Source organism: Galbibacter sp. PAP.153, assembly GCF_037029175.1.
In the GTDB taxonomy this organism is placed as follows: domain Bacteria; phylum Bacteroidota; class Bacteroidia; order Flavobacteriales; family Flavobacteriaceae; genus Galbibacter; species Galbibacter pacificus.
Genome location: NZ_JAZEUN010000002.1, coordinates 173014 through 228893, shown reverse-complemented (window position 1 = coordinate 228893; position 55880 = coordinate 173014). Strand labels below are relative to the sequence as shown.

At 39.1% G+C, this 55880-nt stretch carries 49 protein-coding genes and 1 pseudogene (1 of these 50 running past the window's edge); 24 read left to right on the top strand and 26 right to left on the bottom strand.

The genetic code is table 11. The features are described 5' to 3' along the window. Positions 1 to 686: hypothetical protein (locus UXI14_RS01830; RefSeq protein WP_335964540.1), on the top strand; the 686-nt coding region annotated here is incomplete at its 5' end. A gap of 350 nt (positions 687 to 1036) precedes the next feature. On the opposite strand, the gene UXI14_RS01825 is transcribed toward UXI14_RS01830, so the two are convergent. From UXI14_RS01825 to UXI14_RS01805, 5 genes are all read right to left on the bottom strand, one after another. Continuing rightward, the gene (locus UXI14_RS01825) at positions 1037 to 2098 is read right to left on the bottom strand and encodes a porin (RefSeq protein WP_335964538.1); all 1062 of its coding nucleotides are present in this window, start codon (positions 2096 to 2098) and stop codon (positions 1037 to 1039) included. A gap of 141 nt (positions 2099 to 2239) precedes the next feature. After that, positions 2240 to 3469, bottom strand: coding sequence for an ammonium transporter (locus UXI14_RS01820; RefSeq protein WP_335964537.1), 1230 nt, complete (start codon positions 3467 to 3469; stop codon positions 2240 to 2242). Between the two features lie 28 nt (positions 3470 to 3497). Further along, a complete protein-coding gene (locus tag UXI14_RS01815; RefSeq protein WP_335964536.1) occupies positions 3498 to 3836 on the bottom strand; it encodes a P-II family nitrogen regulator in 339 nt (112 codons plus the stop codon). Positions 3837 to 4142: 306 nt separating this feature from the next. Beyond that, positions 4143 to 4514: a fluoride efflux transporter CrcB gene (crcB, locus tag UXI14_RS01810; protein ID WP_335964535.1), complete on the bottom strand. Its 372-nt coding sequence runs from the start codon at positions 4512 to 4514 to the stop codon at positions 4143 to 4145. A 41-nt stretch (positions 4515 to 4555) separates the two neighbouring features. Beyond that, entirely contained in the window at positions 4556 to 5605 is a 1050-nt protein-coding gene (locus UXI14_RS01805) for an SRPBCC family protein (protein ID WP_335964534.1), read from the bottom strand. A 683-nt stretch (positions 5606 to 6288) separates the two neighbouring features. Here UXI14_RS01805 and UXI14_RS01800 point away from each other — a divergent pair. Further along, positions 6289 to 6675 carry a nucleoside triphosphate pyrophosphohydrolase family protein gene (locus UXI14_RS01800; protein ID WP_335964533.1) on the top strand — a complete coding sequence of 129 codons (387 nt, stop codon included), beginning with the start codon at positions 6289 to 6291 and terminating at the stop codon, positions 6673 to 6675. A 46-nt stretch (positions 6676 to 6721) separates the two neighbouring features. Here the strand turns inward: UXI14_RS01800 and UXI14_RS01795 are convergent, their stop codons facing one another. Further along, a complete protein-coding gene (locus UXI14_RS01795; RefSeq protein ID WP_335964532.1) occupies positions 6722 to 7792 on the bottom strand; it encodes a branched-chain amino acid aminotransferase in 1071 nt (356 codons plus the stop codon). A gap of 107 nt (positions 7793 to 7899) precedes the next feature. Between UXI14_RS01795 and UXI14_RS01790 the strand changes: the two genes are divergently transcribed. The 3 genes from UXI14_RS01790 (at position 7900) to UXI14_RS01780 (ending at position 10218) form a co-directional block, all read left to right on the top strand. Next, positions 7900 to 8403 carry a DUF4920 domain-containing protein gene (locus UXI14_RS01790; protein WP_335964531.1) on the top strand — a complete coding sequence of 168 codons (504 nt, stop codon included), beginning with the start codon at positions 7900 to 7902 and terminating at the stop codon, positions 8401 to 8403. A 10-nt stretch (positions 8404 to 8413) separates the two neighbouring features. After that, positions 8414 to 9091, top strand: a complete 678-nt coding sequence (gene mnmD / locus UXI14_RS01785) for a tRNA (5-methylaminomethyl-2-thiouridine)(34)-methyltransferase MnmD (protein ID WP_335964530.1) — start codon at positions 8414 to 8416, stop codon at positions 9089 to 9091. A 191-nt stretch (positions 9092 to 9282) separates the two neighbouring features. Beyond that, positions 9283 to 10218, top strand: coding sequence for a TIGR01777 family oxidoreductase (locus UXI14_RS01780; protein ID WP_335964529.1), 936 nt, complete (start codon positions 9283 to 9285; stop codon positions 10216 to 10218). Positions 10219 to 10242: 24 nt separating this feature from the next. Here UXI14_RS01780 and UXI14_RS01775 read toward each other — a convergent pair whose 3' ends face one another. Continuing rightward, positions 10243 to 10914: a YceI family protein gene (locus tag UXI14_RS01775; protein WP_335964528.1), complete on the bottom strand. Its 672-nt coding sequence runs from the start codon at positions 10912 to 10914 to the stop codon at positions 10243 to 10245. A 229-nt stretch (positions 10915 to 11143) separates the two neighbouring features. On the opposite strand from UXI14_RS01775, the gene UXI14_RS01770 reads away from it, so the two are divergent. From UXI14_RS01770 to UXI14_RS01745, 6 genes are all read left to right on the top strand, one after another. Then, positions 11144 to 11701 carry a nucleotide exchange factor GrpE gene (locus UXI14_RS01770; protein WP_335964527.1) on the top strand — a complete coding sequence of 186 codons (558 nt, stop codon included), beginning with the start codon at positions 11144 to 11146 and terminating at the stop codon, positions 11699 to 11701. A 93-nt stretch (positions 11702 to 11794) separates the two neighbouring features. After that, on the top strand, positions 11795 to 12916 hold the full coding sequence (gene dnaJ, locus UXI14_RS01765; protein ID WP_335964525.1) for a molecular chaperone DnaJ: 1122 nt from the start codon (positions 11795 to 11797) through the stop codon (positions 12914 to 12916). A 242-nt stretch (positions 12917 to 13158) separates the two neighbouring features. Beyond that, the gene (locus tag UXI14_RS01760) at positions 13159 to 14085 is read left to right on the top strand and encodes an ABC transporter ATP-binding protein (protein WP_277898686.1); all 927 of its coding nucleotides are present in this window, start codon (positions 13159 to 13161) and stop codon (positions 14083 to 14085) included. Continuing rightward, positions 14086 to 15423, top strand: coding sequence for an ABC transporter permease (locus tag UXI14_RS01755; protein ID WP_335964523.1), 1338 nt, complete (start codon positions 14086 to 14088; stop codon positions 15421 to 15423). It abuts the gene before it with no gap. A gap of 46 nt (positions 15424 to 15469) precedes the next feature. Then, positions 15470 to 16318, top strand: coding sequence for a mechanosensitive ion channel domain-containing protein (locus UXI14_RS01750; protein WP_335964522.1), 849 nt, complete (start codon positions 15470 to 15472; stop codon positions 16316 to 16318). 163 nt (positions 16319 to 16481) lie between these two features. Then, the gene (locus UXI14_RS01745; RefSeq protein WP_335964521.1) at positions 16482 to 17645 is read left to right on the top strand and encodes a sigma-54 dependent transcriptional regulator; all 1164 of its coding nucleotides are present in this window, start codon (positions 16482 to 16484) and stop codon (positions 17643 to 17645) included. 76 nt (positions 17646 to 17721) lie between these two features. Here UXI14_RS01745 and UXI14_RS01740 read toward each other — a convergent pair whose 3' ends face one another. From UXI14_RS01740 to UXI14_RS01720, 5 genes and pseudogenes are all read right to left on the bottom strand, one after another. Next, positions 17722 to 18078: a helix-turn-helix domain-containing protein gene (locus tag UXI14_RS01740; protein ID WP_335964520.1), complete on the bottom strand. Its 357-nt coding sequence runs from the start codon at positions 18076 to 18078 to the stop codon at positions 17722 to 17724. A 2-nt stretch (positions 18079 to 18080) separates the two neighbouring features. Then, positions 18081 to 18374, bottom strand: coding sequence for a type II toxin-antitoxin system HigB family toxin (locus UXI14_RS01735; RefSeq protein ID WP_335964519.1), 294 nt, complete (start codon positions 18372 to 18374; stop codon positions 18081 to 18083). A 251-nt stretch (positions 18375 to 18625) separates the two neighbouring features. After that, positions 18626 to 18880: pseudogene (locus UXI14_RS01730) on the bottom strand (hypothetical protein); the annotation flags it as partial. A 12-nt stretch (positions 18881 to 18892) separates the two neighbouring features. Further along, positions 18893 to 19300: a hypothetical protein gene (locus tag UXI14_RS01725; RefSeq protein ID WP_335964518.1), complete on the bottom strand. Its 408-nt coding sequence runs from the start codon at positions 19298 to 19300 to the stop codon at positions 18893 to 18895. Positions 19301 to 19747: 447 nt separating this feature from the next. After that, entirely contained in the window at positions 19748 to 20572 is an 825-nt protein-coding gene (locus UXI14_RS01720; RefSeq protein WP_335964517.1) for a hypothetical protein, read from the bottom strand. Positions 20573 to 20700: 128 nt separating this feature from the next. Here UXI14_RS01720 and UXI14_RS01715 point away from each other — a divergent pair, with 128 nt between their 5' ends. From UXI14_RS01715 to yidC, 9 genes are all read left to right on the top strand, one after another. Next, the gene (locus tag UXI14_RS01715; RefSeq protein ID WP_335964516.1) at positions 20701 to 21579 is read left to right on the top strand and encodes a PPK2 family polyphosphate kinase; all 879 of its coding nucleotides are present in this window, start codon (positions 20701 to 20703) and stop codon (positions 21577 to 21579) included. 7 nt (positions 21580 to 21586) lie between these two features. Further along, a complete protein-coding gene (locus UXI14_RS01710; RefSeq protein WP_335964545.1) occupies positions 21587 to 22990 on the top strand; it encodes a M20/M25/M40 family metallo-hydrolase in 1404 nt (467 codons plus the stop codon). 317 nt (positions 22991 to 23307) lie between these two features. Further along, positions 23308 to 24663 carry a glycosyltransferase family 39 protein gene (locus UXI14_RS01705; protein ID WP_335964515.1) on the top strand — a complete coding sequence of 452 codons (1356 nt, stop codon included), beginning with the start codon at positions 23308 to 23310 and terminating at the stop codon, positions 24661 to 24663. Between the two features lie 82 nt (positions 24664 to 24745). Beyond that, positions 24746 to 26275, top strand: coding sequence for a glutamine-hydrolyzing GMP synthase (guaA, locus tag UXI14_RS01700; RefSeq protein ID WP_335964514.1), 1530 nt, complete (start codon positions 24746 to 24748; stop codon positions 26273 to 26275). A gap of 145 nt (positions 26276 to 26420) precedes the next feature. Further along, positions 26421 to 28388: a LysM peptidoglycan-binding domain-containing protein gene (locus UXI14_RS01695; protein WP_335964513.1), complete on the top strand. Its 1968-nt coding sequence runs from the start codon at positions 26421 to 26423 to the stop codon at positions 28386 to 28388. Continuing rightward, positions 28345 to 28749 (top strand): OsmC family protein, encoded by a 405-nt coding sequence (locus UXI14_RS01690; protein ID WP_335964512.1) that lies wholly within the window; start codon positions 28345 to 28347, stop codon positions 28747 to 28749. Before UXI14_RS01695 ends, UXI14_RS01690 begins: the two co-directional genes overlap by 44 nt. A 252-nt stretch (positions 28750 to 29001) precedes the next feature. Continuing rightward, positions 29002 to 29223, top strand: a complete 222-nt coding sequence (locus UXI14_RS01685; RefSeq protein WP_335964511.1) for a DUF3820 family protein — start codon at positions 29002 to 29004, stop codon at positions 29221 to 29223. Between the two features lie 148 nt (positions 29224 to 29371). Beyond that, on the top strand, positions 29372 to 30988 hold the full coding sequence (locus UXI14_RS01680; protein ID WP_335964510.1) for a CTP synthase: 1617 nt from the start codon (positions 29372 to 29374) through the stop codon (positions 30986 to 30988). Positions 30989 to 31092: 104 nt separating this feature from the next. Beyond that, a complete protein-coding gene (yidC, locus tag UXI14_RS01675) occupies positions 31093 to 32973 on the top strand; it encodes a membrane protein insertase YidC (RefSeq protein WP_335964509.1) in 1881 nt (626 codons plus the stop codon). Between the two features lie 75 nt (positions 32974 to 33048). Here the strand turns inward: yidC and UXI14_RS01670 are convergent, their stop codons facing one another. Continuing rightward, the gene (locus UXI14_RS01670; protein ID WP_335964508.1) at positions 33049 to 34008 is read right to left on the bottom strand and encodes a fasciclin domain-containing protein; all 960 of its coding nucleotides are present in this window, start codon (positions 34006 to 34008) and stop codon (positions 33049 to 33051) included. Positions 34009 to 34173: 165 nt separating this feature from the next. Here UXI14_RS01670 and mnmA point away from each other — a divergent pair, with 165 nt between their 5' ends. Then, on the top strand, positions 34174 to 35361 hold the full coding sequence (mnmA, locus tag UXI14_RS01665) for a tRNA 2-thiouridine(34) synthase MnmA (protein WP_277898701.1): 1188 nt from the start codon (positions 34174 to 34176) through the stop codon (positions 35359 to 35361). An 841-nt stretch (positions 35362 to 36202) separates the two neighbouring features. Further along, on the top strand, positions 36203 to 37144 hold the full coding sequence (locus UXI14_RS01660; protein WP_335964507.1) for a nitronate monooxygenase: 942 nt from the start codon (positions 36203 to 36205) through the stop codon (positions 37142 to 37144). 7 nt (positions 37145 to 37151) lie between these two features. Here the strand turns inward: UXI14_RS01660 and UXI14_RS01655 are convergent, their stop codons facing one another. The 8 genes from UXI14_RS01655 to UXI14_RS01620 all read right to left on the bottom strand — a co-directional run bounded on the left by UXI14_RS01655 (position 37152) and on the right by UXI14_RS01620 (position 50441). Beyond that, positions 37152 to 37394: a DUF1456 family protein gene (locus UXI14_RS01655; RefSeq protein WP_277898703.1), complete on the bottom strand. Its 243-nt coding sequence runs from the start codon at positions 37392 to 37394 to the stop codon at positions 37152 to 37154. A 249-nt stretch (positions 37395 to 37643) separates the two neighbouring features. Further along, positions 37644 to 39434: an acyl-CoA dehydrogenase family protein gene (locus UXI14_RS01650; protein WP_335964506.1), complete on the bottom strand. Its 1791-nt coding sequence runs from the start codon at positions 39432 to 39434 to the stop codon at positions 37644 to 37646. Between the two features lie 115 nt (positions 39435 to 39549). Further along, positions 39550 to 40734 (bottom strand): acetyl-CoA C-acyltransferase, encoded by a 1185-nt coding sequence (locus UXI14_RS01645; protein ID WP_335964505.1) that lies wholly within the window; start codon positions 40732 to 40734, stop codon positions 39550 to 39552. Between the two features lie 112 nt (positions 40735 to 40846). After that, a complete protein-coding gene (locus UXI14_RS01640; RefSeq protein WP_335964504.1) occupies positions 40847 to 43252 on the bottom strand; it encodes a 3-hydroxyacyl-CoA dehydrogenase NAD-binding domain-containing protein in 2406 nt (801 codons plus the stop codon). Between the two features lie 34 nt (positions 43253 to 43286). Beyond that, a complete protein-coding gene (locus UXI14_RS01635; protein ID WP_277898707.1) occupies positions 43287 to 43721 on the bottom strand; it encodes a MarR family transcriptional regulator in 435 nt (144 codons plus the stop codon). A gap of 162 nt (positions 43722 to 43883) precedes the next feature. After that, on the bottom strand, positions 43884 to 45662 hold the full coding sequence (locus UXI14_RS01630; protein WP_335964503.1) for a long-chain fatty acid--CoA ligase: 1779 nt from the start codon (positions 45660 to 45662) through the stop codon (positions 43884 to 43886). Between the two features lie 299 nt (positions 45663 to 45961). Further along, positions 45962 to 49666 carry a phosphoribosylformylglycinamidine synthase gene (purL, locus tag UXI14_RS01625; protein WP_335964544.1) on the bottom strand — a complete coding sequence of 1235 codons (3705 nt, stop codon included), beginning with the start codon at positions 49664 to 49666 and terminating at the stop codon, positions 45962 to 45964. Between the two features lie 88 nt (positions 49667 to 49754). Then, positions 49755 to 50441: an SGNH/GDSL hydrolase family protein gene (locus UXI14_RS01620; protein ID WP_335964502.1), complete on the bottom strand. Its 687-nt coding sequence runs from the start codon at positions 50439 to 50441 to the stop codon at positions 49755 to 49757. A gap of 127 nt (positions 50442 to 50568) precedes the next feature. Here UXI14_RS01620 and UXI14_RS01615 point away from each other — a divergent pair, with 127 nt between their 5' ends. Next, a complete protein-coding gene (locus tag UXI14_RS01615; protein ID WP_335964501.1) occupies positions 50569 to 51048 on the top strand; it encodes a GyrI-like domain-containing protein in 480 nt (159 codons plus the stop codon). On the opposite strand, the gene UXI14_RS01610 is transcribed toward UXI14_RS01615, so the two are convergent. Together UXI14_RS01610 and UXI14_RS01605 are read right to left on the bottom strand one after the other, a co-directional pair. Next, positions 51045 to 51866, bottom strand: coding sequence for an endonuclease (locus UXI14_RS01610; protein ID WP_335964500.1), 822 nt, complete (start codon positions 51864 to 51866; stop codon positions 51045 to 51047). The two genes, UXI14_RS01615 and UXI14_RS01610, sit on opposite strands and share 4 nt — an antisense overlap. Before the next feature lie 30 nt (positions 51867 to 51896). Next, the gene (locus UXI14_RS01605; protein WP_335964499.1) at positions 51897 to 53111 is read right to left on the bottom strand and encodes a methyltransferase domain-containing protein; all 1215 of its coding nucleotides are present in this window, start codon (positions 53109 to 53111) and stop codon (positions 51897 to 51899) included. A 119-nt stretch (positions 53112 to 53230) separates the two neighbouring features. Between UXI14_RS01605 and UXI14_RS01600 the strand changes: the two genes are divergently transcribed. After that, positions 53231 to 54268 (top strand): oxidoreductase, encoded by a 1038-nt coding sequence (locus UXI14_RS01600; protein ID WP_335964498.1) that lies wholly within the window; start codon positions 53231 to 53233, stop codon positions 54266 to 54268. 35 nt (positions 54269 to 54303) lie between these two features. On the opposite strand, the gene UXI14_RS01595 is transcribed toward UXI14_RS01600, so the two are convergent. The 3 genes from UXI14_RS01595 to UXI14_RS01585 form a co-directional block, all read right to left on the bottom strand. Further along, positions 54304 to 54756, bottom strand: coding sequence for a hypothetical protein (locus tag UXI14_RS01595; RefSeq protein WP_277898714.1), 453 nt, complete (start codon positions 54754 to 54756; stop codon positions 54304 to 54306). Between the two features lie 102 nt (positions 54757 to 54858). Beyond that, positions 54859 to 55368: a hypothetical protein gene (locus tag UXI14_RS01590; protein ID WP_335964497.1), complete on the bottom strand. Its 510-nt coding sequence runs from the start codon at positions 55366 to 55368 to the stop codon at positions 54859 to 54861. Between the two features lie 96 nt (positions 55369 to 55464). Then, on the bottom strand, positions 55465 to 55880 hold the 3' portion of the coding sequence (locus UXI14_RS01585; RefSeq protein ID WP_335964496.1) for an RNA polymerase sigma factor. The gene runs 118 nt beyond the window's last position; 416 of the gene's 534 nt are visible here — the last part of the coding sequence; the start codon falls outside the window, past its right edge; the stop codon is at positions 55465 to 55467.

Sequence of the window (55880 nt, the reverse complement as noted above, 5' to 3'; positions counted from 1 at the left end):
TAGTATGTACGGGCTATGGAAAAACATACAATCCTGCAAATAGCGAGTTAAAGGTTAATTTCCTAACCAACAAATACAACGATGTCAAGGCCACTATGGAAAATGTTACAACAACAAAAGCCATATTTGATAGAGCAACAGGAGAGCGTTATGAAACTTTTGCAGGAATAAGACCCTTGTGTACAAGAATAACAAACAGTTTTAAAATCTCAGGAGCCGATAAAACGCTTATAAGAAGGGTAAATTCGCTTAACAATAAAATACAGGGCAAGAGCAGTTCAAAAACAGAAAATAAGGAAAGTGCCTTGAGCCTTACAATAAAGAAAAAACACAACTCCACATCAGAGCAGTCGTTCCGCAAATTAGCAGACCATTTCAGTAATTGTCTAGAGGTAATAAGGCAAAGCGAAATATACAACCCAAATGAAGAAGACCTTAAACTTGTTTCTTTAAGAGAGCTGTCAGACAAGTTATACCATCAAAACGCCGAGGTAAAAAGAACCTACAACAATTATAAAACTGCCATGATAGAGCGAAATAAAATTATGTATAACGACGAGCGTAGTATGGCACAGATAGCCAAAGAAGTTAAACTATATGTAAAAAGCCTTTATGGCGGTCATAGCGCAGAATATAAGCAAATAGGAATATGCAATATATCTATTCCAAAGGTAAATACCTTATAATATATATAAAGCATTTATAAGCAATAACAGCACACAAAAAATGCAACGGATATCCATTAATAATAAAAGAGCACCTTCATTTAGTATTGGAGAACATTCAATTAGTATTGGAGCGTGTTCAATTAGTATTGGAGCACATTTAAAAAGTATATTGCTATAAAAAGGAAATATAATTAAAGCACCATAGTGCATAAAAAAGCCTAGCGGAGCCACCGCTAGGCCTTGTAACCCTAAGGTTACTACTTAGAACGAGTAAACGGCTAATTATAAATTTCTTTTCAACCCATACTATGGGTAGTATTCATTTTGGTTAGGTCAGGTACAAACCAAATTGAACTTTTGTTGGTTAATTAAAAAGAATAAACAGCCGCTACTAAAAACGATGCCAAACTTCCTGTAGGTTCATTATCACCATCTAGGAAAATATCTTCAGAAGCACTGTCGAATCTAAGCTCAGGTTTAAAAGTTAGGTCATTAATAGAGTAGTTTCCAGTTAGTGTAAACTCAAAAACATCTGCATCTTGGTCTGGAGCCAGTCCAAATACGCCAACACCACCATCAAACTCTTTAAAGTACTCACCACGTAGTCCTATAGAGAATTTTTCAGAGGTAGTCATTTGTGGGTAAAGAGCAAAGCCATAAAAACCAGAATCATCAGTAGTATTATAAGTGGTATTAATACCAAGGTAAAAAGCATCGGTTAAATCAAATCCGCCTGTATAGTCAATCTGGAAAGTTTCTCCCGGTAAACCTGTTTGGGCACCGTAAAGAAGATTTAAATACTGACCTTTATACCCCAGTTGTGCACCAGCAGTATAACTTCCGTCAAGATTGATCTCGGTAAAATCGGTACTGTTCATAACAGCCAACATTAAAGAAAAATCTTCAGACAAAGTAAAGTCTGCTTTCAAACCAGTATGAGAGAAAGGCCCGTAAGAAAACATATAAGAGGTAGAATAGTTAAAGTTACCAACAGGAGAAATTACTTCATATCCTAAAAAGGTATTAAAGTTACCCATGGTAAGCCTTACTTTCTCGCTTACGTTCCAGTATACATACAATTGGTTTACAATATTGGCAGATCCAGTCGATAAAAACACGGCATCTTCTCCACGGGGGCCAAAAACAAGGTCGGCAACAAAGCCTACTTTTTCGCCTTCGTAACTAGCAATTAAATTGGCCATCCCCAAAGAAAACCCACTTCTGTTAGCAAAAGAGGTTGGGGGCGTATTAAAGTTGCCATCTTCATCTGCTTCATTGGTTCCCGTTAAATTGGTTTTCCAATATACGTCCGCAGAACCGCTAAAGTTAAATTTTTTGTCTTCTTCCTGGGCAAAAGCACCTAAACTAGTTAATGAAATAGCTAGAAAAAATATATTTTTTACGACATTTGTTGTTGTAATCGCTTTCATAATAATAAAAGTTAATTTGTTGTTTGGTTTAATTAGAATTGGTCAAATAAACAGTCGTTAATTTTTTATGATCGGGTTACCGAACGGAGCGTACCGCCAAATACCGCTCCGTTCTTTTTACCCTTGTTTAATAAAAACTAACTAACGATCTATGGTAAAGTCAGGATAAGCAGCACCATCGTGCTCATGCATATCCAATCCTTCAATCTCTTCTTCTTTGGTAACCCTTAGCCCCATTGTCTTTTTAAGAATAAAAAGAACAATAAAGGAAGTTATCAGTGCCCATGCACCAATAGCAATAACCCCGATGGCCTGAACACCAAGTTGTGCAAATCCGCCACCGTTAATCAAGCCACCGTCTATGGCAAAAACGCCAACCAGTAAAGTTCCCAGCGCTCCGCATACACCATGTACAGATACCGCACCAACAGGGTCGTCTATTTTAAGTTTCTTGTCGATAAACTCAATAGAGAACACCACTGTAAGTCCGCATATCACGCCAATAATAGCTGCACTTAAAGGAGAAACGGCAGCACAGCCCGCGGTAATTCCCACAAGTCCGGCCAAGGCACCATTTAATGTCATGGACACCTCTGGTTTTCCGTAACGCACCCAAGTAAGGAACAGTGCCGTAATTGCACCGGCGGCAGCAGCAAGATTGGTGGTTATAATAATACCAGCCACGTTAAAGGCGCTATCGCCGCTAATGGCAAGCTCGGAACCACCGTTAAAACCAAACCAGCCCAACCAAAGGATGAACACACCCAATGCGCCGTACATCATGTTATGGCCGGGAATGGCATTCGATTTTCCTTCGGTATACTTTCCAATTCTAGGCCCTACCAGTGCAGCGCCAACCAATGCGGCCCATCCACCTACAGAGTGTACCACGGTAGACCCTGCAAAGTCAATAAACCCTAAAGATGTTAACCATCCGTCTCCTTGCCATACCCAATGCCCGGATATGGGGTAAATAAATATGGTCATGATCAAGGAGAAAATTACATATGTAGAAAACTTTGTTCTTTCGGCAACGGCCCCGGAAACTATGGTAGCGGCCGTGGCACAAAATACTGTTTGAAAGAACAAGTTATGCATGTCTTCACGTACACTATAAAATAGGGAGGGAGAACCTATAAAGCTTCCAATGGATTCCCCATACATTATTGTGTAACCGATAATCCAAAAACCCAACGAACCTACAATAAGGTCCACAAAGTTTTTCATTACTATATTGATAACGTTTTTAGATCTGGTAAACCCAGACTCAACAAGGGTAAAACCTGCTTGCATAAAAAATACGAGTATCCCCGCAATTAATATCCACATCAAGTCTAAAACCGCATTTGTTTCAATGACGTTTGTTTCCATAAAATGATTTTTAAGTTAGTTTAGTTGATTATTTCAATGATTCTTTGCCTTTTTCTCTCGTTCTAATGCGATAGGCTTCTTCTACAGGAGATATAAATATTTTTCCGTCGCCAACATTTCCTGAATATGCCGACTTAAGGATAGCTTCAATCGTACGTTCTTCAAATTCATCAGAAACAATGATTGATAAATAGCGTCTTTGGATGTCTGCGGTACTGTAACTCACGCCACGATATACATGGCCTTTTTTCTCGTTACCTACTCCCGTAACATCCCAGTAACTAAAAAAGTTTACTTCTACTTGATGCAATGCGTCCCGCACGTCATCAAATTTTGATTTACGAATAATGGCTTCAATTTTTTTCATATTTAAATGATTTGTTTGCCTAAAACTATGTTAAAAAATTGTTACCATAAAAAAAATCGGGGGTATATATGTAATTTTTATTGAATTATTAAATTAACCCCCTTAAAAATTAGGGGTAAGTATAATAAAAGGAATTATTTTAAATTTTTTCTTCTGAAGTTTTTTTAGTTTTTGATGAAAAAGAAAGAGGAAGGCTTTTTTAATTACATGGGAATCCGGCAAAATAGTGCACAGGTAAGCACAACATTTTATATGAAGAAAATAGCAAAGCCGATTGAAAAAGAATAAATGGTGTTAAAGAAGTATTTATACAAACTTTATAAGCCATGCCCCAAAAAACACAGCAGAAATTCCTACTATAAAGGTTATAATTGCATATGCTGCAAAGTTTAAAAAATCACCGGACTTTAAAAAAACATGATTTTCAAAGGCAAACGTCGAAAAAGTAGTGAAACCGCCACAAAAACCGGTAGCGATAAAAAGCAATTGGTTTTGGGTCAACGAATTGTGCTTGGCGGCAAGGCCAAGTATAAAACCTATAATAAGGCTCCCAAGGATATTGGCGGCAAAAGTGCCATAGGGAATCCCGGAAACGGCAGAATTAAGGTATTTGCCAATTAAGTATCTAAGAATACTACCTAGCCCGCCGCCTATAAAAACAAAAAAGAGTTGTTTCATCCAAAATGAGTTTTATACAAAAATAATGTATTGTAAATTAATCAATCTGGCCGTTCGGCATTTTCAATAATCGGAATGTAGATTTCAGTCAAGAGGTCTGCGGGATTTGGGTACTCATCCGGACTTTTTATGTAAGTTTCAAAAGCATCCCTTGCCGGGTCTATTGCTATTTCGTTCTTTTTAATGGCCTCCCGGGTCTTGCTCCATGCTTCGTCCATGTTTACATAATCTCCTTTCAAAATAGTTTTGAAATAAACTCCGGGCTCCATGTACCCGCATAAAATCATGCTTCCCGGAGGGGTCGTGATCTTTTCCTTGACCGGGATACAGGCAGAAAATATAGCGGTATTATTGGTGTCGTCCCATTCTTCAAAAAGCGTAAATGGGGTTCCGGAGGGACTTATGTAGTTTTGCTCCATAAATGCGCCTAGCTCTGGAAACATTTTATTGGTGGCAAGATCCACCTCGTTTTGTTTGGAGCTGGCTGTTTGGTATAGGTAATAGCCCCCTCCGTATTCGGTTTTTCCAATCAGGGAGATGCTGTATTTTTTCATATCGGCAAGAACAAGGCTGTCCAGTTTTTTAAGTCCTCTTTCAAAATCGGGGCCAATATTGTTTTCCATGCCCCCTTGAAACAGCATTATGGCCTTTTCCATAAAACCGAGCTCGCCTTCTATTCCCCAGGTAACAATGGTTGCGTTTTGCTGGTTGGAAGGTTCTAGTTTCCAAAAATCGTGTGCAGAAGATTCATAAGGACTTATAAAATGTATATTCTGGCTTATGGAATCTATGGTGCTGTAAGTAGTTTTAATTTCGCCTTTTCCTATAACCTCACCATTCCAGGAATAGGTAGCGCCTACACCTTTTGTTTTTTCTCCGTATGTAAGCTGTGCATTGGGGTCTTTTTCATACCACGGGTCCCAATTGGGCCATTCTTTGGTGTCGTTTATATAATTATACAATACAGATTGAGGTGCGTTAATAACGGTAGTCCTTGTAACTTTGTAGTTATCAGGTTGAATTGCAATGTATATGGCAAAACCAATTGTTACAATTAAAAATAAGAATATAAGGTATTTTAAAATTCTCATAGCTTTCGGCACGTTTTACCTGCCTAATGTACGAAAAATGTACATTAAAGGTGAAAATTTTTAAATACTTTCATAACAAATGTTGAATATATAAACTATATGGCTTCTTTAAGAACCGTATCGTATTCTTTGTTTTTAACTTCTTTTTCCGTTTTTAGAGCACTATACTGCTTTTGGTAAATTGCAGTATTTTTTGCTTTGGTTTTTGGAAGTCTATTTACACTGAATAATAATAACACAACATTAATTATCAGTAGACTGAATAATATGGTAAAGAAAATCATCATTGCTTAAGTTGATTGCTTTGTACAAATTTAAGTAATTTGTCGTATAAATTCTAATAATGATTGAAGAAATTTACTTTTAATGGAGATGCGTGGTGTTTTCTTGATTTAAACACTAGTTTTTTGTTAAAAGTTTAATTAATATCAAACATATTAAGAAAATGATAAAGCCTATTAAAACCCATTTTGTGTCTCGGTATTGCTTTATATGGATTTTTTTATCTCGTTTGTAACTGAAAATCATAACAATTATAAAGCATAAAGCAAATAAGCCTGCAAAAACTAATTGACCATTACTGAACATAAATATTTTTAATTTTGAACAAAATTAGTCAAATTAGCCATAGTAAAATATTATATTAATTTCTTTTTCACGAAAGAAGAAAACAATCAAAATAAATGAAGGATAAAATACAGGCCGTAGAAAAATTTCACAATGCATTTGGGTTGGGCGTTTTAAATGCCCCGGTTGCCAAACTCGACGAAGCAAAAATTGTATTAAGGCATAATTTAATGGCCGAGGAAAATGACGAATACCTGGAGGCCGCAAAGAATAACGACCTTGTTGAAGTAGCCGATGCCCTTGGCGATATGCTTTATATTTTGTGCGGTACCATCTTGGAACACGGGATGCAGCATGTAATTGAAGATGTGTTTAACGAAATACAACTAAGCAATATGAGCAAGCTTGGGGCAGATGGAAAGCCTATTTACCGGGAAGACGGCAAGGTGCTAAAAGGGCCTAATTATTTTAAGCCCGACATAAAAAGGGTAATTCAAAAATAAGCAATAAAAACCCCACGCTGCCAGCGTGGGGTTTTTATATTGCGTGTTAGTCAACTTTTATGCGCCATCCAAATTTATCTTCAGCTTTGTTGTACTGAATATCCATGATGGCCTCTTTTATTTTCTTTGCATACGAATTTTCTATTTTTGGAAGCTCCCATTTGTCGCCTTTGTAGCCAAACCCGGCAATAGGGTTTATTACAGCGGCGGTACCGCTACCAAAAATTTCCTTTAAAGTCCCGTTTTTATTTGCCTCCAATACTTCGGCAACCTTTATTGGGCGTACCTCTACTTCAATATTTAAGTCTTTCGCCATAGTGATGACACTTTTTCTGGTAACGCCATCCAGGATACGGTCGCTTATCGGGCAGGTAACCAGTTTGTCCCCAATTCTAAAGAAAACGTTCATGGTCCCGGCTTCTTCCAGATATTCGTGCGTATTGGCATCTGTCCAGATTACCTGTTGGAAACCTTCTTCTTTTGCAATGTTCGTGGGATAAAACTGCCCGGCATAATTTCCGGCAGCCTTGGCAAAGCCAAACCCACCACTTGCGGCCCTGCTGTAATGGTCTGCAATTTTAACGCGTACTTCACCACCGTAATACGATTGAGCCGGCGAACAGATAATTATAAATTTATATTCACTGGAAGGCGATGCCGATACTCCGGCTTCGGTGGCAATAACAAAAGGACGTATGTAAAGGCTGTTTCCAAATCCTTTTTTTATCCACTTGTTGTCCAGTTTTAAAAGCGTGTTCAAACCATCAAAGAAATATTCTTCCGGAAATTCCGGGATTGCCAATCTCTTAGACGATTTGTTAATCCGGAGGAAGTTTTCATCCGGTCTAAATAGCCAAATGCCGTCTTCGTCATCTTTATAGGCCTTCATTCCTTCAAAAACTGCTTGGCCGTAATGAAATACACGTGCCGAAGGATCAAGCATGAGCTTTTGGTACGGAATTATTTTTGGTGTTTGCCACGAACCATTTTTATAGTCGCAAACAAACATGTGGTCTGTAAAAATGCTTCCAAAAGACAGGTTGTTAAAATCAACATCGTTTATTTTGGATGTTGCTGCTTTTTCAATTTCGATCTTGGTAATGGTTTCCTTGCTCATAACGCATCATTATTTCTGCTAAATTAGAAAATATTCCAGCAAAAGAGTATTTATTTAAGACAAAAATAAGTTATTTTGTAATGCTTTTTTTGATAAAAACGTTAACTATGAAAACCAATTATATTTTAATGGCCTGTATCGCTGCATTAATTGGGTGCAAGCCCAACACAGATGGCGAAAAAAAAGAAATAGCAGAAGCATATAATATTTATGGCGATACTATTGCCGCAACGGGTATAACCGAACCCGGGAAAATGCAAAAAGAATATAATAACATGCAGGTCGGCGATACCGCGGTTTATACTTTGCGGGCACAGGTAACCGATGTCTGCAAGGCCAAAGGATGCTGGATGAAACTAGATTTGGAAGATGGCTCCGAAGCTTTGGTGAAATTTAAGGATTATGGTTTTTTTGTGCCAAAAGACATTACGGGTGAAGAAGTAATAATAAAAGGAAAAGCCTTTTTAAATGAAATGCCCGTAGAAGAACGCAGGCATTATGCCGAAGATGCCGGGAAAACAAAAGAAGAAATAGCCGCCATAACCAAACCGTTGATTACTTATTCTTTTGAAGCAGATGGCGTGCTTATTGCAAAACAGCAAAACCAATAGCCATACAGATTTGGAAAGAAAGATAATAAAAACCTCCGACGGATCTACCACTATTTATATTGAAAACTGGAACGAACATTACCATTCCAAACACGGTGCCATACAAGAAGCCTATCATGTATTTATAAATAGCGGGTTTTACCCTTATTTGAAAAACAATAAAACAGAAGAACTTTCCATACTGGAAATAGGCTTTGGTACGGGGCTCAATGCTTTTATTACCTATCTGGAAGCCGAAAATAGTGGGGTTCAAGTTAAATATGATGGGGTAGAGGCCTATCCGGTAAAAGCCGAAGAAATAGCCTTGCTCAATTATGTGGAGGAGTTAAAGGCGGAAGAAAAACGGGCAATCTTTAATAAAATGCACGAAATAGACTGGGAAGATTACGAAAGAGTGTCCAAATTTTTTCAATTAAAAAAAAGGAAACAATTTTTTTCAGAAATTACAGATGTAAACCTTTTTGATATTGTATATTTTGATGCTTTTGGGGCCCGTGTGCAACCAGAACTTTGGGAAGAAGCAATTTTCGAAAAAATGTACAATGCGCTAAAAACCAATGGAATATTGGTTACCTATGCGGCAAAAGGAAGTGTAAGGCGCGCCATGCAAAAAGTGGGCTTTATGGTAGAAAAATTGCCGGGCCCTCCCGGAAAACGGGAAATGTTAAGGGCTGTTAAGAACTGCTAATAAAAATCTTCAAATACGTTAAATCTTTATAATGAGACTGTTAAAGCTAATTTAATTTACATTCTTTAGTAGTTTAAGTTCAGTATATTTATTCTAAAATAAGTTTACGGGCAAATGGACGGCTGTATTTTTGTAGTTGGTAACTGCTCTTTCCAAGGACTTATTCGTCAAATGATATTAAAGCTAAACGAATGAAAATTTTAATAGCAGGAGCAACTGGGCTGATTGGGAGCGAAATTGTAAGGATATGCCACAACAGGGGATATACTGTTAATTATCTTTCTACAAGTAAGAAAAAAATTGTGGTTTCAGAAAATTATCACGGATTTTACTGGAACCCTTCCAAGAAACGTATAGATATGGCTTGTTTTGAAGGTGTGGATGCCGTGATAAACCTTTCGGGTGTTAGCATCTCCAAAAGATGGACACCTACAAACAAACGGAAAATAATGGGTAGCAGGTTAAAACCCCTGGAACTTTTAAATGAAGCCATAGCACGAACAGACCATACTATTAAATCCTTTGTATCTGCATCTGCCATTGGGATTTATCCGCATTCTTATACCAATTATTACGACGAGGCCTGCAATGAGGTAGATAATTCCTTTTTAGGGCGGGTGGTGAGCAAATGGGAAGTGGCTGCCAAAGAGCTCGACGCACATACCTTTCCCGTGGCCATTGTTAGAACCGGACTTGTATTGGCTGCCAATGGGGGCGCATTGCCCAAAATGGCCAAGCCCATAAAGTTTTTTGCAGGGGCTGTTTATGGAAATGGGGAGCAATGGCAAAGCTGGATACATATTACCGATATAGCAAAAATATACCTGCACATTGTTGAGAACCAATTGGAAGGGATATACAATGCCGTGGCGCCCAACCCGGTTACAAACAACAAACTTATGCACGAAATAGCGCATGCTTATAAAAAACCAATTATATGGCCCAATATTCCCATGGCTTTAATGAAACTGATATTGGGGAAAATGGCCTATTTGTTATATGTAAGCCAACGGGTGAGTGCCAAAAAAATAGAAGAAACAGGCTATCGTTTTAATTATTCAAACATTACGGTTGCAATAGGGGATGTGGTAAACGAAAAAAGCCAGTTCCGGGAAGAACTGGCTTAGAAATGTTTTTAGTCGTTGTGTTTTTTAAGCTTTTTTTGCTTTTACCTTTACAACAAGCTCAATATCATCATTTACAAACTTATCACCTAAATCATCAAATACAGATTTAGAACCGTAATTTACGTTCCAATTGGTACGGTCTATGGTAAAGGGCTCGCTTGTCAAAGTGGCAACATCGCCATTTTCGGTAACGGTCACCGGAAAAGAAATGTTTTTCTTGGTACCTTTAATGGCAAGGTTTCCTTTAATGTGTGTTTTGCCTTCTATTTCTTCAATCCCCGTAACTTCAAAATAAGCGGTTGGATGTTCGGCAACGTTAAAAAAGTGGTCTTCTTTTCCTTCAACAGTGCCTTTTAAATGTGCTTCAAGGTCTTCTTTCCCGTCGCCTGCCTCTAGGTCGGTTACGGTAATCGTGTTCATATCGATTAAAAAATTCCCACTTTCAAGCGCACCGTCCTTTATTGCTATTACGCCAGATTCCAAAGAGATGGTCCCCGTGTGCGTTCCAGTAGGTTTAGAGCCTTTCCATTCAATAATACTTTCTTCCGGTACGGCCTTGTATTTTACTGCTTCAACAGTGGTTTCGGTAACGGTTTCAGCGTCGTTTGCGCTGGTTTCATTCTTTTTTTCGGTCTTACATGCCGTAAAGACAGTTAGGCATGCTATTAACGAAATAGATAAAAAATTCTTCTTCATCTTAAATATGTTTTTTATTGATTAGCGTACCAAAAATAGAAATAACATCGAATAATGCTATTAAAATTATACTAATTTTTTTGGTGACATTTTGACATTTTTAAATAAATGGCAATACTTTTGCCACTTCAAAAAAGAAAATAAAATGTTTGTCGCGGCAATGGTCAAACTATGACCGGGTAAATATTTTTTCAGTTGAATTATAAAAAATTAGAAGAAAGATAAAAACATGTCTAAGGAAGAAGATAACAAGGAAGCAATAGCAGACCAACAATTTGCTGCTGAAGAAAACGCAGGCCAGGAAGTCATTGACGAAGTTGATGAAAAGGAGGAACTTACTGAAGAAGAAAAACTAAAAGAAGAACTGGCCACCGAAAAAGATAAGTTTTTAAGGCTTTTTGCCGAATTTGAAAATTATAAAAGGCGGACCTCCAAAGAGCGCATCGAGCTGTTTAAAACGGCCGGGCAGGATATTATGGTTTCCATGTTACCTGTTTTGGATGATTTTGACCGTGCACTCAACGAAATATCAAAAAGTGAAGACAAAGAGCTTTTAAAAGGGGTAGAGCTTATTAGCAATAAATTCAGGAATACCTTGAACGGAAAAGGCCTTTCTTTAATAACGGTAAAGCCCGGCGATGCATTTGATGCCGAAATGCACGAGGCTATTACCCAAATTCCGGCCCCGACCGAGGAACTGAAAGGAAAAATAGTAGATGTAGTGGAAAAAGGATATACACTTGGAGACAAAATTATACGTCATCCCAAAGTAGTGGTGGGGCAATAATCCATTTATCAATATTTTTGGCGCACGTAAAAAACAGCCATAAAACGTCAAAATCTCGCACGGCGAGGCAAAAAATTCAATACTTATTTATACATGAAGGAAGATTATTACGAAATATTAGGAGTTAATAAGAATGCTACCGCAGCAGAAATAAAAAAAGCATACCGTAAAAAGGCCATTCAGTACCACCCGGACAAAAACCCCGGCGATGCCGAAGCCGAAAGTATGTTTAAAAAAGCTGCCGAAGCTTATGAAGTATTGAGCGACCCCGCAAAGAAACAACGTTACGACCAGTATGGGCATGCAGCCTTTGACGGTGCCGGAGGATTTGGTGGCGGAGGCATGAACATGGACGATATCTTTAGTCAATTTGGAGATATCTTTGGAAGTGCCTTTGGTGGTGGATTTAGTGGTTTTGGCGGATTTGGCGGTGGCGGAAGGGCCCGCGTTAAGGGCAGCAACCTCCGCATCCGGGTAAAGCTTACCTTGGAAGAAATAGCCAATGGAGTAGAAAAGAAAGTAAAAGTAAGAAGGAAAAAACAGGCCAGTGGCGTTACGTATAAAACTTGCCCGACTTGTCACGGTAGCGGCCAAGTTACAAGGGTAACAAATACTATTCTTGGTAGAATGCAAACAGCAACCGCCTGTAATACGTGTGGTGGTGCCGGAGAAGTAATAGACAACCGCCCGAATGATGCAGATGCGCAAGGCTTGAAAGTAGACGAAGAAACAGTATCCATAAAAATTCCGGCAGGAGTTGTGGAGGGAATGCAGCTTAAGGTTACCGGAAAAGGGAACGATGCGCCGGGCAAAAACGGAATTCCGGGCGATTTATTGGTGGCCATAGAAGAAATCGAGCATAATACATTAAAAAGAGAAGGCGACAATCTTCATTTCGACCTCTACATTAGCATTGCCGAAGCCGTTCTTGGAACTTCAAAAGAAATAGATACCGTAACCGGAAAAGTACGTATTAAACTGGAAGAAGGTATACAATCTGGAAAAATATTGCGGTTAAAGGGCAAAGGAATACCAAGTATAAATGGATATGGCCAAGGAGACCTGTTGGTGCACATTAGTGTATGGACACCAAAAACCCTGAATAAAGAACAGCGCGAATTCTTTGAAAAAATGGTGGGCGACGAGAATTTTTCACCCAATCCGGAGAAGAGCGATAAATCGTTTTTTGAAAAAGTAAAAGATATGTTTTCATAATTTAACTTTTGTGTTTTATAAAAAAATATATCTTTGTAGGAACACTGGTTCTAACCTAGTGTTAATTTTTTCTTTTTCATAGCAATTTTTTCCCATCCTTGATACTTTTTTAAGGGTGGGTTTTTATTTAATAAATATTTAAACCTAAGTTTGATTATTCGTGCTGAGGTTTAACCCATAAAAGCGGGTTTCCCTTTTATGGTATATGAATATCCGATATCTTTGAAAAAATAAAATTTAATATGCCTAATTTACTGGTAGCTGAAAATGTTTCTAAAACTTTTGGAAACCACACCGCATTAAACAATGTTTCCCTTGAGATTCCCGAAGGAACAATTTTTGGGCTCCTGGGCCCTAATGGAGCTGGAAAAACCACTTTTATCCGTATTATTAATCAAATAACATACCCCGATAAAGGAAAAGTTATCTTTAACGGAAACCCTTTAAACCCAGATCATATTAAAATGATTGGTTACTTGCCGGAAGAAAGGGGGCTGTACAAAAGCATGAAAGTAGGTGAGCAAGCTCTTTATTTGGCACAGCTAAAGGGAATGAGCAAAGCCGATGCCCAAAAAAAACTAAAATATTGGTTCGAGAGGTTGGAAATAGGCGACTGGTGGAACAAAAAAATACAGGAACTTTCTAAGGGGATGGCACAAAAAATACAATTTGTGGTAACCGTGCTCCATGAACCGAAACTTTTAATTTTTGACGAACCTTTTAGCGGTTTCGATCCCATAAACGCAAATTTAATTAAAGACGAGATCCTTCGTTTAAAAGAAAACGGTGCTACGGTAATCTTTTCCACGCACAGAATGGAATCTGTAGAAGAACTTTGCGACCATATTGCCCTGATAAATAAATCCAATAAAATTCTAGACGGAAAACTTATCGACATTAAGAGGGAATTTAAAAATGGTACTTTCGAAGTGGGTCTGGAAACCCTTCAGAAAGAGCCGTTAAAAAAAGAACTCGAAGAAAAATATACCGTAACTGATGCTCATTTTAAATCCTTGGGAGACGAATTAAAATTGAGGGTCCAACTAAAAAAGGGGGAAACTGCCAACGATTTACTGGCACACCTTTCCAGCAGGGGCATGATTACCCATTTTGTTGAAGTAGTGCCCACTGCCAATGAGATTTTTATTGAAACGGTAAAAAGAAATTAAATGGACAAATTAATACTTATTATAAAAAGGGAATACTTGGCCAAGGTAAGAAACAAGTCGTTTATTGTATTGACCATTTTAAGCCCATTAATTATTGTGGCCATGATTGCCCTAGTGGTCTATTTGGCCAAGGTAAACAGTGAAGAAAAGAGAATCGTGGCCGTTTTGGACGAAAGTCCGTTTTTTGCCCACCAGTTTGAAACAGGTGCCGAAGCCTCTTTTATGGATTTTAGGGATATTCCACTTCAAGAAGCCATAGATTCGGTGCATAGCCTTGGTTATTACGGCCTGCTCCATATTCCAAGCGGTAACAATATAGATTCGGTGGCAGAAAATATCCAGTTTTATACCAAAGAATCGCCCAGCTTGGATATTTTAGGGAGTCTGGAAGGAAAGATTTCGGCCAGGGTCAGGGAAGAAAAACTTTCAACCTTACAAATTGCCCCGCAGGTAATTAACGCACTGGACAAAAATTACGAAATGAACATCGTTAATTTTAGCGGAGAAAAAAACGTAAAGGGCATTAGCGAGTTCAAGGCATTTATTGGTGGTGGCTTTGGCTACCTTATCATGATGTTTATTATTATCTACGGTGCCTTTGTAATGAGGAGCGTTATAGAAGAAAAAACCACAAGGATCATAGAAGTAATAATATCATCGGTAAAGCCATTCCAGTTAATGCTCGGTAAAATTATAGGTACTTCATTGGCGGGAATTACACAATTTGTTATTTGGATCGTATCGGCTGGAATTTTAACTTATGTGGTACTTTCTGTAATGGGCATAGAGATAGATACAATGCATTCCAGGGCAAATATTTCCCCGGAGGCCATGCATACATTAGAGGCATCTGCTTCACAGGACACCATTCAATTATACGTAAACGAGCTGGTAAAAATACCTTGGGGTACCTTAATTGTTTCGTTTCTATTGTATTTTTCCTTGGGATATTTAATATATAGTTCTATTTATGCAGCAATAGGCGCCGCCGTAGACAACGAAACAGATACGCAACAGTTTATGTTTCCGGTAATTACACCGCTTATGCTGGCAATTTATGTGGGCTTCTTTTCGGTTTTCGAAAATCCGCACGGGCCAATTGCGGTAGCCTTTTCGTTATTTCCATTAACGTCGCCCATAGTAATGATGATGCGCCTGCCAGGCGGCGTTGGCGGGGCAGGGGTACCCTGGTGGCAGTTAATAACCTCGATTTTGTTGCTTATACTTACTTTTTTGTTTATTGTATGGCTGGCAGCTAAAATTTACCGCGTTGGGATTTTAATGTACGGTAAAAAACCGAGCTACAAAGAAATTTATAGGTGGTTAAAATATAAATAGAATTTATTTTATATATATTGTAGTTGTTTTTGGTATTATAAAAAAGATGAAAGAAATAATTAACGATATTATAAAGGGAATATCCAATTTTTTTTCCTATCCCATATTCGAAGGGACAAAATCAACAATCACAGCCGGGACATTGTTGATGATTATTTTATGCTGTATAGCATCATTTTATGTTTTAAAGTTAATAAGGAGGTTAATGACCTCAAAGCTCCCACTAGACGATAGGCTTAAGTTTAAAGGCATATTTAAGTTTGCAAACTACTTTATCTATCTTATAATAATCATCATAGTTTTAAGCTCGTCGGGAGTAGACTTAACGGTGCTTTTAACGGCTTCGGCAGCATTGTTTGTAGGGCTTGGTTTTGCATTGCAATACCTCTTTCAGGATATCATTTCTGGTGTTCTTATAATAATTGACCAATCCCTGCATGTTGGAGATATTATTGAAATTGAAGGCAAAGTAGGAAGGGTAATAAACATTAAACTTAGAACTACGCGTGCCATTACCCGGGATGATAAAATTATAATAATACCCAACCATAAATTTTTAACCGATATTATTTACAATTATACCCAAAACCATAGAACTACCCGGGAAACCGTTACCGTGGGGGTGGCCTACGGGAGCGATACAAGGTTGGTAGAAAAACTGTTGCTCGATGCAGTAGACGTACAAAAAGGAATATTAAAAAACCCAAAGCCAACGGTAAATTTTAAAAATTTTGGGGATTCTGCTTTAATATTTGATGTAAATTTTTTTATTAACGACAGCTTTTCGGATCCGCGCATAAAAAGTGCGGTACGGTTTACTATTGATGATTTATTTAGAAAACACAAAGTAAGCATTCCTTTTCCACAAAGGGATGTACATATTTTTAATAAATAACCCGCCTAGTCCGGCAAAGTACCGTTTTTCCCGGACAGGGATTTATCTATAAAGGCTTGTGCACCATATATTGTAGGGCCTACCGAAGTAGGGTGAGCAACTCTAAACAAAAAATAACAATAACTTTTAGTGGTAAAGCTATAAAGAAAACAAACAAGAAGAAATGTCAAAAATACTGGTTATAGAAGATGAAGCCGCCATAAGGCGCGTGCTTGTAAAAATATTGACAGAAGAAAACAACAATTACCAAGTTGATGAAGCAGGAGATGGCCTGGAAGGAATGGAAGTTATAAAGAAAAATGAATACGACTTGGTTTTGTGCGATATTAAAATGCCCAAAATGGATGGCGTGGAGGTCTTGCAGGCTACCAAAAAAATAAAGCCAGAGCTTCCCTTTGTAATGATTTCCGGGCACGGAGATCTCGAAACGGCCGTTAATACTATGCGTATGGGAGCTTACGATTATATTTCTAAACCGCCAGACCTTAACAGGTTATTAAACACGGTACGCAATGCCTTGGACAAAAAGCAACTGGTTACCGAAAACAAGCAACTTAAGAAAAAAGTTAGCAAGAATTACGAAATGGTAGGGGAAAGCAAAAACATTTCCTTGATCAAGGAAATGATAGAAAAAGTCGCCCCCACCGATGCCCGGGTAATGATTACGGGTCCCAACGGAACGGGTAAAGAATTGGTGGCCCACTGGTTGCACCAAAAAAGCGACCGCTCTGGCAAACCCATGGTAGAGGTAAACTGCGCCGCAATCCCTTCAGAATTAATAGAGAGCGAACTTTTTGGACATATAAAAGGCGCCTTTACTTCGGCTGTCAAGGACAGGACGGGAAAGTTTGAAACAGCCAATGGCGGCACTATTTTTTTAGATGAAATAGGAGACATGAGCCTTTCTGCCCAGGCAAAGGTTTTAAGGGCGCTACAAGAAAACAAAATATCGCGCGTTGGTAGCGACAAGGACATAAAAGTAGACGTACGCGTGGTGGCCGCTACCAATAAAGACCTTAAAAAGGAAATAGAAGACGGGAAGTTCAGGGAAGACCTATACCACCGTTTGGCGGTTATTTTAATAGACGTACCCGCCTTAAACGACCGGCGCGATGATATCCCGATACTTATAGAGCACTTTGCAAAAAAAATAGCTTCAGAACAGGGGAATGCCGTTAAAAAATTTACTGACAAAGCCATAAAACTCCTTCAGGAATACGATTGGACAGGCAATGTACGCGAACTCCGCAACGTAGTGGAAAGGCTTATTATTTTAGGCGGAAAAGAAGTCACCGAAGACGATGTTAAACTTTTTGCCAGCAAATAACCACGGTATAAATTAAATAACATATCGGGATTCAGCTGCAATAAACTATATAAGCTGTTGGCAACTGTTTTTTTTATTAATAATCTTGAACCAAGACTTCAGTCGGGATGTGAAGTGTTGAATTCAGCTTTCTTATCATTCCTAAAGTAAGTTTGCGTTTTTTGCTTAAAATTTCACTGACCCTACTTTTAAACCCGACAACTTCTGCCAAGTCTTTTTGTTTCATTCCCATTTGCTCCATTCTGAATTTAATGGCTTCAATTGGATCGGGCATTCCGATTGGGAAATTTTCGTTTTCGTATCTGTCAATTAATATTGAAAGGATTTCCAATTCATCTCCCTCGTCAGTTCCTTTTTTTGCATCAAAAATGACCTCAAGCCTGTTGAGTGCTTTTTGATAATCTTTTTCGTTTCTAATGGGTGTTATTTTCATAATCAGGTGTTATTTGCGTCAATTTTATCGTATTCAGCGTGAGTTCCAATAAACCTTATCCAGCATATTTGGTATTCAAAGTTGAATTTAACAATCAACCGATAATTATTTCCTTTAAGATTGTAAACAATCCTATTGTCTTTTAAAATACTGGCACTTGGATAATCTTTTCTTAATTCATTTATGTTTTTCCATTCGGATTTTTCGGTTTCCCTAAACCAAGACTTTAATTGTTCTTCACAGTCAGCATGTTTTTCCCAATAATTTCGTAAAGTGCGTTTCGCTATTACTCTCACATTATGCTTGTTTGTCGCAAATATAATAAAAAGTTACCATATTGGTAATAATTGAGTTCTTAAGCTTGTCATCAATGGTCTTGGCCACAGGCTATATATGTTGTGCCTATTGCATAAGTTGGTAGGTGAAGTTATGAAATGATGATTAACACTTCTATCTAGTATAATAAAAGTTTTAAAAAGGGCTTAAGTATATTTTATTTTTAATTAGAGAGTTGTGCAATGGTTACTTAGTTATTGGCGGTAGTTTTTTAATTTTCATTCAAATATTCTGCTAATTTTTCTCTTCCATTTCCTTCGATTATTTTATAATGAAATGGGTAAACGTTTTCAAAATCATAGTCCAACAGTTTTTTGCAACTCTCTATTCTGTCCGAAGGATTTTCATGATCAGTAGGATTTTGTTTGCTGAAATCCCTGATTTTACCATTTTTGTCTCCATAGAAAGTATCTCCAGAGAATAATGATTTTGATGATTTCTCCAATACACATACTGCTCCCGAACTATGGCCTGGCGTCTAAATAACTTCGATGTTTTCTCCTAATTTGGGCATTTCTGTAAAGAAAACATCAGGTTTCATTCTTAACCAAGGATGATTTGCGTCTGCTTCGTGAGCATACACTTTAAGTCCGATTTCTTTTTGCCATTTTGTTCCGTCTGAAATTCCGCACGACCCGTGTGATAGTATTACAAATGCAGGTTTTTTGAAAGATGTGATGAATTCTTTAATTTCATCGGAATAAGTCGGGATGTCAAAAAGCAAGACCTTATCATCTAACTCGATTAAATACGTGTGTACTTTTTCGCTGTAGAAGTGTTGGTTGTTTATCTCATAGATGTTTGGCTGTAACTTTGTATAAACAGGCTCATTATTAGTAGTGCACGAAAACAAAAAAATGAAAAGACCGATGTATGTAAATGTCATTCTCATAGGTTTTTAAAATTATGGTCAAGGTTTTGTGTATGGCTTTTTTCGGGAAATCCGTGAGGATTTTCACCGTAACACGAAGATAGCAAATTGTAATGAGTTCCTTAATTGGGGTTCAGCCGTAATAAGTTATATACATTGTGCCTGTTACACAAGTTAATAAAAATGTGAGATAATGACCTTTTTAACCTATACTTCTTGATTGTTGTTAGATGAACTTTGAACCTCTCAACGCTGGCCTCTCAACCCTCAACACTGAACTCAAGAGGTCAACCAATGCGAACAAAGAGTAACTACCAACGAACAACGACATAGCTACGTAACAACATAACATTTTAGTCCTTTTTGGATTAAAATACTACTCTACACACGTCCGGAACCCCAATGGATACGTCCACCAACATAAAAAAAATCAAAATATACTAATTTGGAATACCGCTTCCTTTATTTGGTGCATTTTTTCAATGCTTCCAAAACCTTTTGTTGGGTAGCCGCTGTTAGGTTTAGGTAATAAGCACGGGTTTGCTCCAGGGTTTCATTGTTTAAAACATCGTCTTCCCTGGAATAACCACCTTTTAAAACTGCTATAGCTGCTTGGCAATTTAGGGCGCGGGCCAGTTCCTGGTAATTTTTTTCAATATCAAAAAGGGCCTGCTCGGCCATGTGCTTTAGTTTTATTTGTTCTTCGAGCTCCAATTGCCTGTTAACTCTGGCCTGTTCGGCCAATTGCTTTTGCTTGGCTATTTTTTCTTCCAATAGGCGTTGTTGTTCCAGTAAGCGTTGTTTTTCGGCTTCCAGTTCTTGTTGTTGTGCCTGTAGGCTCCCATCGCCTGCCGAGGGTCCCGAAGTGTTTGTGGCGCTAACGGTGGGTGCCGTGGTTGCTTCTACTTCGTAATTAACGGTGGCTGCATTGCTGGTACATAAATCCAGTTTGGTCATCAGGGTTTGCAGGTATTCATAACCGTGCTTGGCATAGAAACGGCCAGCTTCCCAATCGGCAGGGTCTTCGGCCAGCTTTAAGTTGTCCAGTGCGTCCAGTATGGGGCTGGTTGCTTCACTGCACCCACAGCTTTCTACCAAGGACTTGGTTTTTTCCAGGGCTTCTATGGCGCGCCCGGCATAATATTTTTGGTGGTCGAAATTATCTGAGCTCAACGATTTTTTGGTATGGGCCAACGCATAACTTGCCTGCGAATAGGCCGATGTACATTGGGAAACCGCATAATTGGTTGTTAATACAAATAGGAAGAATAAAGTAAGGTTCTTCATAGCATAGATTATTTAGGTTTATAAATTTGGGCAAAGCAATATTACAATATTAATTGTACTTTTAAAAAACTTTGTGGTAAACTTATCGCTATATGTGGTATGGGCCAATTAATTTAAAGGAAAATAAAATGGACAAAATTAAAACCTCTCACTACAGGATAGATGCACCCGTCCGATTACAGGAAGTGCCAACGCTTGATGATTTAAATGCTACAGACGATGCGTTGAAAGATAGGTTAAAACATATTAGAAAAAAGATAGGGGAGCTCCAGGATGTATTGTATGCACATGGTAAATACAGTGTGCTTGTTTGTTTTCAGGGAATAGATACTGCCGGGAAAGATAGCCTTATCCGCGAAGTATTCAAGGATTTTAACTCGCGGGGCGTTGTGGTGCACAGTTTTAAAACACCAACGGCCCTTGAGAGACAGCACGATTATTTGTGGAGGCATTACATTGCCTTGCCCGCCCGGGGTAAATTTGGCGTTTTTAACCGGACACATTACGAAAATGTTTTGGTAACACGCGTGCACCCCGAATTTATTTTAGGCGAAAATATTCCCGGGATAGATACCATAGACGATATTACCGATGCTTTTTGGCACCAACGTTTTGAGCAGATTAAAAATTTTGAGAAACATTTAGTACAAAATGGTACCATTATTTTTAAATTTTTCCTTCATTTGTCCAAGAACGAACAAAAAAACAGGCTCCTTAGAAGGTTGCGCCTGCAAGAAAAGAACTGGAAATTCTCTCCAGACGATTTAAAAGAGCGTGCCCTGTGGGACCAGTACCAACAATATTACCAAGAAGCCATAAATGTTACATCGACAAAAGATGCCCCTTGGTATGTTATCCCTGCCGATAACAAAAAAGCGGCCAGGACCATAGTGGCCGATATTATGTATGATGAGCTGAAAGATTTAAAAGATATAAAATACCCTCAACTTGATGAAGAAGTAAAGGCAAAACTGGATACTTATAAAGAACAATTAAACAATGAATAGACCAACAATGATTAAAAAAAGCGTATTATTTTCAATGCTTTTATTGCTTCCTGTACTGGCAATGGCCCAAAATGAAGACGAAGTACAGTTAAAAAAAATATACACACAATCTTTAACCAATGGCAAAAGTTACGCGTGGCTGGATTACCTGTCCAATCAAATTGGCGGTCGCTTATCGGGTTCTTTTAATGCAGAGCGCGCCGTAGAATATACCAAGGCCCAGTTAGATTCTTTGGGGCTCGACCGTGTATGGCTACAACCGGTCATGGTGCCAAAATGGACCCGCGGGATTAAAGAATTTGCCTATATAGAATACAGCCCCGGCGATACAAATAATATTGATATTTGTGCCCTGGGAGGTTCGGTTGCAACACCATCGGGAGGATTAAAGGCAAATGTTGTAGAGGTGCAGGGGCTGGAAGACCTTGAAAAGTTAGGAGAAGAAAAAATAAAGGGCAAAATAGTATTCTACAACCGCCCTATGCAGGCCGATTTGATACAAACATTTGAAGCCTACGGCGGATGCGTGGACCAGCGTTATTCGGGTGCAGCCGAAGCCGCCAAATATGGGGCCGTTGGCGTTATCGTGCGTTCCATGAACCTGCGCTTGGACGACTATCCGCATACAGGCAGCATGAGCTATGGAGACACACCCGCATCCAAACGTATCCCGGCCGCGGCAATTAGTACCAATGGCGCAGAGCTTTTAAGCAGTGTTTTGGCATTGAACAAAGACATAAAGTTTTATTTTAGGCAAACTTGCAAGGTTTTCCCCGATGCACAGTCGTACAACGTTATCGGTGAAATTAAGGGAAGTACATACCCCAATGAAATAATCACGGTAGGCGGGCATTTGGATTCATGGGATTTAGGCGATGGCTCTCACGATGATGGAGCAGGTTGCGTACAAAGTATGGAGGTATTGCGCTTGCTAAAAGAAACGGGCTACAAGCCCAAAAGGACAATCCGTGCGGTTTTGTTTATGAATGAAGAAAATGGCCTGCGCGGGGCTACCAAATATGCCGAAGTTGCCAAAGAGAAAGAAGAAAACCACGTGTTTGCCCTAGAAAGCGATGCCGGCGGATTTACGCCAAGGGGCTTTTCTTTTGATTGTGATGATGCCAATTTTAAGCAAATTACTTCATGGGAGCCACTGTTTAAACCGTATTTAATTCATTATTTTGAAAAAGGGGGCAGCGGTGCCGATGTAGGGCCCTTAAAAGGAAACGGAACCGTATTGGCTGGATTGAGGCCCGATTCCCAACGTTATTTCGACCACCATCATGCGGCAAACGATACTTTTGAGCACGTAAACAAACGCGAACTGGAGCTGGGTGCCGCAACAATGACCGCTTTGGTTTATTTAATTGATAAATACGGTACGGTCCCATCGGAAAAAGTAAAAGGATAGACAAAAATAAATATATCAAGTACTTAAAAAAGTCTAAAGGTTTTTTTCAGTACTAAATGTCAGTTTGAGCTTGTCGAAGACTTTCTGGACTTCAGTAAATTAAGCTCCATCAGACTTCATGTGGCAGAGATATTCTATACTTTTCAGGCCTCTTTTTTTTATGTCAAAAGCTGTTTATTTGCATAATAAAAATTGCTAATATTTAAATCGATGCCTTTTTCGGTTACGTATTTTTACTCAAATTAAGCTACATTTGTTTCATAATTTATAGTGAAGTGAGTTTTTTTAAAATACCAATACCCAAAAATGTCCTCTATGTGGCATTATTTGCTTTTGTGGCCATTGTTTTTATATCTTTTTTAAAAGTTGCTCCCGAATGGGAAGATGCGGAACAGGCATATTATTCGCAATGGTTCCGTTTGGGTTACAACGACCAGCCGCCTTTGTATACGTGGATTCAAATATTGGTCAACAAAATAATTGGCGTAAACAGGGTTTCCTTTGCCGGGGTTCGCGCCCTTTGGTTTACCGGCACGTTGTTAATGATGTACCGTTTGGCAAAAGATCTTTATAAAGAAGAAAGACTTGCAGAAATAACGTTATGGCTGTTGGTGCTCATCCCTGTTTTTATCGATTTTACTTTTAGAAGATTGTCTCATACTTCTTTTATGTGTTTTTTATCGGTATCGCTTTATTTTGTTTTCTCAAGGCTTCTGGTAAATAAGTCCTGGAAAAACTACCTCATGTTTGGGGCAATAATTGCAGGGGGTCTCTTGGCAAAGTATAATTTTTTAATGCTGTTGCCAACTTTTATCCTGATTCCGTTTTTTGATAAAGAAGCCAAGAAAGTGTTTCTGGACAAAAAAATATGGATTAGCCTAATTGCCTGTTTGCTTTTAATTAGTCCGCATGTATATTGGTTGTTTGCACATTTAGAATATCAGGATATGTTCCATCAAAGTATGGAGCGTAAGTCGAAAGCCAATCTAGATGGCGGCATATGGATAATAACACCTATTTTGGCGTTTGTTAAGAGTTTTTTGAATTTAATTTTGCCATTTTTAATAATAATGGTTGTAATGTTTTTTACCAAACAGGTAAAGCTAACCAAAACAAAGATAAACTGGCTGGTAAAAATGTTGATTATTCAAACAGCGCTAGTATTGCTTATTTTTACCATTGTTAATTCCGGAAGGATTTCAGAGCGTTGGTTATTGCCGTTGTATTTGCCGTTTTCCATATTGTTATTAAAGGTTTTTGTGCCAAAAAATAAAACCTCATGGCAACGGTGGGGAATGCGGTTGTTTGTTTTTGTAATACTTGTTCAGGTATTGCGTACCCCTTTCGAAAGTTTGCTGGGCATAGACTCCGTAGTGCATCATTCTTTTACCCCGGTAATAGATAAACTAGAAAGAAACCATCCTGAAAAGGCATGGCAGCTTCCCGATATTGTTTATGCAGGGAGCATTTCGTACAAAAAGCCCGGAAAAACCATTTTTTGTGCCGATGATTTTACATTGCCAAAAAATGCCTTGGACTCATTGAATACTGTTTTTGTGACCAAGCAAAAGGTAGAAGGACTGGAACTAATAGATAGTATTATGGAATTTGGTTATGCAAAGGACAACCTCTATTTTTATGAAAAATCTTCACAAATAACCATTCAGCAATAGTTATCAACCATTTTGGTTTGCACTGTTTAAAAAATACTTCTTTGAACCCTTTTCATTTTCTTATTAAATAGTATTTTTGCGCATGCAAAACAACGTACTCATTTTAGATTTTGGTTCGCAGTATACCCAGTTAATCGCAAGACGCGTTAGGGAACTCAATATTTTCTGCGAAATATATCCATATAACAATTTACCAGGGGATTTAAGCACATATAAAGCCGTAATACTTTCCGGAAGCCCGTTTTCTGTAAGAGGCGAAGATGCACCCCATCCCGATTTGTCGCAGATTAGGGGAAAAGTGCCTATACTTGCCGTGTGTTACGGGGCACAGTATTTGGCCCATTTTGGCGGAGGTGAAGTAGCCCCGTCCAATACGCGCGAATACGGAAGGGCAAACCTTTCTTTTATTGCTGAAAACGAAGCTTTTTTTGATAATATACAAATAGGGAGCCAAGTATGGATGAGCCATAGCGACACCATTAAGAAGTTGCCCACGGGAGCAGTTAAATTGGCCAGTACGAGCGATGTGGAAAATGCTTCCTATAAAATTGAAGGTGAAACCACTTATGCTATTCAATTTCACCCAGAGGTATATCATTCAACTGATGGAAAACAGTTGTTGGAGAATTTTTTGGTTAAAATAGCCGGGGTAGACCAAACATGGACGCCCGATAATTTTGTAGACATGACTGTTGCCGAGCTAAAAGAAAAAATAGGGAACGACCGGGTAGTGCTAGGGCTTTCTGGTGGTGTAGATTCTACTGTAGCCGCCGTACTGCTTAATAAAGCAATAGGCGATAACCTGTACTGTATTTTTGTAAATAACGGCTTGTTGCGTAAAGATGAGTTTGAAAGTGTGCTAAAACAATACGAAGGAATGGGGCTTAATGTAAAAGGAATAGATTCTTCGGCACGCTTTTTGGACGCGCTTGCAGGGATAGGCGACCCAGAACTTAAAAGAAAAGCCATAGGCCGGGTATTTATAGAAGTTTTTGATGATGAAGCGCACGAAATCAACGATGTAAAATGGCTGGGGCAGGGAACAATTTACCCGGATGTAATAGAGTCCATCTCCGTAAACGGCCCATCTGCCACCATTAAAAGTCACCACAATGTAGGTGGCCTGCCCGATTTTATGAAATTAAAAGTAGTCGAACCATTAAAAATGTTGTTTAAAGATGAGGTAAGGCGCGTTGGGGCATCCATGGGTATTAACCCCGACTTGTTGGGAAGGCACCCATTCCCCGGGCCGGGATTGGCAATCAGGATTTTGGGCGACATTACTGCCGAAAAAGTTCGTATTTTGCAAGAAGTAGATGCTATATTTATTAACGGACTCAAACAATGGGGACTATACGATAAAGTATGGCAGGCAGGAGCCATTTTATTGCCCGTAAATTCGGTTGGTGTTATGGGAGACGAGCGGACTTACGAAAAATGTGTAGCTTTACGTGCAGTAGAAAGTACCGATGGAATGACGGCCGATTGGGTAAATCTGCCTTATGAATTTCTACAAAAAACCTCTAACGATATAATAAATAAAGTTAAGGGCGTTAATAGAGTAGTATACGATATAAGTTCAAAACCACCGGCAACCATCGAGTGGGAGTAGCGATAGAGAATACAATGTATGATTTTAGAAATATCGGGGTTAAATTTTTTAAACCTGAAGTCGTGGAAGTCTAATTTTTTTGCAGTCACGGTCATTACAAGAAAATTTAGTCCTGGCCTAAAATCTGAAAACCAAAATAAACCTTATGAACAATTGTAAAGTCTTTTTTATACTAGCATTTCTTTTTTGTGCAACCCTACATGCACAAAAATTCGAAACACATGCTGTTAAACAAGGGGAAACATTAGAGAGCATAGCCAAACAATACCAAGTTACGCCCTATGCCATTATAAAGTTAAACCCCGAAGTAAAAAACGGTGTAAAGGCAAACACAATTGTAGTAATCCCTATTTCAGAAAAAAAAGATACGCAGGGACAATGGGAAGGCACGCAAGTCCAAACAGGCGAAGTAGAACGTTTTGTAGAACACAAGGTAAGCCGTAAAGAAACTTTATATGCCATTTCAAAAGAATACAATGTTACGGTAGACGATATAAAACGTTACAACAAAGAACTCTACAGCAGGCAGCTCAAAAAAAATGAAGTAATAAAAATTCCCGTTTTTAAAACTACGGCCAATCCTTCAATGCCAATGGTAAAAGAGGGGCTTATTGCATACAAAGTGGCACCCAAGGAGGGGCCTTGGCGTATTGCTTACGAGCACGGTATTACCGTAGATTCCCTTAAGGCCCTTAACCCGGGCATGCCCGAAGTACTAAAAGAAGGCGCCACGCTTTGGGTACCGTTTGTGGCCGGAAACGATAAAAAACCTATTGAAACAGATACGTATAACTATTATACCGTATTGCCAAAAGAAGGATTTTACAGGCTAAAAGTTAAATTGGGCGTTACCCAAGAAGAAATAGAAGCCCTTAACCCAGAAGTAAAGGAAGATGGTTTAAAGGCAGGAATGGTGCTCAAGTTACCAAAAGACAAAATGGGCGATTTAACGGTAAACAATGGTCAGTTGGTCGAAAAATTCTCATTGCTGGATAGCCTGCATTACGATCAGCCATCAAAAATAGCCATGATCCTCCCTTTTAAGTTGGACGAGTTGAACTTTGAGGACCTAAACACCAACAAAGAAAAAATAAAAAAAGATAAGCTGTTAAGCGTTTCTCTCGATTTTTATACCGGGGCTTTAATGGCGCTGGATTCGGCAAAGCAAATAGGCTTGTCGGTAGATTTAAAAGTATTCGACAGCGGTGCCAACGAAAGTACTGTGTCGCAAATAGCTTCAAGCGGGAAGCTGTTGGGCAGCAATGCAATTATTGGCCCCATATTACCACAAACCTTCAACAGGGTATCCAATTATGTAAGGGCCAGCAATACACCTATTTTTGCGCCCTTTTCCAACAAAGGGATAAACCTGTACAACAATGTGTACCAAACCTTGCCGCCCGATGAATTGTTGCGTAAGAAAATGCTTCAATTCTTAACAGAAAACGGAACGGATAAAAACATCATCATTATTTCAGATAAAAAAAGTGCCGCTGTAAAAACCCAGTTGCAAACTATATTTCCCGGTGCAAAGGTAATAACCCCAATAGACGATAAATTTATCAGGCTGGACGAAATCAATCCGTTTTTATCAGCAGAAAAAGAAAACTGGACCATTGTAGAAACAAACAGCATCCCGTTATTGACCAATATAACCGGAGTGCTCAATTCAGCAAAAACAGAAGAGCACAACATTACCATGCTTACCACATTGAAAGGAAGTGCCTACGATAGCGACAACATATCCAATATGCATTTGTCCAACTTGCACTTTCATTACCCTACAATCGATAAAATGTCCGATGTAAATTCGGCTTTCAGCAAAAAGTACGAAAAAAAATACGGAACAACGCCCAACAGATATGCCACAAGAGGATTCGATTTAACAATGGACGTAATTTTAAGGCTGGGCTATAATAAAAACCTGGATTATGTAGCGTCGCGGGTAAGCGAAACCGAATATATCGAGAACAAATTCGATTATATAAAAGAAGCCACCGGCGGTTATTACAATCAAGCACTCTACATAGTTCAATACGATAACCTAGAAATTAAAGAAGTAAAAAACAATGCCAACCTCGATAGTAACATACTTGGGAGCACTTCGAACTAAATGTGTTCACCTAAAAAGTAGCAACTCCTTTATAACCGACGCCCCGACCGATAACAATGGAAAAGGCGAAGCTTTCTCCCCAACCGATACCGTGGCAACGGCCCTGGCCAGTTGCATGCTCACGGTCATGGGCATAAAAGCCCGTGATATGGACGTAGAGCTAACCGAAACCACCGCAACGGTAACCAAAACAATGGCCGCCGACCCGCGACGGATATCAAAAATAGAAGTCGTTTTCGACATCCCCGTTCATGTAGACGAAAAAAACAGGAAAATACTGGAAAAAACCGCAAATACCTGCCCCGTGCACCATAGTTTGCACCCCGATATAGAAAAAGTTATAACATTTAACTGGAAATAATTAATTTGGGCATTCCCAAGTTTTGAAAAAAAACTTGGTCGGGCTTTCGCTACTCGCTCCCAGACATTCCATTGTCTGGGGAGCTTAAACACGCCGCTCAATCCCTCATGCAAAAAAGCGTAAACCTTCTTAATTAATCATAATAAAACAATGCAAACATGCCTACAAGCTTGTTAAAACCTTGCAGGAAGTATAGGTTCAATAAAATAACTAAATTCAAATTTATAAAAAAGTAAAACCCGAAAAGACCCAATGGATATCGAGCAAAACAAAGCGTTTTTATTAAAATTGGCACACGCAAAAATGCCGTTCGGGAAATATAAAGACCGCTATTTGGTAGATATCCCCGAAGCATATTATGTATGGTTCAAGCAAAAAGGCTTTCCAAAGGGGCAATTGGGGCAACAGCTAGAGGCCATGCACGAAATTAAAATTAACGGACTCGAAGGTTTGATACGAAAGATAAGGACGTAACAAAATTTTGGACAGCCCCTATTTTTCATAGCTATTTTCATAAAATCAAAAGAGGAGAAAACCGTTTTTTTAATTCTTATTTGTATTTTTGCCGCGTTATTTCAACAACCTGTTTATATGCAGGCAAAAATCAATTAAGTAAAGATAAATGGCAGATACCAAATACATTTTTGTTACGGGTGGTGTAACTTCTTCATTGGGAAAAGGAATTATAGCAGCATCGTTGGCAAAGCTTTTACAGGCTAGAGGATATAAAACTACAATTCAAAAACTCGACCCATACATTAATGTAGACCCGGGAACGCTAAACCCATACGAACACGGCGAATGTTATGTTACCGACGATGGCGCAGAAACCGATTTGGATCTGGGGCATTACGAGCGTTTTTTAAACGTAAACACCTCTCAGGCAAATAACGTTACAACCGGTAGAATTTATCAAAGCGTAATTGAAAAGGAAAGAAAAGGAGAATTTCTAGGAAAAACGGTGCAGGTCGTTCCGCATATTACCAACGAAATAAAAGAACGCATTCAACTACTCGGAAAAAATGGCGAATACGACATTGTTATTACCGAAATAGGCGGTACCGTGGGCGATATAGAATCGTTGCCATATATTGAAGCTGTTAGACAGTTAATGTGGGAATTGGGCGATAACAACGGGATTGTTATCCATTTAACACTTGTTCCTTATTTATCGGCCGCAGGCGAATTAAAGACAAAACCTACACAACACTCCGTAAAAACATTAATGGAAAGCGGAATCAAGGCCGATATATTGGTTTGCAGGACAGAGCATGAACTATCAGACGATCTGCGGGAAAAATTGGCATTGTTCTGTAACGTAAAACGTGAGGCCGTAATACAATCCATAGACGCTTCTACCATATACGATGTGCCCAACATGATGTTGCACGAAGGTTTAGACACGGTTGTGCTTAAAAAATTGGCTTTAGCAGAAAAAGCCGCTCCCGATTTAATACGTTGGAACCAATTTCTGGATCGCCATAAAAACCCCAAGGATGAAGTGCATATCGGTCTAGTGGGTAAATATGTAGAACTTCAGGATAGTTATAAATCTATTTTAGAGGCGTTTATACATGCCGGGGCCGAAAACGAAGTAAAAGTAAATGTTGAGTACATCCATTCCGAGCATATTACTCAGCATGTATTAAAAAATAAAATAGCAAAACTGGACGGGGTTTTGGTAGCTCCCGGTTTTGGAGAAAGGGGCATAGAAGGAAAAATTGAAGCAATTCAATATGTTCGAGAGAACAATATCCCGTTTTTAGGAATCTGTTTAGGCATGCAAATGGCAGTAATAGAGTTTGCGCGCAATGTTTTAAATATAAAAGATGCAAATTCTACCGAAATGAATCCAAATACCCCCAACCCGGTAATAGACCTTATGGAAGAGCAAAAGGATATTACCCATATGGGCGGAACAATGCGTTTGGGAGCTTGGGACTGTAATGTGCAAGAAAACAGTTTGGTGGCAAAAGTATATGGCGCAAACAAAATATCAGAACGCCATAGACACCGTTACGAATTTAACGATAAATTTAAGGGGCAAATAGAAGCCGCAGGATTAAAAGCTACAGGTTTAAACCCAGAAACAGGCTTGGTAGAAATAGTAGAACTACCTTCACATCCTTGGTTTGTTGGGGTTCAATACCATCCGGAGTATAAAAGTACGGTTGCCAATCCGCATCCTTTATTTGTAGCGTTTGTAAAATCTGCACTTCAATATAAAAAGAACAAATAATGCCAGTTTGGCATGAAAGGAAGATTTGGGCACATCTTTGTATGTTTTATGGCATCATGGAAGTTGCCCTTCTTTTAAAAGCAACTTATTTTAATAATAACTAAATGGAACAAAAGAAATTTGACATTAACTCCATACTTGGATTTGTGCTTATAGGCGTAATTTTAATTTGGGTAATGTACAATAACCAGCCTACCGAAGAAGAAATACAAGCTGAAAAAGCCAAACAGGAACAGGTTGAAAAAGCAAAAGAAACAGAAAAAAACGCGGCAGTGATAGAACAGGTCCCTGCTGTTGATTTAAAAGATTCTATCGCTCTTTCTCAATATAAAGGCACCTTGGGAGCTTTTGCCTATTCTGCTTCATTGCCATCGGCTACCGATAATTCTACTACTTTCGAGAATGAATTGGTTCGTTTTAAAATAAGCAACAAAGGGGGGCAGATTGTAGAAGCTGTTTTAAAGAATTATAAAACGTTCGATTCCATTCCCGTGTATTTAATTAAAGACGGGAATGCATCCTTCAACCTAAATTTTAATACTAACGATAACAGGACATTAAATACCCAAGATTTATATTTTGAACCTACTTTGACAAAAAATGGAGAGAATCAAGTACTTTCCATGAAGTTGAAGACCGGTAGCAATAAGTACCTTGAATACCGGTATGAGTTAAAACCCAATGAATATTTGGTAGATTTTACCATCCGTTCGCAAGGATTAAACGGGGTGATTAACAGTTCGCAGCCAATAACCCTTGATTGGAAACTAAAAGGAATACGCCATAGCCGAAGCATTAAGTATGAAAACCGATATACTCGCTTGACATACGAACACGATGGTGATACCGGGAAGTTATCTCCGGGAGGAGAAGACGATGAAAGCGAGAAAAATATCAGTTGGATTTCATACAGGCAACACTTTTTTAGTTCTATCCTGGTTAATCCCAATGCCTTTTCTGATGCTTCGTTTACTTCAGAACAATTATTTGAAGATGAAAGCCCTGAAGAAAAATATGTAAAACTTTATACCACTTCAACACCTTTGGAATTAAAGGGAGGGGAATTAAATTATAATTTGCATTGGTATTACGGGCCCACGGACGCAAGGATTTTTAAGCAATATAAAGATTTAAACCTATCAGATTCCATTCCTTTTGGTTGGGGTATTTTCGGTTTTATCAATAAACACGTGTTTACGCCTTTGTACGACTTCCTGAGTTCGGTATTTCCTTATGGTATTGCCATTATTATAATGACCATTATTGTAAGGTTGGCGTTGTCTCCGGTAACATACAAGTCGTATTTATCGCAGGCCAAAATGAAGGTTATTAAACCTGAGGTGAATGAAATTGCGCAGAAGTACAAAGACAATCCAATGAAGCGCCAACAGGAAACCATGAAACTCTACAGCAAGGCAGGAGTGAGCCCAATGAGCGGTTGTATACCGGGGCTTCTGCAAATTCCTGTTTTCTATGCGTTGTTTATGTTTTTTCCAACAGCTATTATGTTGCGGCAAAAATCGTTTCTTTGGGCAAACGACCTTTCATCATACGATATTATATACAAGTTCCCGGAAGGGTTCAGTATTCCGTTCTACGGAGACCATGTTAGTTTGTTCCCGATTTTGGCTTCTATTGCCATATTTTTCTATATGAAAATGACAACCGGGCAACAACAGGCCATGCAACAGCCAGCCCAGGAAGGAATGCCCGATATGGGAAGCATTATGAAAGTAATGATATACATTTCTCCCGTAATGATGTTGTTCTTCTTTAACAATTATGCCAGTGGGTTGAGTTTGTACTATTTTATTTCAAACTTGATTACCATTGTGATAATGCTCGTGATTAAGAAGTATATCATTGATGATGAAAAAATCCACGAAAAAATTCAGGAGAATAAGAAAAAGCCTAAAAAAGAAAGTCGTTTCCAAAGGAAGATGAGGGAAATGATGGAGCAGGCAGAATCTCAGAAAAAGAAATAAATATATTATAATGCAACAAAAAAAGCGGCAAACTGTATACAGTTTGCCGCTTTTTGTTTAGTGAGTTTTTTAATATTATTCGTATTCCAGAACTTTGTCTATTACATGGGCAATTCCGTTCCAGGCCACATAATCGGTTTTGGCCATTGTTGCTTTACCGCCTATATTATCGGTTATGGTAACGTTGCTACCGGTATTTGTGGTAATATTTGTGCCTTGCCAAGTTTTAAGTTCTCCATTGTCTTGAAATTTGGATGCAGAAAAAACATTTCCGTCCAACACATGGTATTTTACGGTTTCTTCAAGTTCTTCAACTGTAATGGTACCCATGGCCAAAAAAGCGGCTTCATTGGGTACAAATAGAGTTAAATCGGCAGTTGGATCGTTTAACTTGGTATAAATATCGCTGTTTATTGCTTGAGAAGCATCATAGAGATTGGTAAATGCCGGATCTACTTTTATAAAGGTAGCCAAGGTATTTGGTTTTATTACAGCATCAACCTCATGGATAACCCCATTTGTAACTTCAATATCTGCTTTGGTAACCAATATGCCATCATTAATTATAAATGCATCATTAGGTTTGGATACAAATAAGTCTATGTTGGCTTGAGACGAAAATTCCTTCGCCTGGGTTTTGTTGTAGCCTTCAGCAATAGCATTAATCATTTTTTCCTTGCCAAGAAGCATATGGTTTAAAATAATTTGCGTTAGCGTATTGGTCGGGATATTAATTACGCTGTTAATCTTATTAGCTTCCAAATATTTGGTAAAAGCCTCGTTGTTCGGAGCAAAAAAAGTATACGAACCAGCCCCGTCTACATTCAGGGCATCTTGGTACCCTATCTGGTTGATGGCTTCCACTAGAATGCTGTAATTGGAATCGTTTTTTAAATAAGTATACAGGCTAACAGATTCTTCCGGAAGTTCTGTTTCCGGGTTATCTTCTGAAGAAGAATTGCTACATGCAATTAATGAGCATGAAAAGATTAGCAAAAGCATAATTGCTTTTAATGGTAGGTTTTGTTTATTCATGATTTGTAAAATTTGGTGCAGTAAATATATAGTTTTTATTAATTCATTTTAAGAATATACAAAATGAATGTTGTAATCTCACTATTTTTGAAAGTACTTCCATGCATATCCGACAAAGCTATCCAACGAATTTTGTAATTTTGCATAATATTTCAATTAATTATCATGAAGCGAGTTATTGTAGGCTTATCGGGGGGAGTAGATTCCAGTGTTACGGCATACTTGTTAAAAGAACAAGGATATGAAGTAATTGGATTGTTCATGAAAAACTGGCATGATGATTCCGTGACCATTTCCAATGAATGTCCTTGGCTGGAAGATAGCAATGATGCATTGATGGTTGCCGAAAAATTGGGCATACCTTTTCAAACTGTAGACTTAAGCGAACAGTACAAAGAACGTATTGTTGATTATATGTTTAATGAATATGAAAGAGGGCGGACGCCAAACCCGGATGTACTATGTAACCGTGAAATTAAATTTGATGTTTTTTTAAAAATTGCCCTTGACCTAGGTGCCGATTATGTGGCAACGGGGCATTATTGCCGAAAAGAGACTGTTGAAATAAATGGAAAACCAGTACATAGGCTTTTGGCGGGGGTAGACCCTAATAAGGACCAGTCTTATTTTTTGTGCCAACTTTCTCAAGAACAATTGAGCAGGACATTATTTCCCATAGGGGAACTTACTAAACCAGAAGTACGTAAAATAGCTTCTGAAAACAATTTAATTACCGCAGAAAAGAAAGATTCGCAAGGACTTTGCTTTATCGGAAAAGTACGATTGCCCGATTTTCTTCAGCAAAAATTAAAGCCGAAAGAAGGGCAAATTATCGAGGTTGCTCCCGAAAAAGTATTGGAAAAGCGTATTGTTCCCGCCTTTCACTCAAAAAAAGAAGAATTGGAATTTAATGCGCAAAAGGTTAATTACAGCACCGCCGATGGAAAAGTAGTTGGCAAGCACCAAGGGGCACATTATTTTACCAAAGGGCAACGCAAGGGGTTGGCAGTGGGGGGAACGCCCGAACCTTTGTTTGTTATTGAAACCGATGTAGATGAAAATGTAATTTATACGGGCCAAGGGAAAAATCACCCGGGATTGTATAGAAAAGCCTTGTTTGTTACCAACGACGAATTGCATTGGGTGCGTGAGGACCTAGCTTTAAAAGTAGACGACACCATAGAAGTAATGGCGCGTATACGTTACAGGCAACCCTTACAAAAAGCAACGCTTTATAAAGTTGATAGCGGACTGTATGTAGATTTTGAACAAGCTCAAAGTGCCATCACCGAAGGCCAGTTTGTAGCATTTTATCTTGGTGAAGAATTAATTGGGTCAGGGGTTATTAGTTAATTTTAAGTTCAGAGTTCAAGGTTGTTATGTTGTTATGATGTTACGCTGTTACGTTGTTGAGGGTTGAGAGTTTCAGAGCTTCAAAGGTTCAAAGTTCTCCTAACAACGATCAACGAATAAAGTTCCAGTCACTTCGAGTCGCTTTTTCGTTGTTCGTATTAGTTGGCCTATTAACTAATAACAATTAACAATTTCCCTAACCCCTAATCGCTTTTCCCTTATCACTATTGTAAGATTGTTATGCTGTTACGTTGTTATGTAGCCATGCTGTCACCAGTGGGCTTGCCTATTAACAGTTAACAAATAACTATTTCCTTATCACTGTTCAAGCATTCAGGTAGGCTATTCATTCACAAATAACTAATTCCCTATTCGAAGTTACTGTCACTTCGACGAAGGAGAAGTCGCATACTATCCATAAGTTAATAAGTAAATGAGTGAAGGTTTTTTTGTTTCAGAGGTTCAAAGCCGCAGAGGTTCAAAGATTTAACCATTAATATTTATCTGTTAACAATCAACTAATCTCTAACCCCCTTTTCCTAATCACTATTCAAAGATGCAAAGGTTCAAAGTTGGGTTATAGTTATTGGAGGCATACAGCTCTCAACTCTCAATTAACAATTAACAATTAACAATTTCCCTTATTACTATTCAAGGTTTCAGGTTTTGGTCACTTCGACGAAGGAGAAGTCGCATAATATAATGTGGAAAAAAGTTAACGAGGAAAGGGATTTAAGATTTTCAGATTTAATGGTTCTACAATTAAAATTTATCAATTAACAATTATCATTTTCCCTAACTCCTTTTTCCATCTAAAAACAAAACTTTTCTATCTTTGGGTATGCAAAACAGGATTTCCGAGTTATTTAATATAAAATACTCCATTGTTCAGGCCGGAATGGTATGGGCAAGTGGGTGGCGTTTGGCTTCGGCGGCTTCCAATGCAGGTATTTTAGGGATTATTGGTGCAGGTTCTATGTATCCCGAAGTACTGCGGGAACATATTCAAAAATGTAAAAAGGTCACAAATAAACCTTTTGGGGTCAATGTTCCCATGTTATATCCAGATATCGATAAAGTAATGGAAATCATTATAGAAGAAGATGTAAAAATAGTATTTACCTCGGCAGGAAATCCAAAAACATGGACCTCTCATTTAAAGTCGCATGGAATTACAGTTGTGCATGTGGTAAGTAGCGTCAAATTTGCCTTAAAGGCTCAAGAAGCAGGCGTAGACGCCATTGTGGCCGAAGGTTTTGAGGCCGGTGGACACAATGGAAGGGACGAAACCACAACCCTTGCATTAATTCCAATGGTAAAAGAGAAAATTTCCATCCCGATAATTGCCGCAGGCGGTATTGCAACTGGTAAGGGAATGTTGGCCGCTATGGTACTTGGTGCCGATGGCGTACAGGTCGGGAGCAGGTTTGTTGCGAGCGAGGAGGCGTCTTCGCATGTTAATTTTAAACAGATGGTGGTAAATGCTAAAGAAGGCGACACAAAACTTACCTTGAAGGAATTGGCCCCTGTACGGTTGCTGAAAAATAAATTTTTTGAAGACATACAGTCGCTTTACGCTAAAGGAACAAATAAAGACGAATTGGCAATTTTATTGGGGAAAGGACGTGCCAAAAAGGGAATGTTTGAAGGTGATTTGGAAGAAGGGGAATTGGAAATAGGGCAAATAAGCGGACTAATTCACGATATTTTACCCGTAGCTACCATTGTAAAAAATATAATAACCGAATTTGATGCGGCCAAGAAAGAAGTAGCAGGCTTTTGAGATGCTGTTATTTCTTTTTCTTCTCTGGCATTGGTCCGCGTAAATGTATAATCAACCCATTTAAAAAATTCCGTAAAATCTGATCGCCGCACTCCATATATTTCGGGTGGTCTTCTTTTCTAAAAAAAGCGCCCAATTCACTTTTGCTTATTCTAAAGTCTACCAATGCCAAAATGTTTACTATATCTTCGTCGCGTAATTTGTGCGCAACACGGAGTTTCTTAAAAATATCGTTATTTGATAATGCCATGGTGCAAAGGTACGCATTGTTTATAGCTTTTTTGAAATTATTATTGGTATGTCATTTCAAATTTTCAATTAAGGTAAAATAACAAGGTTTGAAACCGGTTTTACAATATTCTTCAAGAGGATGTTTACCCAACTTCTATTTTCTTGTAGTTTTTATGCATAAATCCATTAAAAATAAAACGCCCCGAAATTTTTCGGGGCGCCTTTAAAACAACTAAATCCTAAAACTTAAAATTTCAAATGATATTGCTTAGAAACAATATTTATTTTCTGCCGATACTTTTTCAGCTATTGTATTCCTTAGCGTCACTATATTTGGCAGATTCGCATATTTTGTAAAGCGTTTCAAGCCCATTAACATCATGCGTTGTTCATCGCCTTCGGTAAAGGAAGCAATACCTTCTTTTCCTTTTGAATTGATTTTTTCAACGGCATGGAACAGATTTAGCTTTGCCATGGCTATTTGTTCTTTCTGGTTTTCTTTGCCAAAACGTTTGGCATTTTTCTCGGTTCTTAAAATAGCCGATTCGGCCATGTAGATTTCAATTAGAATATCTGAAGCCGCCATTAAAAGCTGTTGATGTTCTTCCAGTTCGGGACCATATTTTTGGGCCCCGGCACCGGCAATCATTAAAAATGCTTTTTTGAGCTTACCGATAATTTCCTTTTCTTCGGCAAATAGTTCAGAATAATCAGGAGTGTCAAAATCGGGGATTCCCATCAATTCATCTTTAACGGCCATGGCAGGCCCTAATAAATCAACATGGCCCTTCATGGCTTTTTTAATCAACATTCCTACGGAAAGCATGCGGTTAATTTCGTTGGTACCTTCGTAAATCCTTGAAATTCGGGCATCCCTCCATGCAGATTCCATTGGGGTATCTGCCGAAAAGCCCATCCCGCCAAGAATTTGAATACCTTCATCGGTGCAATTTTGACAATCTTCTGAAGCGGCCACTTTTAAAATGGAACATTCAATGGCATATTCTTCAACACCTTTTAATTCGGCTTCTTGGTGCGAATTTCCTTCTGCTTGACGGATTTCAATCCTGTTTTCAATATCTTTTGCTGCCCGGTATACGGCAGATTCTCCAACATATGCGGCAGTTGCCATTTCAGCAATTTTAGATTTTATGACTCCAAATTGACTAATGGGGGTTTTAAACTGAACCCGGTCGTTGGCATATTTTACAGCTTCGGTTATTACTCTTCGTTGTGCATCCAAACAGGCCCCAGCCAGTTTAATACGGCCAACGTTTAAGGCATTCATGGCTATTTTAAATCCATTTCCCCTTTCTGAAAGCATATTTTCAACAGGAACTTTGGTATCGCTAAAGAAAACTTGGCGGGTAGAGGAGGAGTGGATTCCCAGTTTGTGTTCTTCCTCGCCAAAAGTGATTCCGTTTGATGGATCGTTTTCAACAATGAAACCCGTTATATATTTATCATCTTCTATACGAGCAAAAACAATGAACAAATTTGCAAAACCGGCATTGGAAATCCACATTTTTTGCCCACTTATAAGGTAGTGCTTCCTGTCCTCAGAAAGGACGGCTTTGGTTTTTCCACTGTTGGCATCCGATCCGGCTCCCGGCTCTGTCAAGCAATAGGCACCAAACCATTCACCAGTGGCCAATTTCGGTACATATTTTTTCTTTTGTTCTTCTGTTCCATAAAGTAAAATGGGCATGGTACCAATTCCGGTATGCGCTCCAAAAGCAGTTGCGAGCGATCCGGTTGCTCCCGAAATATAATCGCATACCAACATGGTAGTTACAAAGCCCATTCCCAGTCCGTCGTATTCTTCGGGAACTGCAATTCCCAAAAGTCCCATTTCTCCGGCCTTGCGCATTATTTCTTCGGTAAAGGCATAATCCTTTTCCTCGAAACGTTTTTTATTAGGCCATACTTCGCGATCTACAAATTCTTTTACAGAATCGCGCATCATTTTTTGCTCTTCGGTTAAATCTTCCGGTGTAAAAATATCTTCAGCCTTTGTTTCTTTTACCAAAAACTGACCACCTCTTGTTATGTTTTTCATATCAGCCCCCTCTAACTTCCCCAAAGGGGAGGATTTTTCCTATGAGGAGTCAATAGGATTTTTATGGTTTGTAATTCTTTAGTTTTCTATAATACTTCCCCTGTGGGGAGGGGATTTAATTCAAAAATTCGTATACCCCTGCGGCCCCTTGTCCTGTGCCGACGCACATGGTAACAATGCCATATTTGTTTTTACGTTTCCGCATTTCGTCAAACAGTTGAACGGATAGCTTTGCTCCCGTGCATCCCAATGGATGTCCTAAAGCAATAGCGCCACCATTTACGTTTACAATGTCTGGATTTAATCCTGTTTCCCTAATTACAGCCAACGATTGCGAAGCAAAAGCTTCGTTAAGTTCTACCAAATCGATTTGATCTAATTTCATTCCTGCTTGCTCCAATGCCTTTGGAATGGCTTTTATGGGACCGATTCCCATAATTCTCGGTGGAACTCCGGCTGCAGCATAGGAAACCAGCCGTGCAATGGGTTCCAGGTTGAGCTCTTTCACCATTTTTTCGCTCATTACCAATGTAAAAGCGGCACCGTCGCTCATTTGTGATGAATTTCCTGCGGTAACGCTTCCTCCTTGTGCAAATACGGGTCGGAGTTTTCCCAAAACATCAATTGAAGTATCGGCACGTGGGCCTTCATCTGTATCGACCGTATAAGATTTGGTAGCTTTTTTTCCTTTTCCGTCTACATATACCTGCTCAATGTTAATAGGTACAACTTGGTCTTTAAAGCGCCCTTCTTTGATTGCTTTTAATGCTTTTTGATGCGAATTGTAAGCAAATTCATCTTGATCTTCCCGGGATACTTTGTACTGTTCGGCTACGGCCTCGGCTGTAAGCCCCATGCCCCAATAATAATCTTCATGGCCGTTTTTTGCCAGTTGATAGTCGGGTACGGGTTTATATCCTCCCATGGGGATGTAGCTCATGCTTTCGGCACCGCCCGCGATGATGCAATCGGCCATTCCCGATTGTATCTTGGCAGTGGCAATACCAATGGTTTCAAGTCCCGAAGCACAATAACGGTTTACGGTTACGCCCGGAACATCTTCAATTTTAAGTCCCATAAGCGAAATCAGCCTTCCTACGTTTAATCCTTGTTCGGCCTCTGGCATGGCATTTCCCACAATAACGTCGTCTATGCGTAATTTGTCTAGTTGCGGTACTTCATTTAGCATGTACTGAATGGTTTCGGCAGCTAGTTCATCCGGTCTTTTAAATCGGAACAACCCGCGGGGCGCTTTCCCAACGGCTGTTCTGTATGCTTTTACGATATATGCTGTTTTCATAATAGGCCCCCTCTAACTCCCCCGAGGGGGAGGATTATTATGGGGTTATTTTTATAGATTATACATTGTTTTATTATTTTACTCCTCCCCTTAGGGGAGGCTGGGTGGGGCTTTAATTGCGTAACGGTTTTCCTGTTTTTAGCATATGTTGTATGCGTTCCAGGGTTTTTCGTTCGGTACAAAGTGATAAAAAGGCTTCGCGTTCTAAATCCAATAAATATTGTTCTGTAACCTGCGTGGCTTCAGATAAATCGCCCCCGGCCATTACATAGGCCAATTTATTGGCAATTTTCATGTCGTGTTCAGAAATATAATTCCCGGCATTCATGGAATCGGTACCGACAAGGAACATACCCAAGGCCTGTTTTCCGAGTACTTTAATATCTTTTCGCTTGGGCGGTTGCGTATAACCAGCTTCTGCCATTAACAAAGCATGTTTTTTTGCTTCGGCTATCAAGCGGTTATTGTTTACCACCACTACATCTTTTCCTTTTTGAAGGATATTTAGGTCGAAAGCTTCATGAGCTGAAGTGGAAACCTTGGCCATTCCAATATTAAGGAAGTGTTCCCGAAGTACATTTAATTCCACATCATCTTTTCTGAATAAATCGGAAGCACGCAGTGTCATTTCCTTAGAACCGCCACCACCGGGGATAACACCAACGCCAAATTCTACCAAACCGATATAAGTTTCGGCAGCAGCCACCACCTTATCGGCATGGAGCGATAACTCGCAACCACCGCCAAGTGTCATTCCATGCGGGGCAGACACCGTAGGAATGGCAGAATGCCGCATTCGCATCATGGTATCTTGAAAAGTTTTGATAGCGAAGTTCAATTCGTCGTACTCTTGTTCTACCGCCATCATAAAAATCATCCCGATATTGGCACCGACGGAAAAATTTGCTCCTTGATTCCCAACTACCAGACCTTGATACTCTTTTTCGGCCAGATCGATGGCTTTATTAAGCCCGGCAATAACGTCGCCACCAAGCGTATTCATTTTAGAGCGAAACTCCACGTTAAGGATACCATCTCCCAAATCTTCTACAACTACACCGCTGTTTTTCCAAACTTCTTTTGATTCGCGGATGTTGTCGAGAATAATAAACGCATCTTGTCCCGGCTTTTTGGTTTGTTTCTTTGCAGGGATATCATAATAATAAGTAGCCCCGTCTTTTACGGTATAGAACGATTTACTGCCATTTTCCAGCATTTCTGTTACCCATTTGGCAGGCTCTTTTCCTTCGGCTTTCATTAATTCCACGCCTTTTTCTACGCCAATGGCGTCCCAAATTTCAAAAGGCCCATGTTGCCAGCCAAATCCGGCTTTCATGGCATCGTCTATGCGATACAATTCATCTGAAATTTCAGGAATTCTGTTTTGAACATAAGCAAACAATGCAGCAAAGTTTTTACGGTAAAACTCGCCCGCCTTGTCCTTTCCGTCAACTAAAATAGAAAACCTATCGGCTACAACATCTACGGTTTTTGTAAGCTCCAGCGTTGCAAATTTGGCTTTTTTGCTTTCGGTATATTCCATGGAATCTAGGTCCAATGAAAGAATATTGCTTTTCCCGTCTTTATCTTTTACTTTTTTGTAAAACCCTTGTCCGCTTTTACTGCCCAACCATTTGTTGTCTATCATGGTTTGAATGAACTCGGGGAGTTTGAATAGATCGTGGGCCTCGTCATTTGGACAGTTTTCATAAATTCCATTGGCAACATGTACCAATGTGTCCAGCCCGACCACGTCTACGGTACGAAAAGTAGCCGATTTAGGGCGGCCAATTACCGGACCGGTTAATTTATCGACTTCTTCAACGGTAAGCCCTAGCTCCTTTACCTGATGGAACAAACTTTGAATCCCGAAGATACCAATACGGTTCCCGATAAAGGCAGGGGTGTCTTTGGCAAGGACCGAAGTTTTTCCAAGGAATTTTTCGCCATATGCCATTATGAAATCTGAGACTTCTTGTTTGCAATTTGGTCCGGGAACTACTTCAAAGAGTTTTAAATACCGGGGCGGGTTAAAAAAGTGCGTTACGGCAAAATGCTCTTGAAAATCCTGGCTTCGGCCTTCGTTCATGAAATGAATGGGGATTCCAGAGGTATTAGAAGTAATTAGCGTTCCGGGTTTGCGGTATTTTTCAATTTTTTCGAAGACACTTTTTTTAATGTCCAAACGTTCAACAACAACTTCAATAACCCAATCTACATCTTTTATTTTAGAGAGATCATCTTCGAGGTTACCCGTACTAATCCTATCGGCAAATTTTTTATTGTAGATAGGAGAGGGGTTCGATTTTAATGCAGCTGTCAAGTTATCGTTTACAATCCTATTTCTTACGGCAGGATTTTCCATGGACAAGCCTTTGGCTTTTTCCTTGTCGTTAAGTTCACGCGGAATAATATCGAGCAGTAACACTTCTGCCCCGATATTTGCAAAATGGCAAGCAATGCCACTTCCCATAATTCCAGAACCTATAACTGCTACTTTTTTGATTCTTCTCTTCATTTTTCTTTATTGAGATTAATTATGTTGATACGTTCTATTTGTAAATTTTTTTTTCTGAAATAAGTTCGTTTATCACTTCGGCAACTTTAAAAAAACTGTCCAAATCGTTTTGCGAAACATGTTTTTTTACGGTTTCATTAAAAGTAAGTACCGCTTCTTTGGAAACCTCCCTTTTCTCTTTACCAAAGGGGGTAAGGCATATAAGAACGCCACGTCCGTCTTCCGGGTTTGGTTTTCTTTTTATTAAACCTTTTTCTTCCATACTTTTTAATGTTCTCGATAAGCTGGTACCTTCCATGCCCATTTTTGGCCCCAATGCTGTAGATGGGGATCCTTTTTCGGGGTCTATGCTTAATAAGGTGAAGCCTGTAGCCATTGTGCTATCAAATTTTCCGGCTTCTTCATTGTACATTTTTGCTACCGCTTGCCAAGTAGCCCTTAATGCGTAATCTATTGTTTTATCCTTCATTTTTTCAACGGTGGTGTGTTCAAATATACAAATAATATATTATGCATGCATAGTAAATTAATGCAAAATTTGTTAAATCGTAAAATGAAGTAAGAACAGATATTAAGTTAATAAAAAAACTCCCCAAAAATGAGGAGTTTATTGAAAATTTGTGTTAAGATTTTAATTGGTGTGCTCGTATAACTTGTTGTACAAATCCATATACTTTTCCTTAACGATCCTACGTTTTAATTTTAAAGTAGGGGTGAGGTGGCCATCTTCCACGCTCCATTCGTCTGGAGTGAGCTCAAATTTCTTGATGCGTTCCCATCTACCAAATTTATGGTTGTGCACATCTATTTCTTCTTGTATTCGTTCTATTACCTTTGGGTTGGCAATTAATTCGGCATTTGTAGTGCCTATGTCCACATTGTGCCTTTTTGCCCATTTGGACACAAATTCGAAATTTGGCTGTATAAGTGCACAGGGCATTTTTTCGCCTTCGCCTATAACCATTATCTGCTCGATGAAGCGCGATTGTTTCATTTCGTTTTCAATAAGTTGGGGTGCAATATATTTTCCGCCAGAAGTTTTAAAGATTTCTTTTTTCCGGTCGGTTATTTTAAGAAAACCGTCGTTGTCTACTTCCCCAATATCCCCTGTATGAAAAAAACCGTTTTCCATAACTTCATTGGTTTTTTCTTCATCTTTGTAATAACCCATCATTACATTTGGGCCTTTGCACAGGATTTCCCCGTCTTCGGCTATTTTTACTTCTATGCCGGGTAATATCCTTCCAACGGTACCAATTTTCCAGCCACGGTTTTTTTGATCGTTAACGGCAATAACCGGTGAAGTTTCCGTAAGTCCGTAGCCTTCCATTACGGGAATATTTGCAGCACCAAAAATTCTTGATAACCTTGGCTGCAAAGCCGCGCTTCCGGAAACCATGACCTTTAGGTTCCCGCCAAGGCCCTCTTGCCATTTGCTAAAAATAAGTTTTCTGGCAATGTTGAGCTGCATTCCGTACCAGCTCCCGTTTGCGCCATACGGTTCGAATTTATGCCCAAGTTCTAAGGCCCAAAAGAAGAGTTTTTTCTTGATGCCAGTAAGCTCGGCACCTTTTGCATGTATTTTATCGTATACTTTTTCGAGCAATCTGGGAACAACGGTCATTACGTTTGGTTTTACGTCTTTAAGGTTGTCGCTCATCTTGTCTATGGACTCGGCAAAATAGATGGTAATACCACAATGTTGGTATAAATAAACTACCATTCGCTCGAAAATATGGCAAATAGGCAAAAAACTTAAGGCTGTATCTTTTGGGTCGAGCGGTACGCGCTCTTCACTGGCAAGTACATTGGAAACAATGTTTTTGTGGGAAAGCATGACCCCTTTGGGTTTCCCTGTGGTTCCAGAAGTGTAAATAATAGTTGCCAGATTGTCGGTTGTAACGGCTTCTTTTCTTTTTTCTACTTCGTCTTGATTACTGGTATCTTTCCCCAGTTCCAGTATTTCCTCCCAGTTTTTTGTACCGTTAAGGTTTATGAAAGAATATATTTCCTTTAGTTTCGGGACATTTTTTTTGATGGCATTTAGTTTCTCTAATATCTCGTTATCGGAAACAATGCAGTAAGTGGCTTCAGAATGATTTAAGATATACTCATAATCTTCTTCTCCGATAGTTGGATAAATAGGTACGTTCTGTGCCCCTATTTGTAAAATACCAATATCGGCAATATGCCATTCGGTTCTGTTGTTATGTGAAATAACGGCTATTTTTTCGTTTGGCTGTATGCCCAGCCTCAATAAGCCCCTACTAAATTGATTTGCTTTGTCTACATATTCCTGCGATGAAGTATGTACCCATTCGTTTTTATATTTAGTTGAAAAGGCAATATCCAAATTATATTTTTCCAATTGATGATATGGAAAATCAAACAAACGGGTTACTTTACTCATAATGGTTTAAAATGATGTTTACTGATTTGCAAATTATGAAATTTGCCGACTATTTTCAAAAGAAGTCATAAAAAAAGGAGTTGTTTGTTGGCAACTCCTTAATTCATTATGATTTAACGGACGTTTGTTTTTTGTTGTTCGTTGTTTGCTTCAACTATTCCTTGTTCTAGGTTTCAGTTTCATTGTTATGCTGTTATGTAGCTATGCCGTGCCAGTGGAGGGACTAACCCCTACCCCTTTTTTACTAATCACTATTCAAAGGTTTCAAAGATTTATAGTTCAACAATCAACTAAATCCATTATTTATTCTCCAACCATTTTCGGGCATTTATAAATGCTTCCAGCCATGGGGAAACTTCATCGTTTCTGTTTTCTGGGTAATAAGCCCAGTTCCATTGAAAAATAGAGCGCTCAAAATGCGGCATTGTTACCAAATGCCTGCCGTTGCCCGAAACAATCATGGCCGTGTTGTAATCAGATCCGTTTGGATTTGCCGGATATTCTTCATAACCATATTTTGCAACGATATTGTATTTGTTTTCTTCATACGGAAAGCTGAATTTCCCTTCTCCGTGAGACACCCAAATACCTAATTTGCTTCCGGCGAGCGTAGATAGCATTACCGAATTGTTTTCTTGTATTTCTACGGAAGTGAATATGCTTTCGTGTTTGCCGCTTTCGTTATGAAGCATTTTTGGCATTTCTTTATGCTCTGGATGAATTAGGCCCAACTCTACAAACAGCTGGCAACCATTGCATATACCTATTGATAACGTATCTTCCCGGTTGAAAAAATTTGCCAAGGTTTTTTTGGCCTTATCGTTGTACATAAAAGCACCTGCCCAACCTTTGGCGGAGCCTAGCACATCGGAATTGGAGAAACCTCCCACGGCACCGATAAATTGGATATCTTCCAAAGTTTCGCGTCCGCTTATCAAATCGGTCATATGGACGTCTTTTACGTCAAAACCTGCCAAGTACATGGCATTTGCCATTTCCCGCTCAGAATTGCTTCCTTTTTCTCTTAAAATAGCCGCTTTTGGACGTTTGCCATTGTGTACGGTTAATTTGCCTGTGAAATTTTCAGGGAAATTATATAGAAGTGGCTGATTTTTATAATTGTTGTAACGAGCTTCAGCAAGGTTGTTTTGCGTTTGTTTTTGATTGAGCAAATAAGAGGTTTTGTACCAAATATCCCTTAACTGACTTATACTGAACGAAAAACTGTCGGTATGGTTAACAATTTGTAATCTGTCGCCTTCAAGCGGGCTTCCGATTTTATTGAATTTAATTCCAGCTTCGGCAAGTGCTTCTTCAACAATGGCATCGTTTTTTGCCTGAAAGACAATTCCTGCATTTTCGTTAAATAGCAATTTTACCGAATCTTTTTCAGCAATATTTGTTAAGTCTAATTGAGCTCCTAAATTAATATCGGCAAAACACATTTCAAGCAAAGTGGTAATAAACCCACCACTGGCCACATCGTGCCCTGCAAGAATTTGCCCATCTTTTATAAGTTGTTGAATGGTGTTGAACGTAGTTTTTAACCCCGTTGCATTTTTAATTGTGGGTACTTCGTTGCCAACCGAATTTAGTATTTGCAAAAACGAGGAACCGCCAAGTTTCAACGAATCTTCAGAAAGGTTAATGTGGTATATGCCGCCGCCGTTTCGTTGTAGAACGGGCTCTATAATCTTGTTGATATCGTTACAATGTGCCCCGGCAGAAATGATTACCGTTCCGGGAGCGATTACTTCTTCATTTGGATATTTCTGCTTCATGGAAAGCGAATCCTTTCCGGTAGGGATATTAATGCCTAATTCTATGGCAAAATCCGAACACCCTTTTACGGCTTCGTACAAACGTGCGTCTTCGCCTTCGTTTTTACAGGGCCACATCCAGTTTGCCGAAAGGGAAACCGATTTAAGACCTTCTTCTAACGGGGCCCAAACAATATTGGTTAAAGCTTCGGCAATAGAATTTCTGCTTCCCGCAACAGGATCTACCAAGGCAGAAACGGGCGAATGCCCAATGGAGGTTGCAATGCCTTCTTTACCTTTAAAGTCGAGCGCCATAACCCCGCAATTGTTTAACGGTAATTGTAAGGGGCCTGCACATTGCTGTTTGGCTACCCGGCCACCAACGCAACGGTCTACTTTGTTGGTAAGCCAATCTTTACAAGCTACGGCTTCCAGTTGTAAAACCTGTTCTAAATAATGGTATATGTCTTCGGTGCGATATGTTTTTGTATTGTAATTTCTTTGGATATTGACATCGTTCATAATGGTTTTAGGAGAACTTCCAAACATATCCGAAAGGGCCAAATCCATTGGTTTATCTCCATTTGAAGCGGCTTCAAAACAAAAAATATCATCTCCGGTTACATCGCCCACTTGGTACATCGGGGAGCGTTCCCGGTCAGCTATGCGCTGTAATTTACCAATGTTTTCTTTTGCAATGACCAAGCCCATGCGTTCCTGGCTTTCGTTGCCTATTATTTCTTTGGCCGAAAGGGTTGGGTCGCCAACCGGAAGTTTGTCAAGATCTATTTTTCCCCCGGTATCTTCTACGAGTTCTGACAAGCAGTTTAAATGCCCACCGGCACCGTGGTCATGAATGGAAACAATTTCGTTTTCGTCACTTTCAACCATGCCGCGAACGGCATTGGCAACACGTTTTTGCATTTCCGGGTTGGAGCGCTGTACGGCATTTAACTCAATGCCGCTACTAAACTTGCCTGTATCGGCAGAAGAAACCGCGGCACCTCCCATTCCAATCCTATAATTTTCCCCGCCTAAAACCACTATTTTATCACTTGCTTTTGGAGTGGCTTTTAGTGCCTGTTCTTCTTTTCCGTAGCCAATTCCCCCTGCGAGCATAATAACTTTGTCGAAACCTAATTTTCGGGCGTCTTCCTCATGCTCAAAAGTGAGTACCGAGCCTGCAATAAGCGGTTGTCCGAATTTATTGCCAAAGTCCGATGCGCCATTGGAGGCTTTTATTAATATATCAATAGGGGTTTGGTAGAGCCATTTTCTTTCTTTCATTCCCTTTTCCCATGGGCGGTTTTCTTCCAAACGGGAATAAGAAGTCATATAAACAGCGGTTCCTGCCAATGGCAAAGAACCTTTTCCACCGGCCAATCGGTCTCGTATTTCACCTCCCGAACCGGTAGCCGCACCGTTAAATGGCTCTACGGTGGTTGGGAAATTATGTGTTTCGGCCTTTAGGGAAAGCACCGAATTGAATGTTTTTTCCTGATAAAAATCTGGTTTGTCGGCTGTTTTTGGTGCAAATTGCACTGCTTTGGGGCCTTTTAAAAAAGCTACATTATCCTTATAGGCCGAAACGATGGTGTTTGGATTTTCTTCGGATGTCTTTTTAATCATTTTAAACAAAGACATGGGCTTTTCTTCTCCGTCTATTACAAAAGTTCCGTTGAAAATTTTATGCCTACAGTGTTCCGAGTTTACTTGAGAGAAACCAAAAACTTCAGAATCGGTTAATTTTCGCCCTAATTTTTCAGAAAGCCCATTCAGGTAAGCAACTTCCTCATTGCTTAGCGATAATCCTTCCTGCTCGTTGTAAGCGGCTATATTTTCTATTTCTTTTATTTTTTCTGGCTGTATATCGATGTCGAAAATATACTGATTCAATTGTGCATATTTTTGAGACAGCATGGGATCGAAATCTTTCGAGTCCTTATCGGAAGCATAAAATTCTTCAATCCTGATAATTCCGGGGATGCCCATATTTTGAGTAATCTCAACGGCATTTGTGCTCCAAGGTGTAATCATGGCGGCACGCGGACCAATAAAAAAAGCGTCTATAGACGCCGATTCGATTTGTGGCTGGTTGCCAAACAGCCACGTTAGTTTTGCAATATTTTCTTGAGGGATTTCGTCATTCGTTTGAACGGCAAAGACCTTGCTTTTTGGGCTTCCGAAGAAAAGAATCATACTGTGTTGTATTTGTGTCTTTATGGTTGAGACCTTTGTTTTTATTAAAGCGCAAATTTAAGAAATTACTTCCTATTTATAATTAGAAATTAAGTCAATTCTAATATATATTTTGAGCTTTATTTTTTGGCTGTTAGTTGCCCAATACTTTGTCGATTCCTTTTTTTACCATTGGTTCCATTATTTTATATCCTTTAAGGGTGGGGTGCACGCCATCTTTGGCAATATCAGGGTCAAGTCCTTTTGTATCGTTAACCATTTCCGAATAATAATCTACATATATCAAATTGTTCTCTTTGGCATAGTTTTTTAGCATTTTGTTTAGCGAAATAACCTTATCGGCAGGTTTTATGGAGGGCCTCCACGGGAAATCATTGGTAGGCAGTACAGAACAGAGTACCACTTTTATGTTGTTTGCCTTGGCCAATTCTATCATGGAAGCAATATTGCCAAAAATATCTTCCAGGGCAATAGGTCCTGTGTTTTCGGCAATGTCATTGATTCCTGCCAAGAACACTACCGCCTTGGGTTGTAATTCAATTACATCCTTTCGGAAGCGCAACAGCATTTGCGAGGTGGTCTGCCCACTTATTCCACGGTCGATATACGGGTTTTCTTCAAAAAAATCTGGATGCGTGTTTTTCCAACCTTCGGTTATGGAATTTCCCATAAAAACAACCCGGTTTTCATTGGCGACCGGAGCACTTAATGCTTCGTTTTCTGTTTTATATTTTTTAAAATTGGCAAACTCTACAGCGGTTTGCTGGGCAAAAGACTTTAAAAATGTAAGCATAATAATTAACAGGAAATACTTTTTCATGAGGTTGTTGGTTAAAATTTATTAAATATATCCAAATATAAAAAATCCAAAAAAATAATTGTGTAAACTACTTTAAATCTTTTCAGCTAGAATCCCTAAATTTGCTTACATTTAATAGCTGCTCTATATGAACTACAGCCTGAAAGAAATAAAAACGGTCTATTTGGTGGGAAAGTCGATAAAAATGTCGTTCGCGGTCAATAAAACAGCACGATTATGGAGCATTTTTATGCCTTTTCGCAATAAAATACCCAATAGAAAAGGGGATGAGTTATATGCTGCTGAAGTGTATAATGATGTTGATTTTTTTACAGATTTTGATGCATCCCGAAGTTTTTTAAAATGGGCTGCGGTACAGGTTGAAACCTTGAATGAAGTACCCGAAGAAATGGAAACCCTTGAAGTTTCGGGTTTGTATATGGTTTTTAATTATAAGGGGAAATCGAGTGAAGCGGCATCATTTTACCAAAGTATTTTTTCAAAATGGGTTCCGGCTTCTGGATATACATTGGACAACAGACCGCATGTGGCCGTGATGGGAAAGAAATATAAAAACGACGACCCATCCTCCGAAGAAGGAATATGGATTCCGGTAAAAAAACATTAATCCCACTTATTTTCGGCATTGGGGCCACCCCAAATAAATGTAGCTAAATGTGGGTTGTCTATAAACGGGTTCCTGTTCCCTTGGATTTTTTCAATGCTGTTGTTGCGCTGTTCTTCAAAAGGAGATACGGGATCTTCGGCATTCCATTTCAAAAATAATTTTATACTTCCTACATCTTCAAATGTTTCGTTATAACGTAGGTTTAAATACAAAATCATACGTGCTACATCGCCTTTCCATTCATCGCCGGGATACCAACTTTTATAGTGCAGTTTGTATGTGCCGCTTCCTTCAGAAAAAGGATTGTTGCTACGGCGTGTATTTACGGTTTGGTCGCATACCCTTAAATGATGCAAATCGCCTTTGGCCGTATTTTCTATAAGCGATTGCGGATATACATGCTCTGTGTTAAAAGTTTGTGGTTTATGCCTATTGTTTCCAGATACATATTCTTCCCAATACCGGTGTTCGCCCGAATAAATTAAAACCACACTGTCTTGTTGTTGAGGAACAGCATCTACCCGGTATAGGTATTTATGGCGTTCCCGATAACTCAAAATAGTGGTATGTTTGGCAATTGTAACCGTAGCTAAGGCTTCGTAAAGCGGAATGGTACGCAAGTTAAAATCTACATCCTTATAGTAGTTTTGGAGTTTTTTAGGAACTTTAATTTCGGTAGAATCTTTCCGCGGGTCGTTAAGTGCTACCGGTGCGTCTTTGTTTGCCAAATTGCCCTTACACCCGCCCAAGGCAAAAAAGCAGATATATAAAAAGCCTATTTTTTGGGCTATGCATAATTTTAAAGGAGGAAAAAACATAAAAACAGCTATCAATTTAAATCCGACAATCTAGGAGACTTTTTCCAAAAGGGCCATATAAAATCCATCGAACCCAGAAGTTGAGGCCAGTACTTTTTTATCTTTAATCAATTTAAAGGCTTTCCCGTTTTCGGAATTTAAAAAAAGGGCAACCTGATCCTGGTTTTCAGAAGGAAGGACCGAACATGTGGCATATACCATTTTACCGCCCGGTTTTACCATTTTGGAATAATCGTTTAAAATATCTTGTTGTGTTTTTTTAATGTTTTCTATAAATTCCGGTTGAAGCTTCCACTTGGCATCGGGATTTCTTTTTAGTACACCCAAACCGCTACATGGGGCATCTATCAAAACCCGGTCCATGCTATTGTGAAGCTTTTTTATCACTTTGGTGGAATCAATAGGGCGCGTTTCAATATTGTGCGCGCCGTTTCTCCGTGCACGTCGTTTTAATTCTTTTAGTTTATTTCCATAAATATCCAATGCAATAATCTGGCCTTTGTTTTCCATTTTAGCGGCCAGGTGCAACGATTTTCCCCCGGCTCCGGCACAAACATCGGCTATCCGCATACCAGGCTCTGCATCCAGAAAAGAGGCCACCAATTGTGACGATGCATCCTGTACTTCAAAAAGGCCGTCACTAAAAGCATTTGTTTTAAAAATATTCGCCCTTTCCTTTAGTTCCAGTGCTTCAGGATATCCTTTTATGGAGAGGGTTTCAATAGCTTCTTCTTTTAAAGCGGCCTGAAGGGCTTTTTTGTTGGTTTTTAATGTGTTAACACGAATAATTACACTAGCTTGTTGGTTTAATGCATGCAGTTCTTTGGTCCATACAGCTTCACCAAGCTCTTTCTCGCCAAGTAAATCGAGCCAATCGGGAATGGACTCGCGGTATTTCCGTATTTTGGACAATTCATCAAAGCGCCCTTTGATGCGCCGTGCCGGAGTACCTTCCAGCTGAGACCAGTCTGGTAAACGTATTCCTTTTAACACGGCCCAAACGGCAAAGATCCGCCATAGGTTTTCGCGGGAAAAAGGTTCCTTTACTTCGGCAATTTCAGCATACAAACGTTTCCACCTTACAATATCATAAGTAGTTTCTGCAATAAAACCGCGGTCCCTGGCTCCCCATCTTTTATCTCTTTTTAGCAGTTGTTCAACTACCTTATCGGCATACTTGTTTTCGTTAAATATAAGCTGAAGCCCATCTATTACGGCATATACAAGGTTTCTGTGCAATCGCATAAAACTATATTTTGAAATTGTTTATTGATCGATTTTTGAAGGTCGTTCAAATTATCGTTTGCAAAGGTATTGCTTTGTTGATGATAAAACTTATTTTTATCGAAAGAAAAACATATAGAATGAAGAAGTTGATAGTAATTTTCGGGTTGCTTTTATTGTTTTCGTGCGCAAACGAAGAATTTGAGCCCCATCAATATTCAAAAGTTACGGTTGAAGACGTTTATACCGATTCGATTAGCATTCGGGCCATTACCATGATGCAGGGCAATGTTGGTTTTGCAGGTTCTAAAAATACTTTTGGAATTTATAATACCGGCGCGGGAAAAGTGGTGACCCAAAAAATAAAGCAAGATTCTTTGGATATTGAATTCAGGGCCGTAGCAAGTACAAGCACCGATTTTTATATGTTAAGCGTCGCCAACCCGGCATTGTTGTACAAAACCGGGAATCGTGGAAAAATGGAACTGGTATACCAGGAGGATAACGAAAAAGTTTTTTATGATGCCATGCGTTTTTGGAACGACCAAGAGGGGATTGCCATGGGCGACCCCACCAATGGGTGCTTGTCAATAATTATTACCCGAGATGGAGGAAACACATGGAATAAATTAGCCTGTGAAGCATTGCCCGATGGGAGTAATGCCGAAGCTGCCTTTGCGGCCAGTAACACCAATATTGCCATTGTTGGCAACAACACGTGGATTGCGACCGGAGGAAAAAAGGCACGTATTTTTTATTCGCCCGATAAGGCCAAGACCTGGCAGGTTTTTGAGACACCAATTGTACAGGGAGAACCCACGCAAGGGATTTATTCGGTTGATTTTTACGACGAAATGAACGGTTTTGTCATTGGCGGCGATTATACCCAACCAGAAAACAACAAGGCCAATAAAGCCGTAACCAACGATGGCGGAAAAACATGGAAATTGGTTGGCGAAGGGCAGGAGCCGGGCTATCGTTCGTGTGTGCAATACCTTCCGGGCAGGGAGGCCAAAGAATTGGTAACGGTAGGTTTTAAAGGGATTTCCTTTTCGAATGATGGCGGACAAACTTGGAAACAGCTATCCAATGAAGCTTTTTACACCATCCGGTTTGTAAACGACAGCATTGCATATGCGGCCGGAAATGGGCGTATTTCTAAGTTGAGGTTTGAGTGAAACTTCTTGTTTGACAGTTTACTTTAAATAGAAAATCAATCTTTTTTGTTGTGGTATTCTTTTCGGAGCCTGTCTAGAAGCTCACGGTTAAAGTCGTCTTCCAGTTTTTTTAGGTAAATTATTTTTTTTGCGGAAATAACATTGTCAAGGTTCTCAACAAATCGTTTATTGAGTTCGTATTCGTCTTTTTCTATTTGCTGTAATTTTTTAAGCACTTCTTTAGCCTCGTTTTCGGTAAGGTTTTCAAAACCTTCATCTTTTAACTGGTGCTTTATTTTTTTGTACTGTGCATATTTTACCCGGTACATTTCTTCGTCGTATGCGTTGTAAATGGGCCAGAACTTTTGGGCCTCTTCCGTGGTTAGGTCCAAATGATCGGTGATGTATGCAATTTTAAGGGACTTTATATGGTCGCGTTTACTTTTCTTTTGTGCTTCCATATGAAGCGAAAAGAATGTAAGTAGTAATAATAGAATATATTTTTTCATTTTTTATAAGTTGTATATCTTAATTAAGCAGGTAAATCCATCAGTTTTTAAGTTGAAACGATTTGTGTTTAACCGTTGAAATTATCTTTATTTAGCAAGGGTTTATTGATTCTCGTCTAAAGAAGCCCCGCTATATGTTTTCATGTTTTTTGATAAATAATCTATAATCTCGTCTTCGCTCAGGGATTCGGTAATTTGGATTTCATCCAAAGGGACATCGTTAAAAGTTTCCACAATATCATAAGAATTTAAATGAAGGTAACCTTCTTCTAAATAATTGTCGATTTCTGAAATTGCCAAGTTGTCTATGGTTGTGTTTGCGGGCCGGATATCGGTTTCAATAAAAAAACCAATTACAAATACCGCAGCAATGGCGGCGGCACTGTATAGCCATGTTAAATTTACAACTTTGGTCTTGGCTTTTTGTACGGTTGCCTTTAGTATTTTACTTTCCAGTGAATTAAAATACCCTTCCGGAGCTTTAAAACCACTGGTTTTCGGCATTATTTCTGATAAGCCGATTTGAGCTGACAAACGGTTTTCAAAATCCGAAAAATAATTTTCAGGGATTTTAAAGCCTTCTTTTTCAGTATGTAACTTATCTTTTTTCATTTCTATGTTTTGACTTCTTTCAGGTCGTTTGGTTTAATTGTTTGCTAAAACAGTTTTCATGTACGCTAAAAAACACTTTAACCGAGTTGAATATATCTATTTTAAAAAAGCTTCTATTTTTTTTACCGCATGGTGGTATGAAGCTTTCAGGGCACCGACCGAGGTGTCCAGAACTACGGCCATGTCTTCATATTTCATTTCTTCAAAGTACTTCATGTTAAATACCAAGCGTTGTTTTTCGGGCAGTTCTGCTATGGCTTCTTGTAATTTTAACTGAATTTCATCACCATCAAAATACGGGTCCGCTCTTAAATTTTCAACAAGTGACATTTGCAGTGCTTCTCCCGATGTTTTTAGCTCGTTGGCCCTTTTCTTTAAAAACGTGAGCGCTTCGTTTGTTGCAATCCGGTACATCCATGTATACAAGGCGCTGTCTTCTTTAAAGCCTTGAATGTTTTTGTAAATTTTTATAAAGGTGTTCTGCAAAACATCATCGGTATCGTCATGGTTCA

Coding starts and splice junctions, on each gene's coding strand:
- UXI14_RS01610 (WP_335964500.1), bottom strand. CDS start 51,866: ATGTTTTTTCCTCCTTTAAAATTATGCATAGCCCAAAAAATAGGCTTT.
- UXI14_RS01820 (WP_335964537.1), bottom strand. CDS start 3,469: ATGGAAACAAACGTCATTGAAACAAATGCGGTTTTAGACTTGATGTGG.
- UXI14_RS01790 (WP_335964531.1), top strand. CDS start 7,900: ATGAAAACCAATTATATTTTAATGGCCTGTATCGCTGCATTAATTGGG.
- UXI14_RS01740 (WP_335964520.1), bottom strand. CDS start 18,078: ATGAAAATAACACCCATTAGAAACGAAAAAGATTATCAAAAAGCACTC.
- guaA (WP_335964514.1), top strand. CDS start 24,746: ATGCAAAACAACGTACTCATTTTAGATTTTGGTTCGCAGTATACCCAG.
- UXI14_RS01815 (WP_335964536.1), bottom strand. CDS start 3,836: ATGAAAAAAATTGAAGCCATTATTCGTAAATCAAAATTTGATGACGTG.
- UXI14_RS01655 (WP_277898703.1), bottom strand. CDS start 37,394: ATGGCATTATCAAATAACGATATTTTTAAGAAACTCCGTGTTGCGCAC.
- UXI14_RS01670 (WP_335964508.1), bottom strand. CDS start 34,008: ATGAATAAACAAAACCTACCATTAAAAGCAATTATGCTTTTGCTAATC.
- UXI14_RS01825 (WP_335964538.1), bottom strand. CDS start 2,098: ATGAAAGCGATTACAACAACAAATGTCGTAAAAAATATATTTTTTCTA.
- yidC (WP_335964509.1), top strand. CDS start 31,093: ATGGAACAAAAGAAATTTGACATTAACTCCATACTTGGATTTGTGCTT.
- crcB (WP_335964535.1), bottom strand. CDS start 4,514: ATGAAACAACTCTTTTTTGTTTTTATAGGCGGCGGGCTAGGTAGTATT.
- UXI14_RS01630 (WP_335964503.1), bottom strand. CDS start 45,662: ATGAGTAAAGTAACCCGTTTGTTTGATTTTCCATATCATCAATTGGAA.
- mnmA (WP_277898701.1), top strand. CDS start 34,174: ATGAAGCGAGTTATTGTAGGCTTATCGGGGGGAGTAGATTCCAGTGTT.
- UXI14_RS01685 (WP_335964511.1), top strand. CDS start 29,002: ATGGATATCGAGCAAAACAAAGCGTTTTTATTAAAATTGGCACACGCA.
- UXI14_RS01600 (WP_335964498.1), top strand. CDS start 53,231: ATGAAGAAGTTGATAGTAATTTTCGGGTTGCTTTTATTGTTTTCGTGC.
- UXI14_RS01775 (WP_335964528.1), bottom strand. CDS start 10,914: ATGAAGAAGAATTTTTTATCTATTTCGTTAATAGCATGCCTAACTGTC.
- UXI14_RS01770 (WP_335964527.1), top strand. CDS start 11,144: ATGTCTAAGGAAGAAGATAACAAGGAAGCAATAGCAGACCAACAATTT.
- UXI14_RS01680 (WP_335964510.1), top strand. CDS start 29,372: ATGGCAGATACCAAATACATTTTTGTTACGGGTGGTGTAACTTCTTCA.
- UXI14_RS01720 (WP_335964517.1), bottom strand. CDS start 20,572: ATGAAGAACCTTACTTTATTCTTCCTATTTGTATTAACAACCAATTAT.
- UXI14_RS01805 (WP_335964534.1), bottom strand. CDS start 5,605: ATGAGAATTTTAAAATACCTTATATTCTTATTTTTAATTGTAACAATT.
- UXI14_RS01725 (WP_335964518.1), bottom strand. CDS start 19,300: ATGACATTTACATACATCGGTCTTTTCATTTTTTTGTTTTCGTGCACT.
- UXI14_RS01800 (WP_335964533.1), top strand. CDS start 6,289: ATGAAGGATAAAATACAGGCCGTAGAAAAATTTCACAATGCATTTGGG.
- UXI14_RS01795 (WP_335964532.1), bottom strand. CDS start 7,792: ATGAGCAAGGAAACCATTACCAAGATCGAAATTGAAAAAGCAGCAACA.
- UXI14_RS01615 (WP_335964501.1), top strand. CDS start 50,569: ATGAACTACAGCCTGAAAGAAATAAAAACGGTCTATTTGGTGGGAAAG.
- UXI14_RS01640 (WP_335964504.1), bottom strand. CDS start 43,252: ATGAAGAGAAGAATCAAAAAAGTAGCAGTTATAGGTTCTGGAATTATG.
- UXI14_RS01635 (WP_277898707.1), bottom strand. CDS start 43,721: ATGAAGGATAAAACAATAGATTACGCATTAAGGGCTACTTGGCAAGCG.
- UXI14_RS01780 (WP_335964529.1), top strand. CDS start 9,283: ATGAAAATTTTAATAGCAGGAGCAACTGGGCTGATTGGGAGCGAAATT.
- UXI14_RS01695 (WP_335964513.1), top strand. CDS start 26,421: ATGAACAATTGTAAAGTCTTTTTTATACTAGCATTTCTTTTTTGTGCA.
- UXI14_RS01690 (WP_335964512.1), top strand. CDS start 28,345: ATGCCAACCTCGATAGTAACATACTTGGGAGCACTTCGAACTAAATGT.
- UXI14_RS01755 (WP_335964523.1), top strand. CDS start 14,086: ATGGACAAATTAATACTTATTATAAAAAGGGAATACTTGGCCAAGGTA.
- dnaJ (WP_335964525.1), top strand. CDS start 11,795: ATGAAGGAAGATTATTACGAAATATTAGGAGTTAATAAGAATGCTACC.
- UXI14_RS01645 (WP_335964505.1), bottom strand. CDS start 40,734: ATGAAAACAGCATATATCGTAAAAGCATACAGAACAGCCGTTGGGAAA.
- UXI14_RS01620 (WP_335964502.1), bottom strand. CDS start 50,441: ATGAAAAAGTATTTCCTGTTAATTATTATGCTTACATTTTTAAAGTCT.
- UXI14_RS01760 (WP_277898686.1), top strand. CDS start 13,159: ATGCCTAATTTACTGGTAGCTGAAAATGTTTCTAAAACTTTTGGAAAC.
- UXI14_RS01595 (WP_277898714.1), bottom strand. CDS start 54,756: ATGAAAAAATATATTCTATTATTACTACTTACATTCTTTTCGCTTCAT.
- UXI14_RS01605 (WP_335964499.1), bottom strand. CDS start 53,111: ATGCGATTGCACAGAAACCTTGTATATGCCGTAATAGATGGGCTTCAG.
- UXI14_RS01590 (WP_335964497.1), bottom strand. CDS start 55,368: ATGAAAAAAGATAAGTTACATACTGAAAAAGAAGGCTTTAAAATCCCT.
- UXI14_RS01750 (WP_335964522.1), top strand. CDS start 15,470: ATGAAAGAAATAATTAACGATATTATAAAGGGAATATCCAATTTTTTT.
- UXI14_RS01715 (WP_335964516.1), top strand. CDS start 20,701: ATGGACAAAATTAAAACCTCTCACTACAGGATAGATGCACCCGTCCGA.
- UXI14_RS01745 (WP_335964521.1), top strand. CDS start 16,482: ATGTCAAAAATACTGGTTATAGAAGATGAAGCCGCCATAAGGCGCGTG.
- UXI14_RS01660 (WP_335964507.1), top strand. CDS start 36,203: ATGCAAAACAGGATTTCCGAGTTATTTAATATAAAATACTCCATTGTT.
- UXI14_RS01650 (WP_335964506.1), bottom strand. CDS start 39,434: ATGAAAAACATAACAAGAGGTGGTCAGTTTTTGGTAAAAGAAACAAAG.
- UXI14_RS01710 (WP_335964545.1), top strand. CDS start 21,587: ATGATTAAAAAAAGCGTATTATTTTCAATGCTTTTATTGCTTCCTGTA.